The organism is Acidaminococcus sp., assembly GCF_057597765.1.
In genome coordinates, this window is sequence record NZ_DBMBXK010000009.1 from 1 (window position 1) to 57,671 (window position 57,671).

Below are 57,671 nucleotides of genomic sequence, written 5' to 3' on the forward strand. Positions count from 1 at the left end.
ATCCAGGTTGATCAGCTTACTAGCCTTTTCCATAGGAATCTTTGCCATTTCAAACAAACTCATTTGTAACGCCTCCTAAAAATAGTATCTAGTGAACCCTTTACGATTTGTATTATAGCACGATTCAGAAATAACTGTTTATTTTTTTGTATTTTGTATACAATTCATCGTCCATGAGGTGTCCTTGCTTTTTTCTGGAGTTTTCGTTATGATTGAAACAAACAGCCGTTTGATTTTTTCTGAAGGAGGCCTTTTCCCAGCATGGACAAACTATCTGCACTGAAAAAGTATTTTGGATACACTTCCTTCCGCCCCGGTCAGGAATCCCTGATCGATGCCCTGCTCCAGGGCCGGGACGTGCTGGGCATCATGCCCACCGGCGCCGGCAAATCCCTGTGCTACCAGATCCCCGCCCTGCTGCTCCCCGGGATCACCCTGGTGATTTCTCCCCTGATCTCCCTGATGCAGGACCAGGTCCAGGCTCTGGAAACCGCCGGGATCCAGGCCGCTTACATCAACAGTTCCCTGTCCGGACGGGAATTCTACGCCACCCTGGACCAGGCCCGGGCCGGTGCCTACAAGCTGATCTACGTGGCCCCGGAACGGCTGGAGACGGAACTGTTCCGGGATTTCGCCAAAGAGGCTGCCATTTCCATGGTGGCAGTGGACGAAGCTCACTGTATTTCCCAGTGGGGACAGGATTTCCGGCCCAGCTACACCCGGATCCTGGATTTCCTGGAATTCCTGCCGAAAAGACCGGTGGTGGGAGCCTTTACCGCCACGGCCACGGAGCAGGTCCGGGATGACATCCTCCAGAGCCTGGAACTGCAGGATCCCCAGATCCTGGTCACCGGCTTCGACCGGAGCAATCTGTATTTCGGGGTGGAACATCCCCGGAACAAGGACGCCTGGGTGCTCCGGTATCTGAAGGATCATCCGGAAGACAGCGGCATCATCTACTGTTCCACCCGGAAGAACGTGGATGAACTGTGCGACCGGCTCCGGCTGGAAGGGATCCCGGCTGCCCGGTACCATGCAGGGATGAGCCAGGAGGAGCGCCAGAAGGCCCAGGAGGATTTCCAGTACGACAGGGCCCCGGTGATCATCGCCACCAACGCCTTCGGCATGGGCATCGACAAGTCCAACGTGCGCTTCGTACTCCACTACAACATGCCCTCCAGTCTGGAAAACTACTACCAGGAAGCGGGCCGGGCCGGCCGGGACGGAGAGCCCTCGGAATGCATCCTGCTGTTCTCTCCCCAGGATGTGGTGATCCAGAAATTCCTCCTGGAACACAAGGAGCAGAATGAAGTGCTGGAAGAAGTGGAAGAAGCCAATCTCCGGAAGCTCTATGCCATGGAGCATTACTGCCGGACCACCAGCTGCCTCCGCCAGACCCTCCTCCACTACTTTGGGGAAGATGCTCCGGCCCGGTGCAATCACTGTTCCACCTGCAACGGAGACTATGAAGAGGTGGACATGACGGAAGAGACCAAGAGCATCGTAAAATGCATCCATGAGGCCCGGCGGCCCTACGGCATCACCCTGATTGCCAACGCCCTGGCCGGCAGCCGGTCCACCCGGGTGGAAGAAACCGGACTTTCCCGGCTGCGGATGTTCGGAGCCCTCCACCAGCATTCCCTGAAGGAAATCAAGGAAATGATCCAGAACCTGCTGGACCAGGGCTACCTGCTGATCACCCGGGACAAGTACCCGGTGCTGAAGATCTCCAAAAAGATCTGGGAACTCCAGGACGATTCCATCCGGGTGCTGCTGCGGAAAGAAGCCGGGACCCAGGATGGGGGTTCCGGCCCCCGGAAAAAGAAGAAGGTCCAGCCGGAGCTGGACCTGCCGGAAGGGTTCACCCAGGAAATGGGGGCCCAACTGTTCACCCGGCTCCGGGCCCTCCGGAAACAGCTGGCGGAACAGGCTATGGTGCCGCCTTTTGTGGTATTCGGAGACCGGACTCTCCGGGACATGTGCCGGCAGCTGCCCCGGACCCATGAACAATTTCTCCAGGTCATGGGCGTGGGCCAGAACAAGGACGAAAAATACGGAGACGCCTTCCTGGAAGCCATCAATGGGTTCTGTGAAGAGAAAGGGGTGTAACGGAATCTGCTTTTATCCTATGGCATAGCACCAGCATGGTATGGTCACCATGGAAAGCAGTGTGGAGAGAATGACCAGCTGAGTGGCAAAGGGCGCATCACTGTCATAACGGGCTGCAAATATGGCCGCTGTTGCCGGAGCCGGCATCCCTGTCATGACTACGGATACCCCCATGCCCACCGGGTCCATTCCGCCCAAAACATGGCACACACCCAAAGCCATCAGTGGAAGCAGTCCCAGACGGAACACACTGTACAGCACGCTTTTTCGGTTTACCAGGGTAGAAGCAGGCACATCTGCCAGAATCGTTCCCACCAGGAACATGGTCAGAGCCGAATTGCAGCTGCCGATGTACCCGATGGTCATAACCAGGAACCGGGGCAGCTGCAGATGACAGACCATACAGCTCATTCCCAGATAAATAGCCACAAGGCAGGGATGGGTCAGGACTTTCTTCAGGGTTTCCTTTTTGTCCACCTTCTGTTCCATGAAATAGGACGTTCCCACCGACCACATGATGAGCCGCATGGGAATCAGGAATACGGAGGCATACAGGAGACCCAGCGGACCATATACCCCTTCCGCCACCGGATTCCCCAGGAACCCGCCATTGGAAGCTATGGTGCAGTACTGGAGCACTTTTTTCTGTCCTTCCGGAAAGCGGTTGAAGAGGACCCGGTTCAGTACCAGATAAATCCCCTGGATTACGAAAGCTGCCAGCAAAATCCGTCCGCAGATGCCCAGTACATTTTCTCCCAAAGGCGCCAGGCAGGACTTCAGGATGTTGCAGGGAATCACCACATTGACACATAGATCTGTCAGACAACGTTTCCCTTCCTGATCCAGGATTCCCTTTTTCTTCAGCAGAAGGCCGGTGAGGATCAGCAGGAACAGGGTAATCTGCAGATTGGCCAATCTGAATATATCCATAGACTTTCCATCTCCCTCACCGGGTCTCCAAAGCCGGTCTGCCTTTCAGGTTCTTTTCCACACCTGCTCCTGCCGCCTGATTCCTGCGGACAACGGATTTTCCCTTTTGAAAAAGGAACCGGGCAGCCATCTTGCTCCGATACATTTCATCAAAGTCTTCCTCCAGCAGGCAATCCATTAAATGTCTTTTTTTCATGATTTTCTCCTTTCTTTCCATCGGTTTCTTGAATCCCATCCTTTATACCAGTTGTCTTTCTGTTGTTCTTCCTTTTCTTTATCTATACTATACTATTTAATAATACAGAATTACAACTGTTATAATTAGTATTTTATACAGGTATTTTCCTGTTTTATGGAAAGAAGAAGGCTTCCTGCCATTCAGCATCTCCCGGTACAGCCCCTACGTCATGATAAACAAAACACCCCGGACAGCCACTGTCCGGGGTGTTTTGCTGTGCCGTCTGGGCACAAGCTCCGTTTGTAGGGTTCTATTAGATAATGCCTCTCAGTTTCAGAGGTTCTACCAGAGCGTTCAGAGCTACGATGTAGGCGCCTACACGCATGGTGGTGTTGTATTTCTTGGCTGCGTCATATACGTTGCCGAATGCCTTCACCATCATCTGTTCCTGTCTGTCGACGACTTCTTCTTCCGTCCAGAAGTATCTGTACAGGTTCTGTACCCATTCGAAGTAGGATACGGTTACGCCGCCGCCGTTGGCCAGCACGTCAGGCACTACAGGGATGCCTCTCTTTTCCAGGATGACGTCTGCTTCTGCATCGGTCGGCCCGTTGGCTGCTTCCACGATCATTTTTGCTTTGATCTTGTCAGCATTCTTGGCAGTGATCTGCAGTTCCAGAGCAGCCGGGATCAGTACGGTTACATCCTGTTCCAGCACTTCTTCGTTGCTGATCGGGGTAGCGCCAGGATACCCTTTGATCACGCCGCCGTTGTTCTTGGCATATTCTTCCACTTTGTACGGATCGAAGCCGTTGGCATCATAGATCCCGCCGCTGATATCGCTCAGAGCTACGATCTTCAGGCCTTTGTCGGCTGCGCATTTAGCGGTCCAGGAACCTACGTTGCCGAAGCCCTGGATAGCCAGAGTAGCGTCTTCCGGTTTAACTCCTTCTCTCTTCAGCAGTTCCAGAGTAGCGGTGATTACGCCACGGCCCGTTGCAGAGGTACGGCCCTGAGAACCGCCCATGCAGATGGCTTTCCCGGTGATGAAACCAGGAGCGAACTGGCAGTTGATCTTGGAGAATTCATCGCACATCCAGGCCATGATCTGGGCGTTGGTGTTCACGTCAGGAGCCGGGATATCTTTCTTTTCGCCGATTACCGGAGCAATCTTGTCGATATACCCACGGGTGATCTTTTCCAGTTCAGTCTTGGATACTTTCCGGGGATCCACAATGATGCCGCCTTTGCCGCCGCCGTAAGGCAGACCAGCGATGGCGCATTTGGTGGTCATCCAGAAGCCCAGGGTCTTTACTTCATCCATGGATACGTTCTGATGGTACCGTACGCCGCCTTTGGCAGGCCCAAGCACGGTGCTGTTCTGAGAACGGTAGCCGGTGAATACTTCCACGTGGCCATCATCCATCTTTACAGGGATGCTGACTTCCAGGGTCCGTTCAGGCTGGGAGATGACTGCCTCAGCGTTGGGATCCAGGTTGATCAGCTTACTAGCCTTTTCCATAGGAATCTTTGCCATTTCAAACAAACTCATTTGTAACGCCTCCTAAAAATAGTATCTAGTGAACCCTTACAGTGCTTATTATAGCACCTTTCAGAAAATATGGAATCGTTTTTTGTATTTTGTATACAAATTTATTTTGAGGAAAAATTCCTGCAATTCATCGTATTCTTATTGCATATATAAGAAATGTGTGCTGCACATAACGTGCAGCACACATTTCACCGGAACTGCTCATAGATCTTCCCGAAATCGACGCCGCCGATGATTTTTCCCTGGTAGGCCCGGGGAAGTTCTTCCACCACCCCTGCCAGATGGGAGGAGGTGATGCCGCACTGGATGCTGAGCCAGGCTTCCATAAAGGCCGCCAGATGGTCGCAGCCCTTGAGCACCCGGCCGTCCACCGGGCTGTACTCATCCCGGTTGTATGCTTCCGGGATATCCCCCGCCAGCAGCCGGACCTTTCCCTTTTCCCGGATCCTGTTATCGAATTCATGGACGGTGAAATTCAGGATATCCTCATGCCAGGCGGCCGGCAGGAGGGGCAGCAGGATTTCTTCCATCTGCCGCTGTTCGATGTCCTTGATCAGTTCGTCCAGGCCTTCGATGGACCTTTTGATGGGAGAAATAATGTCCCGGGTGAGCACTTCCGGCAGGTCATGCCACAGGCCGCCCAGGAAATCGTTCACCAGCCGTCCCTTGCAGGCCCCCATGGACAGGGCGCAGAAGTACCCCATGATGGCCACCACCAGCACGTGGCCCATGACGGAAGTTTCCGGCACCCGGGGAGACTGGGACCAGCGCTTCTGGAACCGGAGCTTGCCGATAAGATCCACGAACTTCCGGGTCTTCCCGTTCATGGCGATTTTCTGGACCCCTGCCAGGTTGTAATGGTCTTCGATGTTGTCGGCGATCCGCTCCCTGATTTCCTCCACTCCGAAAATCCCCTGGTTCATCCGGTAGATGATCCGGAACTCCCATTCCGTGGCCAGGTAGTGGGCGGCCCGGATCAGCTGTTTCTCCAAAGGATGGCTGTCTCCGTCCAGATAGGCCTCCATCTTGGCCATAAAGAGACTGCCGGCCAGAGACGGCACCCGCCGTACCAGTTCCTTGTACACCCACTGGTTCAGCCGGGCGCCGCTTTTTTCCATCAGCTCGTGGAACACCGGGGGCTTGATGTCCGTGAGCACCACCCGGTGGAGGAATTCGAAGATGCCCCCTTCCACCAGCACCTGCCAGTCCAGGCTGGCTCCATGGTCCTGTTCCTCATACCGGGCCAGCACATAGAGGATCATCATCTTGTGAGCCTGTTTGTCCAGTTCCGTAAAGCCCTGGGGCCGGATATGATCGTTCCACCGCTGGATGTAGGCCGCTTCAAAGACAAACTGGATCAGATCCCGGGGCAGCGGGATGGTCTGGATATTTGCCATAGGACACCTCCTGTGTTCACTGACTTTCCTGTTGTTCCTTTTCCTTTTGTTCCACCAGTTCCAGGTTCCGGAGCAGGAGCTTTTTCCCCCGCCAGGCAAAGGCATAGGATCCGTACCGTTCCCGGAACTGCCGGTTGGTCAGGTTTTCCAGATCCTGCCGGTCCAGCCGGAGCAGACGGTCCCGGCGGAATTCTGTCAGAGGGGTTTCCGGCACCTGCTGGTTGTGGGGGCAGACCCGCTGGCATTCATCACAGCCGAAGATCAGGGGCGTTTCCCGGAGGACAGCCTGTTCTGATTCGGTCAGTTCTCCTTTTTTCTGGGTCAGGTAGGATTTGCAGGTCCGGTAGGTGTAGGTCCCTCCCTGGAAACACTGTCCGGGACAGACCCGGGCACAGGCCCCGCAGTGGCGGCAGCTCCGTTCCAGAGGCCGGTCCGGCTCCAGAGGCTGGGTGGTGAGCACTGCCCCGATGAAGCACCAGGAACCCCAGGTGTCGTTAATGAGGCAGCCGTTGTCCCCCAGAAATCCCAGTCCGGCCTGGACCGCCAGGTCCCGTTCCGCCAGAGGGGAGGTATCCACAATGGCCAGCTGCCGGCTGCCAGGGGCCTGGCCTTCCATCCAGCCGGCGATTTTCTCCAGATACTCCCGGACCACCGGATGGTAATCCGGGATCTGGCAGTAACAGGACAGATTGCTGCCGGATGACGGTTCCAACCGGTAGGGAAAAAGGATCACCACGGCTCCCCGGCAGCCCGGGAGCAGAGTGGTAAGATCATACCGTTCCAGTCCCTTCCCCGCCGCCAGGGGACACACCTCCGGAAAAGGATCGGGCACCGGCAGATGGCTGGGAGCCACGCCCACTTCCGTCAGGCCCAGTTCCCGGCAGAATGCCTTCAATGCCTTTTTATCCATGGTCCGCCCCCTTTTTCTGGTTTACAGGGTCATTATATCATACCCTTACAAAAACTCCCTTACCTGGTCACTGATCACCTGGCCCATGATCCGTTTCATGGGCACGTCTCCATGGAGACCGTCCAGGGCCATTTCCGTAGGCAGCTCCGGACCCATGGCTTCAAAAGGCGCCGCCACATCGATGTGGGGCTGGGTGCGGATGTACGCGTTCACCTTCCGGAAAGCTTCCTGCCAGTGGCTGTCCGTAGGCTCGTCAAAAGCCTTTTCGATGTTTCCCGGGTTGATGGGTGCCAGGGTCAGGAGCACCGGGGTGATGCCGTTTTCCCGACACATAGCCTGGATCTTCCGGAGATCGGCGATCACCTCTTCCGGTTCCGTCCCATTCCGGAGGCTGTTGCTGCCTCCCATGATCAGAAGGGTCTTCAGATGGAAAGGCAGCACATCCCGTTCAAACCGTTCCACCATCATTTCACTGGTGTCCCCGCTTTCCGACAGGTTCACTGTAGGCACAGAGATGTAATGGGCATAGCTGTATTCCAGGTCCGAGGGGCTGAAGGACAGCCGGCCCCCTCCATGGGAAATGCTGTCTCCGAAGATGCCCACCTGGACCCGATCCGTTGGTTCCAGTTCCACTTTTTCCGGCAGGCTCCATTCCCCCACCGGCCGGCCCTTGCCGTCCATCCCCCGGACCCGCCAGTAATAAGTGCCGATCCGGGGTTCCTTGTCGTACAGGTCCGTCAGTTCCGTAGTTTCTGCATAGACCCGGTGCCGGGAAGGCAGGATGCCCCCCATTTTTTCCGGCAGCTGGTCCAGCACTTCCACTTCGTACTGGCTGGCCCCCGGAAGACTTGTATAGGAATACACCGGATACAGGATCCGGGAACCGGGCTGGTCCCTCTTCATGGGACGGGGCACCGGTGCATCACGCAGGTTCCGTTCCAGGGTGTTCTGGAGCTCTGCCGGCTGGGAATAGCCTCCCAGGGGATTCCCGTCCAGGTTGTAGGCCCGGACCCGCCAGAAAAGAGGCAGCTCTCCATCCAGATCCGGCAGCTTCTCTTCATCCAGCAGGATCCGGTTGGTGTAGATTTCAGCATCCCGGTACAGGACTTCTTCTACCGAATGTTCCGGATCCAGTTCCTCAGGGATCTGGGAGAAGATCTCCAGCTCGTACCGGACGGCCTGGAGATCCTGGGGCCACTGGAGGAACCCCAGCCGGGGCCCTCCTGTCATATAGCGCTGGATGTACCGGGGCATCCGGTGCTGGACGGCATTGTCCAGCTGCCCCAGGAACAGTCCCGGCAGCAGCGCCCCCACCAGCAGCCAGCGCCACCGGCGTCTTTCCGTATGCTGCAGCATCTTTCTCCCTCCCTGTTGTTATTGTATTCCTAATCATAACAGTTCCCCATGAAAAAGGAAGATCAAAGGTGTGAAATTTGTGGTAAAAAAAGAGCCGGTGCCTAAGCACCAGCTCTTTTTGTCAGCTGACCGTTGACGGTACTGTTGCTTCCGCAACGGCGCCTCTGTCATTCACCCTTGATGGTCTTGATGATCAGTTTGTTCACCATGCCCGGGTTGGCTTTGCCCCGGGATTTCTTCATGACCTGACCTACCAGGAAGCCGATGGCCTTGTCCTTGCCGGCCTTGTAGTCGGCTACGGACTGGGGATTGGCGGCGATGGCTTCGTCCACCATGGCCTGGATGGCCCCTTCGTCGCTGACCTGTTCCAGACCCAGCTTCTTCACCAGGTCTGCAGGAGCTTCGTCCTTCTTCAGCATTTCCGCAAAGACCTTCTTGGCCAGCTTGCTGGACAGCACGCCCTTTTTAATCAGAGCCACCATCTGACCCAGGTGAGCCGGAGATACGGGGAAGTCCCCGATGCCGCAGCTGTTGCTGTTCAGGTAGGCGGATACATCCCCCAGGATCCAGTTGGCAACCCCTTTGGCGTCATCCGTTTCAGCGGCAGCCGCATCGAAGTATTCGGCCATTTTCTTGTCCGCCACAATCAGTTCGGCAGAATAGTCGTCCAGCCCTTTTTCGTTCATGAGACGGGCTTTCCGGGCATCCGGCAGTTCCGGCAGTTCGCTCTTGGCCTTTTCCACCCATTCTTTTTCGATGATGATGGGTGCCAGGTCCGGTTCCGGGAAATACCGGTAATCGTGGGCTTCTTCCTTGGACCGCATGGAGAAGGTCATGCCCTGGGCATCATCCCAGGTACGGGTTTCCTGGACCACATGGCCCCCGTCTTCCAGGATTTCCTTCTGCCGTTCCACTTCGTATTCAATGGCTCTTTCCAGGGCCTTGAAGGAGTTCAGGTTCTTGATTTCCGCACGGGTGCCGAATTCCTTGGAGCCTACGGGCATAATGGAAATGTTGGCATCGCAGCGCATGGAGCCTTCCTGCATCTTGCCGTCGCAGACCCCGGTGTACTGGAGATAGGCCCGGAGTTTTTCCATGTAGGCACGGGCTTCTGCTGCAGACCGCATATCCGGTTCGGATACGATTTCGATCAGAGGCACCCCGGCCCGGTTGTAGTCAACGGCGGAGAAATCAGAAGTGCTGATGGAGGCGCCGGAATGGACCAGTTTCCCGGCATCTTCTTCCATATGGATCCGGGTGATGCCGATCCGTTTGGTTTCCCCGTCCACATTCACGTCCAGATGGCCGTTCAGGGCGATGGGCTGATAGAACTGGGAAATCTGGTAGGCTTTGGCCAGATCCGGATAGTAGTAGTTTTTCCGGTCGAATTTGCTGTAGCGCTGGATCTCGCAGTTCACAGCCAGTGCAAAGCGCAGGGCAAATTCCACCATTTGTTTGTTGATTACAGGCAGGGCCCCGGGCATACCCAGGCAGACCGGGCATACATGGGTGTTGGGGGCGCCGCCGAATTCCGTGGAGCAGGAGCAGAAAGCCTTGGTCTTGGTTTTCAGTTCCGCATGGACTTCCAGACCGATTACGGTAGTATATTCTGTCATTATTTCCGACCTCCCAGAGGTGCCACGGCTTTATGGAAATCCGTAGCCTGTTCAAAGGTATACGCTGCCCGCAGCAGGGTTTCTTCGCCCAGTGCCTTGCCGATGAGCTGGGCCCCTACGGGCATGTTGTCCACAAAGCCGCAGGGAATGGAGATACCGGGCAGACCGGCCATGTTCACGGGGATGGTGGTTACGTCCAGCATGTAGACAGTCAGCGGATCCATCTTGGCATCCAGCGGATAAGCCACCACCGGGGAGGTGGGAGTCAGCAGCAGATCACATTTTTCAAAGGCATTGGCAAAGTCCTGACGGATCAGGGTCCGGACCTGCATAGCCTTGTTGTAGTAGGCATCGTAGTACCCGGAGCTGAGCACGTAGGTCCCCAGCATGATCCGGCGGCGGACTTCCTTGCCGAAACCCTCCGTACGGGTCTTGCGCATCATTTCCGGAGCGCTTTCCGCAGCCAGTTCCCGGAAGCCGTACCGGACACCGTCGAAACGGCCCAGGTTGGCGGAAGCTTCTGCCGGAGCGATGATGTAGTAGGTGATCACGGCATATTCCGTATGGGGCAGGGACACTTCGATTACATGGGCACCCAGTTCTTCGAACTTCTTGGCGGCCAGTTTGATCTGGGCGGCCACTTTGGGATCGGTGCCTTCCCCGAAATATTCCTTGGGCAGACCGATGGTCAGATCTTTCACATCCTGGCGCAGGGCCTTGGTGTAATCAGGCACCGGAGCGTCATAGGAGGTGGAATCATGGGCATCCAGGCCACTGATGGTGTTCAGCACCAGGGCGGCGTCGGTCACGTCACGGGCAATGGGCCCCACCTGATCCAGGGAGGAGGCGAACGCCACGCAGCCGTACCGGGAGACCCGGCCGTAGGTGGGTTTCAGCCCCACACAGCCGTTGAAGAAAGCCGGCTGCCGGATGGAACCGCCGGTATCGGAGCCCAGGGACCAGATGGCTTCCCCGGCTGCAATGCTGGCTGCGCTGCCGCCGGAAGAACCGCCCGGTACACGGGACAGATCCCAGGGGTTGTGGGTGATCTGGAAATGAGAGGTTTCCGTGGTGGACCCCATGGCGAATTCATCCATGTTGGTCTTGCCCAGGAAGATGGTCTCATCTTTCCGCAGGTTTTCAATGACATGGGCATCGTACACCGGCACGAAGTTTTCCAGGATCTTGGAAGCGCAGGTCATCCGTACGCCCTTCACGCTGATATTGTCCTTGATGGCGCCGGGGATCCCGGCCAGGGGTTTGATGGTTTCGCCGTCAGCGATCATCTTATCCACTTTAGCGGCCTGGGCCAGGGCATTTTCCTTGTCCAGGGTAATATAGGCCTTGACCTGATCTTCCACTTCGTCGATCCGGTCATAGACCGCTTTGGTCAGTTCCACGGAGCTGATTTCTTTTTTGACCAGCTTGTCATGGAGCTCATGTGCAGTTTCACTGTATAAAGCCACTGTTCTGCCTCCTCTTATTCGATCACCCGGGGAACTTTGAAGCCGCCTTCATATTCCTCCGGAGCATTCTTCATGGCGTCCTCATGGGACAGGCTCTCAACAGGAACATCTTCCCGCAGCACATTGCTGATGGGAAGCACATAGGGAGAAGGTTCGATTCCCTTGGTATCCACTTTCTTTAAGATTTCAGCATAATTCAAAATCTGGTTGAACTGCTCAACGAACTTGTCCATTTCATCGTCCGGAACATTTAACCGGCACAGATTTGCGATATGCTTTACATCATTGACTGTAACGCTCATTTTTTCACCGCCTATCGAAAATCTATTCCAGGCAGGGCGTCAGGACCTGCCGGAACCAGTTTTACCAATTGATTATATCACAGGTCCACCGTTTAGAAAACCATTTTGCCCGGCTTTCCCTGTCTCCATGCCCCTTCCGGCCTCTTGACAAAAATTCCGGGAACAGGTAATGTATTCCTATAATATTACTATGTGTTAAAGGCACTGCGGTGTCCTGCAAGGAGGAAAAAAATCATGAAATTCACTACGGCCTGTATCCACGGAGGCGGCCCCAACGATGCCACAGGGGCTGTTTCTCCGGCTCTGTATCTCACATCCACCTTTGCCCATCCTGGACTGGGACAGTCCACCGGCTGGGCCTATACCCGGGAATCCAACCCCACCCACGCCAGACTGGAAAAAGTCCTGTCCACCCTGGAAGGGGGCACCGATGCCCTGTGCTTTTCCTCCGGCATGGCAGCCATCGATGCGGTGATGCGGCTTTTTGCCCCGGGGGATCACCTTATCACCGGCTTCGACCTGTACGGCGGGTCCTTCCGGCTGTTCCGGACCACCTATGAACCCCTGGGGCTTACCTTCACCCCCGTCCACACCAGCGACCTGAAGGCGGTGGAAGAAGCCATCACCCCGGCCACCCGGGGCATCTACCTGGAAACCCCCACCAATCCCACCATGGAGATCACCGATCTGGAAGCCCTCAGCGACCTGGCCCACCGGCACCAGCTGCTGGTAATCGTGGACAACACCTTCCTGTCCCCTTGCTTCCAGCGGCCCCTGACCCTGGGTGCGGACATCGTGGTCCACAGCGGCACCAAGTACCTGGCCGGCCACAACGATCTGCTGGCCGGTTTCGCCATCAGCCGGGAAGAGGAAGTGGCAGCCCGTCTCCGGACCATCTACAAGACCACCGGAGCCGTGCTCAGCGTCTTTGACGCCTGGCTCATGCTCCGGAGCCTGAAGACCCTGCCGGTGCGGATGAAGCAGCACCAGGAAAACGCCCTGTACCTGGCCCAGTGGCTGGAACAGCAGCCCCTGGTGGAAGAGGTGCTGTATCCCGGGCTGCCGGACCATCCGGGCTATGCCATCCAGAAAAAACAGGCCAACGGGTTCGGAGGGATGATTTCCTTCTATGTGAAATCCCCGGAAGCCGCCAAGACCATCCTGGAAAAGATCCGGCTGATCCAGTTCGCCGAAAGCCTGGGAGGCACCGAAAGCCTGCTCACCTATCCCATTACCCAGACCCATGCGGACCTGACCCCGGAAGAAGCAGAGGAGAAAGGCATCACCCACACCCTGCTCCGGTTCTCCGTAGGACTGGAAGACAAAGAAGACCTGCGGGACGACCTGGCCCAGGCATTCCATCAGTGCAAATAAGAAACAAGGCTGCTGCATGTCCAGTGCAACAGCCTTGTTTTTTATTTCTCCAACAGCCGGACCGCTTCGTCCCCCACTTCTTCCGTGGTGGCCGTTCCGCCCATATCCGGGGTCAGGACCTTCTTTTCCACCATCATCTCTTCGATGATATCAATCAGTTTCTTTCCCCAGTCCTTATGCCCGAAGAAATCCAGCATCTGGCTGGCGGACCAGATAGAAGCCAGGGGGTTGGCCTTGCCCTGACCGGCAATGTCCGGTGCACTGCCATGGATCGGTTCGAACATGGAGGGATACTTCCGTTCCGGGTTCAGGTTGGCCCCGGCTGCCAGGCCCATGCCGCCGGAAATGGCCGCCCCCAGGTCCGTCAGGATATCCCCGAACAGGTTGGAGCACACGATGATTCCGTACCGCTTGGGATCCTTCACCATGAACATGCTGGCCGCATCCACCAGGTAGGAATGGGTTTCCACATCGGGATATTCCTTCCCCACTTCGGCAAAGATCTGATCCCAGAACACCATGGAATAGTTCAGGGCATTCCCCTTGGAGATGCTGGTGAGGGATTTGTGTTCCTTCCGGGCCAGATCATAGGCATAGCGGATGATCCGTTCCGTGCCGAACCGGGAGAACACACTGTCCTGGATCACCACTTCCCGGGGGGTATCCTTGTACAGCCAGGCACCGGCGCCGGCATATTCCCCTTCGCTGTTTTCCCGGACGAAGACCATGTCGATGTCTTCCCGGTTCACTCCGGCCAGGGGGCAGGGAGCCCCTTTCAGCAGCTTCACCGGCCGCAGGTTCACATATTCATCGAAGCTCTTGCGGATCTTGATCAAAAGGCCCCGGAGAGAGATGTGGTCCGGCACCCCGGGATACCCCACAGCCCCCAGGTAGATGGCATCGAAACGGGACAATTGTTCGATACCGTCCTTCGGCATCATTTCCCCGTGTTCCAGGTAATACTGGCAGCCCCAGGGAAAATAGGTGAAGTCAAAGCCAAAGGACCCGTCCAGTTCCGCCGTCCGGTTCAATACCTTGATGCCTTCCGCCAGCACTTCCGGCCCGATGCCGTCTCCTCCGATTACCGCAATTTTGTAGATCTTCTTTTCCATTGCCGTTCCTTCTTTCTTCCAGATTCCAAAATCCCATGGACGGTCTTGCTCTTTCATGGTATTACTATACTATGGAAACGGTATTTTGTGAACTTTCTGTCATTCAGTCAGACTAGCGGAAAGTTTGGCAAATCCAAAAGAATGAGGAGGGTCATCCCATGTCCATTACCCCGGAGCAGATCCGGTACTTCATCACCGCCTGCCATTACATGAATTTCACCAAAGCCGCCGAAGAACTGCACCTGACCCAGCCCGGGCTCAGCAAAGCCATCCGGGAACTGGAAAGCCAGTGCGGGGCCGCCCTGTGGGAGCGGCATCACAACTCCCTGGCCCTGACCCCTGCCGGCCGGGTCTTCCTGGAACAGGCCCGGAAGTTCCAGGACCAGTATGAACAACTGGAAGCCACCGCCCGGTCCCTGGGATCCGGGGAAGCCCTGCTGCGGATCGGCCTGGTGCCCATGTGCGGCAACACTATTTTTCCCGGTCTCCACCGTGCTCTCCAGGAAGCCTGGCCTCAGCTGCGGATCATCACCACCGAAGCCACCGGCCCCATCCTGTATTCCCTGCTGGACCAGCAGGAAATCGACCTGGCCCTGTGCGTCACCAACCATCTGCCGGAGGCTCCCTACCACTGCCGGGTTTTGAAGGACAGCCGTCTCATGCTGTTCGTCCACAAGGACCATCCCCTGGCCACCCGGTCTTCCGTGGACCTGAAAGATCTGGAGGACGAACCCCTGGTGCTGTTTACCGACCAGTTCGGCCAGACCCGGTACCTGCGCCGGCTGTTCGCCGCCTGCCAGGTCCACCCCCGGATCCTCCACCAGACCTCCCAGGTATTCACCATCCTGGAATACATCCGCCACCAGGCCGCCCTGGGTTTTCTTTCTGAAGAATTTGCCCAGGACGAAAAGAACCTGGTGGCCATCCCCGTGAACCAGATTGCCACCGGCCACGTGAATTTCGTCTGGAACCGGGATCCGGACCAGTTCCCCGCCCTGAAGCGGTTTTTGGAGTTTGTGGAAAATAGGTGGCCCCGGTAGGGACAGCAGGACCTGTCTGCAGTCTCTAGTCAGCAGTCCACAGTGAGCTTTTTGATTTACATTGTAAATCAACTATATTATAATTTTGGCTGATTTATTTAATAGGTAATCAAAAAAAGGACCCGTTTCCCGGCAGGGGAACGGGTCCTTTCCTACGGCCGCTGACCGTGGACAGCTGACAGTTCTTTATTTCATTACCAGCTGGCTCAGATCTGCCACCTGGTTTACCTGCTTCTTCACCTGGTTCAGCAGGGCCAGACGGTTGTTCTTTACTTTTTCGTCCTTGTCCATGACCATCACCGCGTCGAAGAAGGCGTTGACGGGTGCGGCCAGTTCATCGTTGGCAGCCAGCAGGTCGGCGTACTTCCGGTCGGCAGCCAGAGGAGCGGTGGCAGCAGCCACTTTTTCCACAGCTTCGAAGAGGGCCTTTTCTGCGGCATCCTGGAAGAGGGCGGCATCCACAGGGGCTTCCACCACATTGTTCTTGCTGATGTTTTCCACCCGGGTGAAGGCCTGGATGCTGTCGGCGGCTTTATCCGTTTCCAGATAAGCAGCCAGGGCATCGGCCCGGACGAAGATGTCTGCCAGGTCGTCCAGTCCCGGAGCGGCCAGGACGGCATCCACCACGTCATACCGGACCCCTTTGTCCAGCAGCATGTTCTTGGCCCGCTGGGCGAAGAAGTCGGCCACTTCATCCAGCAGCTTGGCTTCGTTTTCCACTTCCACCGGCAGGTTCTTCAGGGTTTCCGCCAGTACGGCCCGGAGCGGGAAGTGGACTCCGCCGTCGGCCACGATGTTCAGGATGCCCAGAGCCTGACGGCGCAGGGCGTAGGGATCCTGGGACCCGGTGGGCGCCATGCCCCGGCTGAAGGTGGCCACAATGTTGTCCAGTTTGTCCGCCACAGCCAGAATCCGGCCTTCGTTGCTCTGGGGCAGTTCATCGCCGGCAAACCGGGGCATGTACTGTTCCCCGATGGCCTGGGCCACTTTCTCCCCTTCCTTGTCCAGGAGAGCATATTCCTTGCCCATGGTGCCCTGGAGTTCGGTGAATTCTGTTACCATGCCGGTGACCAGATCCGCCTTGGACAGGAGGGCAGCCCGTTCCACGGCCTTGGCATCCGCTTCCAGGCCGGTGGCTTTCACCAATACGTCGCACAGCTTCTGGAGCCGTTCCGTCTTGTCATACATATTCCCCAGGCCGTGCTGGAAGGCCACTTCGTGGAGTCCTTCCCGGTGCTGGGCCAGGGATTTCTTCCGGTCGTTGTCGAAGAAGAACACTGCATCGTCCAGACGGGCCCGGAGCACCCGTTCATTCCCGTGGGTCACGATGTCCAGATGTTCCTTGCCCCCGTTGCGGACGGTGATGAATTTTGGCATCAGTTTCCCATCCTTGTCGAACATGGGGAAGTACCGCTGATGATCCCGCATGGGGGTGATGATGGCGCAGTCCGGCAGACGCAGGTACTTGTCATCGATATGGCCGCACAGTGCCGTGGGATATTCCACCAGGAAGGTGACTTCTTCCAGCAGGTCCGGAGAAATGGCGGCTTTGCCTCCTTCGGCCACAGCCAGGTCTTCGATCTGTTTCCGGATGGTTTCCCGGCGTTTGTCCACGTCCACCATGACGAAGTTGTCTTCCATGGTCTTTTCGTAGGAAGCAGCGTCCGGGATGGTGATCAGATGGTTGCTCAGGAACCGGTGGCCCCGGGCTTCTCTGCCGCTCTTTACATCGTTGGCTTCCACCGGGATCACCTGGTCATCCAGGAGAGCCACCATCCAGCGGAAAGGACGGACGAACCCGAAATCATAGTCAGCCCACCGCATGGTTTTGGGGAAGTTCAGAGAATGGAGGATGTCATCCAGGATGGCCGGCAGCAGGTCGATGGTCTTTTTGCCTTCCAGATGCTTCACGGCATACACATAGCCGTCCTTCTGGACCAGGTCCTTTACATCCACACCCTGGCCCCGGGCAAATCCCTGGGCGGCACGGGTGGGGTTCCCTTCCTTGTCAAAGGCAATCTTCAGGGACGGCCCCTTGCTTTCCACATTGGAGTCTTCCTGTTTTTCCGCTACCCCTTCCGCCAGGAAAGCCATCCGGCGGGGAGTCCCGTACACTTTCACCGTGCTGAAGGGGATCCGGGCTTCGGCCAGTTTCTTCCCGGCCAGTTCCTTGTATTCCTTCAGGATGCCGGGCATGTATTGGGCCGGCATTTCTTCCGTTCCGATTTCATATAATAAATTTGCCATATCCATTACCCTCTCTTCAGCATGGGGAATCCCAGTTTTTCCCGTTGTTCCACATAGGCCGCCGCACACAGCCGAGCCAGTGCCCGCACCCGGGAAATGTAGTTGGTCCGTTCGCTGACGCTGATGGCGCCCCGGGCATCCAGCAGATTGAAGGTGTGGGAGCATTTCAGCACATAGTCATAAGCCGGACGGATGTTGCCGGTGAGGATGACCCGTTTGGCTTCCTTTTCGTACTTGTCGAACAGGTCGAACAGCAGGTCGATGTCGGCGATGTCAAAGCTGTACCGGGACTGTTCCACTTCGTTGGTGTGGAACACATCCCCGTAGGTCACATCCCCCACCCACTGGAGGTCGTAGACGTTTTCCACCCCCTGGATGTACATGGCCAGCCGTTCCAGGCCATACGTGATTTCCACAGCCACCGGTTTGATGTCGATGGAACCCACCTGCTGGAAATAGGTGAACTGGGTGATTTCCATCCCGTCCAGCCAAACTTCCCAGCCCATACCCCAGGCCCCCAGGGTGGGAGATTCCCAGTTGTCTTCCACGAACCGGATATCATGTTCTTCCGGATGGATGCCCAGTTCCCGCAGGCTTTCCAAGTACAGTTCTTGGATGTTGCTGGGGGACGGCTGCATGATCACCTGGAACTGGTGATGCTGATACAGACGGTTGGGGTTGTCCCCGTACCGGCCGTCAGCAGGACGGCGGGAAGGTTCCACATAGCACACGTTCCAGGGTTCCGGCCCCAGTACCCGCAGGAAGGTGGACGGGTTCATGGTCCCGGCGCCCTTTTCCACGTCATAAGGCTGAGCCATGATGCAGCCCTGGTTGGCCCAGTACTTCTGCAGGTTCAAAATGATGGTCTGAAAATCCATTTTCTCTCCTCCTATACAAAAACTCCCGTCTCTGTAATATAGACAGGATACTCTACATTACAGGGACGGGAGGTTGTTCCGCGGTTCCACCCTGTTTGCCGCCCGAAAGCGGCCTCTCTTGTGAAGCGAACGCTCAGGGATGCCAACCCCCTCATTGCGTATTACAGAGGAACTATAACAAATCAGGCGGAACTTGTCAAGTTCCGCCTGGATTTTTCAGTTGGTGGGCCCACAAGGATTCGAACCTTGGACCAACCGGTTATGAGCCGGGGGCTCTACCGCTGAGCTATAGGCCCACGCTAAAATTATAAACCAGAAAAGGAAATTCTGTCAATTATTCCAGGAATTCCTTCAGGGGTTTGCTCCGCTTGGGGCTCCGCAGTTTCCGCAGGGCCTTGGCTTCGATCTGCCGGATCCGTTCCCGGGTGACTCCGAAATACTGGCCCACTTCTTCCAGGGTACGGGTACGGCCGTCCATCAGGCCGAACCGCAGTTCCAGCACTCTCCGTTCCCGGGCGCTGAGATGTTCCTGGAGCACCTTGCCCAGCTGTTCCTGGAGCAGGGTGTAGGAAGCGGCATCCGCCGGAGACGGGGCTTCCTGGTCTTCGATGAAGTCTCCCAGATGGGAATCTTCTTCTTCCCCGATAGGAGTTTCCAGGGAAACCGGTTCCTGGGCGATTTTCTGGATCTCCCGGACCCGTTCCACAGGCACATCCATTTCCTTGGCGATTTCTTCCGGAGTCGGTTCCCGTCCCAGTTCCTGGAGCAGCTGCCGGGATACCCGGACCAGCTTGTTGATGGTTTCCACCATATGCACCGGGATCCGGATGGTCCGGGCCTGGTCGGCAATGGCACGGGTAATGGCCTGCCGGATCCACCAGGTGGCGTAGGTACTGAATTTGAAGCCCTTGTTGTAGTCGAACTTTTCGACGGCCTTGATCAGCCCCAGGTTCCCTTCCTGGATCAGATCCAGGAACAGCATGCCACGGCCCACATACCGTTTGGCAATGCTGACCACCAGCCGGAGGTTGGCTTCGGACAGGCATTTCTTGGCGTTGTCCCCGCAGAATTCCATCCGGTGGAGGAGACGGCTGAAGCGTTTTTTGGCTTCTTCGATCTTGCTCTTGGTTTCCTCATCCACTTTCTGGTGGAGGGCTTTGTCGTCGATCACGGCAAACAGTTCCTGGAGAGTCCCCAGGGTGCTTTCCTCGGCTTCTTCCGCCGGATCGTCCGGGTGGACGGACTTCACCGTATGGGCCACCTTGTATTTGTTTTCCTGGAGCAGCCGGTTCAGCCGCTTCTTTTCGTCCATGGTGAAAGCCTTCACCAGGTTCTGGTAGTCTTCCGTATCCAGGATGTGATCCGTATTGGACAGAAGCTGGGCCTTCCGGTAGGTCAGGGAAACGCTCCGGTTGTCCACCCAGATGCCTTCTCTGGTGAGCAGTTCATTGGCCTCGTCCAGCAGCTTGCCGATGGACAGCCGTTTGTTCACCGGCGGGAATTCCCCGTCCGGCTTGTCCCCTTTCAGGATGACTTTGGCCTGGTTGCCTTTGTCGGCCCGTTTGGCCAGTTTGATTTCATCATCCCCGGCCAAAAGAGGCACCCGGCCGATTTCCTTCAGATACATGCGGACCGGGTCATCCACAATGACCCCTTCCGGAACGGACAGGTTGGCCAGTTCCGATTCGTCCACTTTCAGTTCGTCTTCATCGATGGTTTCCGGTTCCTCATCTTCGGCTCCGTCATCCACCACTTCAATGTTCTTTTCAGCCAGTTTGGAATAGATGGCATCCATCTCATCTACAGAGACGGTGTCTTCGTTCTGCAGCCGGTCCTGGATTTCCTTGTAGGTGAGAACGCCGTGATTCTTTTTGGCCAGCGCTTCGAATTCCGCCAGGTATTCCGCCGCGGTTTTGGGTTTGTCTTTCTTGCCTGCCTTGCTTCTGGTTTTCGTTCCTGAACCCGCCTTTCCCGTGGTTTTTGCCGCCTTCTTCTTTCTGGGAGCAGCCTTGGCTTTCCCCACTGCCGTGGGCTGGGCCTCACTCTGTCCTTTCTCTGCTGCCGTGGCAGTCAGCTGCGGCTCCAATTCTTTCTTTTCTTTTTCAGTCATTGGGGCGTTCCCTCCTTTCTTTCAAATGAGAAAAATCTGCATTTCCCGGCTTCATACCGGTTTTGTCAATTTTCCTATCTCCAATTTTATTCGCCGACATTCTTCTAATTCCTGCAAAAATTTTTCATTTCCCTCTTTTTCATATTTTTCCGCCAGTTGGCTGTGTTTTTCATATTCCCGGTCCAGGGCTGCAATCTGCAGCCGCCGGAGGCAGTCCTCCAGGATGGAGGGCAGGGTGCCCTTTTCCACATTGAGGCTCAGGATCCCCGTCAGTTCTGCCGCTCCCTCTTCTTCCAGATGGGGGAACAGGTCCCGGGGATCCCGGTAGGTCCCTTCCTGGACCATCCGGAGGAAGGTGGTGAAAATGGCCTGCCGGGCCGGGGTGGTGAAGGATTCCAGATGGGCGATGCCCTCCTGGCCCGGACGGGGCGGGATTCCTTCCAGGAAAGCCCGGAGCACCAGCCGTTCCGCCTGTTCCGTAGGGCTGGTCACCTTCACCTGCCGCTGGGTGAGCCATTCCGGATTGTAGCTCCGGCCCCCGAACTGACCCTGGGTCAGCTTCCGGTATTCGCTCTGGATCAGCCCTTCGTCAATGGCCAGCCGCCGGGACAGATCCCGTATCCGTTCCCCCACTTCCACGTCGCTCTGGCAGTCCCGGAACAGGGGCAGCACTTTGGCCACCGCTTCCACTTTGCCTCCCAGGGTCTCCAGATCACATTCTCCCAGCACCGTATCCATCTGGTAGTCCATGCCCGGTTTAGCATTCTTCAGCAGTTCCTCGAAGGCTTCCCTGCCTTCCTTTCGGATGAATTCGTCCGGATCCTTCCCGTCGGTCACATGCATCACCCGGCATTTGAGCCCGGCCTGGAGGGCCAGGGGAATGGCCCGCATGGCCGCCGCCCGTCCGGCCCGGTCGCTGTCGAAACAGAAGACCACTTCCGGGGTGAGCCGCTTCAACAGGGCCGCCTGATGGTCCGTAAAAGCCGTACCCATGGAGGCCACCGCCCAGTCGATGCCGGCGGCATGGAGGCTGATGGCGTCCATGTGTCCTTCCACGATCAGGGCCTGCTGCCGTTTCCGGATGGGGCCGGAAGCCCGATCCAGGCCGAACAGCAGATTTCCCTTGTGGAACCAGGGGGTTTCCGGGGTGTTCATGTACTTGGCCGGGGAGGCGTCCTTGTCCAGGATCCGGCCGGTAAAGCCTACCACCCGGCCCCGGGGATCCCGGATGGGAATCATTACCCGGGCCCGGAATTTATCGTAGACTCCGGTGCCCCGCTGCCTGGGACTGACCAGCCCCGCCTTCAGCAGCACGGCTTCCGTCACCCCCCGTTTTTCCAGGGCGGTGGAAAGAGTCTGGAAATCCGGCGGGGCCAGCCCCAGGCCGAAGGACTCGATAATGTCCTTCCCGATGCCCCGGCCGGCCAGGTACTGGATCCCCCGCTCCCCGTACCGGGTGTTCACCAGACAGGAGTGGAAGAACCGGGAAGCCAGGTCGTTGGCGGCCAGCACTTCTTTCGTTTCCTTTTCCCGGGCGATTTCCCGGGCGGATTTGGCCCGTTCCGGCACCGGGATCCCGTACTTCTCCGCCAGCTGCTTCAGGGCTTCCGGGAAGGTCAGATTGTCCCGCTTCATCACATAGGAGAACACATCTCCCCCGGCCCCGCAGCCGAAGCAGTGGAACAGCCCCCGGGCCGGATCCACCTTGAAGGAAGGAGTCTTTTCCCCATGGAAGGGACAGCAGCCCCAGTACTGGGTGCCACGGCGCTTCAGGTTCACCGTTTCGGAAACGATGGCCAGGATATCCGCGGCCTGCCGCACCTGCTCTTTGAAATTGGTCATTTTTTCTTTCAGTTCATCCATGGGATCCTTCCTTCTTCACTCCTGCAGTACTGTATGTATTCGACAAAAAAGAGGAAATTCCTGCTAATACAGAAATTTCCTCTTGACAAAATCCCTTTTCAGGATTCGTAGTCAAAACGTTTCCGGAGATATTCCAGGATCAGGCTGGCGGTTTCCTCAATGGCCCGGTTGGACACGTTGATGATCATGCAGTGGAGCTGCTGCATAATGGCCCGGGCGTATTCCAGTTCCTCCTGGATCCGGTGGATGTCCGCATAGTTGGCCCCGTCAGTGAGCCCCATGGCCTTGAGCCGGGCACAGCGGATCTCGTTGAGCTTGTAGGGGTCGATCAAAAGACCGATGATCCGGCTGGAAGGCACCTTGAACAGTTCCTCAGGAGGCGGGATCTCCGGCACCAGAGGCACGTTGGCCACCTTCAGCTGCTTGTTGGCCAGGTACATGGAAAGAGGGGTCTTGGAAGTCCGGGACACCCCGATGATCACCAGGTCCGCCTTGGCCAGTCCCCAGGGGTTCTTCCCGTCATCGTACTTGATGGCAAATTCCACCGCCGCCACCCGTTTGAAGTATTCATGGTCCAGGGCATGGATCAGGCCGGGCTGGTTCTTGGGCAGGAGCCCGGAGGTCTTCTCGATGGCCTTCAGCACAGGACCCAGGATGTCCACCACTTCCACATCCAGTTCAATGGCCTTCTGGGCCACTGCCTTCCGCATTTCCGGGGACACGATGGTGTAGCACACAATGGCATTCTGTTCCTTGGCTTCCGTGAGGATCTTGTCGATCTGCTCCACGCTCTTTACGTAGGGCACCCGGATGATATCGAATTTCTCCTGGACAAACTGGCTGGTGGTGGCTTTCACCACGGATTCCGAAGTTTCTCCGATGGAGTCAGAGATGGCATAGATGATCGGTGCTTTAGCTATGATAATTCCCTCCCTTTCCTTCCGCCAGCTCCACCAGGAGCCGGGTAAAGTTGGTCTTGGTCACCCGTCCCAGGACTTTCAGCCGCCGGGGATCCTCATCCAGAGGCCGGACCACCGGCAGGCAGTCGATTTCGTGGTCCATAAGCCGCCGGGCTGCCGAAGCCGCCGGTTCCTCCGGCTTGGCCGTGACGATTTTGCTCAGCGGTGTCATCACCATGGCCACCGGCAGCTGGTGCAGGTCGGACCCGGGGTTGAGGGCCGCCTTCAGCAGGTCCTTCCGGGACACCACCCCGTGGAGCAGTCCTTCCGGCCCTTCTACCACGAATACGGTGCCCACGTCTTCCAGGAACATGGTGATGGCGGCATCATAGGCACTTTTTTCGCTGCTCACCACAATGGGAACGGATTTGATGTCTTCCACGGTAACGGAAGACAGTTCCTCCTGGAGGAGCCCCAGGGTGTTCTTGCCAGTGTAGTAGTACCCCACCCGGGGCCGGGCATCCAGGATGCCGCTCATGGTCAGGATGGCCAGGTCGGACCGGAGGGCCGCCCGGCTGAGCCCCAGTTCCCGGGCAATGGTTTCCCCGGCCACCGGGCCCTCCTGCCGTACGATTTCCGCAATTTTCCGCTGTCTAGCACTGAGAGGAATGGGACTCATCTCCTTTCCCTTGGATTCAGTCTCATTATAGAAGAAAAAGCAACAGGGTGCAAGAAGAGGGTGTGAAAGAATTCACACCCCTCTTTTTATTACCAGGCCAGTTCTTCCTCGTGGAGGTTCCGGCCCCGTCCGGTGAGTTTGTCCAGGATCAGCCGCTGTTCCACCTGGGCCACCATCTTTTTGGTGAATTTCACCGCATCCGGGTTTACGGACATACTGTCGATGCCGCTCTGGACCAGGAAGGCGGCGAATTCCGGATAGACGCTGGCAGCCTGGCCGCACAGGGACACGGTCTTCCCATCCCGGTGGGCCACATCGATGAGATGGCGGATGGCCCGTTTCACCGCCAGATTCCGTTCATCGAACAGGTGGGAGATCACATCGTTGTCCCGGTCGCAGCCCAGGGTCAGCATGGTCAGGTCGTTGGACCCGATGGAATAGCCGTCCACGAACTGGTTGAACTGATCCGCCAGGATGATGTTGGCCGGGATCTCCGCCATGAGCCATACCTTGAAGTCCGGCCCTCTGTGGAGTCCTTCTTCCGCCATGATTTCCACCACTTTCCGGGCTTCGTCCACGGTGCGGCAGAAGGGGATCATCACGTTCAGGTTCTTCAGCCCGTATTCTTCCCGGACTTTCCGGACTGCGGCGATTTCCAGCCGGAAGGCGGCGGTGTATTTGGGATCATAGTACCGGGAGGCTCCTCTCCAGCCCAGAAGAGCGCTGGGTTCGTGGGGTTCGAAGGCTTCCCCGCCTTTCAGATCCCGGTATTCGCTGGATTTGAAATCACTGAACCGGAGAGTCACCGGCCGGGGTGCCATGGCGGCGCAGACTTTCCGGAACCCGTCAGCCAGGGCATCCACCACTTTTTCCGGATGGCCGGACTGGATCAGATACAGGGGATGTTCATGGATGTAGGTGGTCCAGATGAATTCTTCCCGCATGAGGCCGATGCCGTCACAGGGCAGGCTGCTGTATTTTTCCGCCAGGGCCGGGTCACCCAGGTTCATGTAAATCTTGGTGCCGGTGACCGGGAAGGTTTCCTGGGCCACGATCTGGGTCTGGGGTGCTGCGGCAGCTGCCGCTTTCTTCACCTGGAGGTTGCCGGCGAACACCACCCCGTTGGAGGCGTCCACGGTAATCTCATCTCCGGTGTGGAGCAGGCTGGTGGCTGCGGTGCCCCGGCTCTTGGTGCCCACGATGCAGGGGATGCCCAGTTCCCGGGAAACGATGGAAGCATGACAGGTCATGCCGCCGCTGTCGGTGACAATGGCCTGGGCCTTCTTCATGGCCGGCACCCAGTCCGGCGCGGTCATTTCCGTGACCAGGATCTCCCCGTCCTTGAATTCATCGATATCGGAGGGGTCCTTGATTACATGGACTTTGCCGTAGCCCATGCCCGGGCTGGCCGGCAGGCCTTTCACCAGTACCTTGGCGCTCTTGGTATCCTGTTCTTCCATTTTTTCCGCCGCCTTCTTTTCCTTGTTTCTCCGGGACCATACGGTTTCCGGACGGGCCTGGAGGATCCAGATCTTCCCGTCCCGTTCGTCGATGCCCCATTCCATATCCATGTAGCAGCCGTAATGGGCTTCGATTTTCTTGGCGTATCCGGCCAGTTCCAGGATCTGCTGGTTGGTCAGGGTCTGGCGTTTCCGGTCGGCTTCCGGCACCGGCACTTCTTCCGTATCCCCGCCCTTCTTCCGGACCAGCATCACATCCTGTTCGTTGACGGTAGCGGACAGGATCTTCATGTCATCCTTGGATACGATGTAGGTATCCGGGGTGACGATGCCCCCTACCACATATTCGCCCAGGCCCCAGGCTCCTTCGATCATGATGTTTTTGTCGTCCCCGTTGGCCACGTTCACCGTGAACATGACCCCGGCGGCCTTGGAGAACACCATCATCTGGATTACGGCAGAAAGGGCCAGAGACAGATGGTCATAACCCTGTTTTTCCCGGTAGTACACCGCCCGGTCCGTAAAGCAGGAAGCGTAACATTCCTTCACCTTGGCGATGACGCTGTCGGCTCCCTGGACGTTCAGATAGGTATCCTGCTGGCCGGCGAAACTGGCGTCGGGCAAGTCTTCTGCAGTGGCACTGGAGCGGACGGCCACATAGGGCTGGGCTTCCCCCACCTTGGCCGCCAGTTCCCCGTAGGCTTCCCGGATGGCATCCTGGAGATCCTGGGGCATTTCCTGTTCCATGATGGCGGCCCGGAGCTGACCGCACACGGTGCTCAGCTGTTCATTGTCCTCCACATCGGTGAGGCTGGCCAGCAGGCTGCGCATTTTTTCTTCCAGGCCGGTTGCTTTGATGAAGTACCGGTAGGCGTAGGCGGTTGTGGCAAATCCGTAGGGAACCGGCACATCAGTCTTGGAGGTCATTTCCCCCAGAGACGAAGATTTGCCCCCTACAATGTCCACATCTTTCCGTTCCAGCTGTTCGAACCACAACAGGTATGCTTTGGATTTATCCATAATATCGCTCCTTTACTCTACGCTATTGGCGGTTATATCCTCGATATAGTGTATACTATATCACTATGATGCGGCATAATCAAGAGAAAAAATAGGAGGCCTGCTGCCAATGCAGCAGACCCCGGTCAGCGGTCAGCCGTCAACAGTCAACGGCCCAAGGAAGCCAGCACCGCTGGCTTTGAAATGTTATTTTGTTTCTCCCGGCGCTTCCGTGTGGGCGAAAGCCTTGCCCACTGCGCGCTCCGCCACCAGATAGGTGTGGTTCACCGGATCCAGCACCAGGGGACGGAGTTTGGCCGGGTCGATTTTCCCGTCGGTGAGGATGCTTTCGTCAGCGCTTACGTTGAGGATCTCGCCTACCAGCCGCTCGTTTTCCTCATCATAGCTCTTTACCCGGCATTCCAGTACCATGGGCAGTTCCGCAATGATGGGGGCATTCACCCGGCTGGATTTCTCCACATGGAATCCGGCCCGGGCCACTTTGTCCGGTACCTTGTTCCCGGAAACCAGTCCCAGGTAATCGCAGGCCGCCAGCTGGTCTTCCGTGGCCATGCTCACGGTGAAGGCTCCTGTTTTCTTCAGGTTGGCCACGGTTTTGTGGGTCCGGGCCAGGCAGAAGGAAATCTCCGTATCATTGCTGATGCCGCCCCAGGCCGCATTCATCACATCCGGCACACCCTGTTCATCATAGGTCCCGATCATGTACACCGGCTGAGGATAGGTCAGGGGCTTTGCGCCAAAATCTTTCCGCATGGATATCACACTCCTTTGGTTCCATTATACCATAACTGTCACTTTTTCCGGCACAGCAGCCAGAGGAAGTAGGGGGCCCCGAACAGAGCTGTAATGATCCCCACCCGGATCTCTCCCCCCGGCAGGAGCAGCCGGCCCAGGCTGTCGCAGAACACCAGGAACAGACCCCCGCCCAGGGCGCTGAGCGGCAGCAGGGTCCGATGGTCCGGTCCGGCCAGCAGCCGGAGGCAGTGAGGCACCAGGAGCCCCACAAAACCGATGTTCCCTCCGGCGCATACCCCAAGTCCCATCAGAAGGGCCAGCCACCCCAGCAGCAGTTTCCGCCAGAAGGGGGCATCCATTCCCAGGGACAGGGCCTGTTCCTCGCCCAGGCTCAGCACATTCAGCTGCCGGCCCCAAAGGCACAGGACGGCCAGCACCCCTACCAGCACCGGCAGCAGCAGCTTCACCTGGAGCCAGGTGCCCACTCCCAGGTTCCCCAGGGTCCAGAAAAAGTACTGGCGCATAACGGCGTCCGGGGCAAAGCTGAGAAGGCCGGCGGTCAGGGCCCCGCAGAGCAGGCTCACCGCCACCCCGGACAGGAGCAGCTTCACCCGGTCATGGCTCCGGCTGCCCAGGAGCCCCACCAGAAAGGAGGCCAGGGCCGCCCCGGCAAAGGCCCCCAGGGGCAGGAACCAGTAGCTTTTCTGGGGCAGCCCGGTGAGCAGCATCACCACCGCCCCCAGGGAAGCCCCGCCGGTGACCCCCAGGATCCCCGGATCCGCCAGGGGATTCCCGAAGATGCCCTGGAGGACCGTGCCGGAAGCCCCCAGAGCCGCTCCCGTACCCAGGCCCAGCAGCAGCCGGGGCAGCCGGAGATTCCACAGCACATTTACTTCCAAAGGGCTCCATCCTCCCTGGAACAGCCCCAGGGGAGACACGGGCACCTGGCCGCTGAACAGGGACAGGAGGCACACCGGAACCAGCAGCAGTCCCAGCAGCCTGGCCCAGGCTTTTCCTTTCATGTCTTTCTCCTTTCTCACAAACAAAAAAGACGTTCCCCAAAGGGAGCGTCTGTCTTTTATATAATGCAGTTCCATCCTCACGAGTGCATGGCCCATAGGGGATTCCCACGTATTGACCTGGTAGCGCCAACGAGAATCGAACTCGTGATTTCGCCTTGAGAGGGCGACGTCTTAGCCGCTTGACCATGGCGCCAAGATAAAAAAATGGCTCCGGGACTAGGGCTCGAACCCAGACTAGAAGATCCAGAATCTCCTGTGCTACCATTACACCATCCCGGAAGAAAGCTTACTCAATTATTATAGCATACCCAAAAGAAATTGCAAGGATTTTTTCCAAAATGCCAAAAGAAAAACCACCGCTTTCGCAGTGGCCGGTTTCTGGATAAAAAAATGGCTCCGGGACTAGGGCTCGAACCCAGACTAGAAGATCCAGAATCTCCTGTGCTACCATTACACCATCCCGGAGTAACTCTCTTTGCTCTCTCAAAGAGTACTTTCTTAGTATACGACGGAGGGCAAAAAAATGCAAGGGATTTTTTTACTTTTTCCTAAAAAAAAGTAGGAAAATCAAAAGTTTTTAACATGGAAACTAAAAACTTTTGATTTTCCCGTATTTTTTATATTCAATCTGAAAAACTTTCAGTCCAGGATCTTTTCCGGCCGGAAATCCAGGTAGTCTCCGGAGACCAGCCGGTACCGGATGCCTTTATGGAGCCCCAGGATACTGTCCTGGAACTGGGCTTCTCCGTGACAGTGGGCATAGATCACCTGTTCCGCTCCGTATTTCTCCGCCATCCGGGTAAAGATGCTCTCCTCTTCCAGGATATTGGTGGGAGGATAGTGGAGGAACACCAGGAACTTCCGGTACCCCGCGTCCTGGGCTTTCCGGAAGGAATCCTCCAGACGGATGGCTTCCCGGCGGACCAGTTTTTGAGCGTGTTTTTCCGCCTCCTGGTCCCAGCTGAGCACTTCTCCGGTAAACCGGTTGATCAGAAAGGGTCCCTCAAAGGTGAATCCCTTGGTCCCCACCAGGGCATAGTCCCGGTAGGCTGCGAAATTGTTCTGGAGGAAGAAGAGTTTTCCGGCATACTCCTGGTTCAGGGCGTCGGTTTTCTGAGCTTCCCAGAACATGTCATGGTTCCCCCGGATCAGGATCTTCCGTCCCGGCAGATTGGCAATGAAGTCCAGGTCCTCCCGGCACTGGTACAGCTTCCGTCCCCAGGAATGATCCCCTACCAGCACCAGGGTATCCCCCGGCTGCACCAGTTCCTGGCAGTTCTTCCAGATTTTTTCCTCGTGGCGGACCCAGACGGGCCCCATGGCATCCATGGATTTCTCCGGCCGCTGAAAGGCCAGATGGAGATCTCCCAAGGCATAAAGTGCCATCTGATCCACCTCCTTTTCCCCTATTGTACTCTATTTGTCCGGAGGGTTCCAGATGGATAAAAAGAGGGTACCGCCTATGGCCGCAGTACCCTCTCTGATCATTTCAGCGCAACCAGTTCATATGCTCTGGTCCCCAGTCCGATCTTTTCTCCGTGTTCCAGGGTGGTGGCCCAGTCCACCCGGGGATTGCTGTCCAGGAAGTGGTCGTGGTGGCATTCCCAGTCCTTCTGGGCCAAGTGGTCCGCCAGCTGGCTGTTGGGCAGGGGCTGGGCCTTCTGACAGGCATCGGCACAGGCCTGATCCAGGGCAATGGGGTCAAAGGACGCAAACATGCCGATATTGGGCAGGATGGGTGCGTCGTTTTCCCCGTGGCAGTCACAGTTGGGAGAAATATCCATCACCATGTTGATATAGAAGCAGGGACGGCCATGGACCACGGCCAGGGCATATTCCGCCATTTTCCGGTCCAGCAGCTCATTGGCATCCCACTGGACGCTCTGGATGGCGTCGAACCCGCAGGCCCCGATGCAGCGGCCGCATCCGGCACATTTTTCCTCATCGATGTGAGCCTTGTGATTGATATAGGAAATGGCATCGCTGCCGCATTCTTTGGCACACCGGCCGCAGCCCCGGCACAGTTCTTCATCCACCTTGGGCTTGCCGGAGGAATGCTGTTCCATTTTCCCGGCCCGGCTGCCGCAGCCCATGCCCACGTTCTTTACCGCACCGCCGAAGCCGGTGGCTTCATGGCCCTTGAAATGGGCCAGGCTGATGAATACATCCGCATCCATAATGGCCCGGCCGATTTTGGCTTTTTGGATGTATTCCCCGCCGGGAACCGGCACTTCCACTTCATCCGTGCCCCGGAGGCCATCCCCGATGATCACCTGACAGCCGGTGGTAATGGTGTTGTACCCGTTGATGGCGGCACAGTCCAGATGGTCCAGGGCATTTTTCCGGCTGCCGGGATACAGGGTGTTGCAGTCGGTGAGGAAGGGTTTGCCGCCCCATTCCTTCACCAGGTCCGCCACCGCCTTTACATACTGGGGCCGGATGGTGGCCAGGTTCCCCAGTTCCCCGAAATGCATCTTGATGGCGGTGAATTTCCCCTGGAAGTCAATGTCTCCCATATGGGCTGCCCTGCACAGCCGCTGGAGCTTCTCCAGTGCACTGGTGCCCACCGGACACCGGAAATCCGTAAAATACACTTTTGCCTTTTCCATGTTTCCACTCCCCTTGCTGGATAACCGGGAGCACTCCCGCTATCCGCTGTTTTCCAAAAAGCCGGGCTGGTCCCTCTCGGATTCCGCACAACCTGCAGGTTCCAGTCCGGTCTTTTTCAGTGATGGTATTTTTCTTTCCGCATGATCTTGAAGGCCCGGTAGATCTGCTCCAAAAGCAGGATCCGGATCATCTGATGGGTGAAGGTCAGCGGTGAGAAGCTCCACCGGAAATCCGCCCGTTTCCGCAGGGCGTCGGTGTAGCCAAACGGACCTCCGATCACAAAGGTCAGATGGCTCACCCCCTCCACCATCCACTGTTCCATTTTTTCCGCCAGCTGGGGGGAAGAGATTTCCTTCCCCGTAAGATCCAGCAGGATGACGAAACTGTGTTCCGGGATCAGCTTCAGGATCCGGTCCGTTTCCCGGGCCAGCACCTGTTCCTTCACCGCCGGGGACGGATCATCGGGCATCTTCTCTTCGTTGATGCACCGGGTTTCCAGCTGGCAGTAAGCGCCCAGCCGCTTGGTGAATTCCTGTTCCGCCTCCCGGAGGTACTTTTCCTTCAGTTTGCCTGCGCAGGCCAGGGTGATCCTGATCATTGCTGGCTGCTCTGCTGGGGCATTTCCGTAAGAGTGACGGTCTTGTTCACTTCTTCATCTCCCCGGAGGATGGTCACCGGCACCTGCTGTCCCACCTGACATTTGCCCAGGGCATCCCGGAGATCGGCTACAGAAGCCACTTTAGTACCGTTGAACTTAACGATAATATCGTTTGGACGAATGCCTCCACGGTATGCAGGACCGTCTTGAAACATCTTTACGACGAACAGCCCTCCTCTCAGGTCCAGATCGATGCCCAGCCGTTTGGCCAGGGTCTGATCCAGCAGGCTGACCCCCAGATAAGGCCGGACCACCCGTCCTTTTTCCGCCAGTTCCTTCAGGATGGGCTTGGCCTCGTTGATGGGAATGGCAAAACCAATGCCTTCCACCCCGGAAGCGGCAATCTTGGCACTGTTGATGCCGATCACCTGACCGTCCGCGTTCACCAGGGCCCCGCCGGAATTCCCCGGGTTGATGGCCGCATCGGTCTGGATCAGCCGGAACCGCCGTTCACCCATGTCCAGGGACCGGTTCAGGGCGCTGATCACCCCGGCGGTGACACTGCCCCGGAATTCCATGCCCAGGGGGTTCCCGATGGCAATGGCCGGTTCCCCCACCATCAGAGAATCAGAATCCCCGAATTCCGCCACCGGCAGTTCCTCATCTGCATCGATTTTCACTACCGCCAGATCCGTATTGGGGTCGGTGCCCAGCACTTTTCCGTTATAGGTCTTTCCGTCAGGCAGGCTCACCACGATTTCCTGGGCACCGGCCACCACATGGTTGTTGGTGGCGATGAGCCCGTCCTTGCTGTAGATCACCCCGGAACCGCTGCCCTGTTCCACCAGCTGGGTCCGGTTGAAGTAATCCCGTACCAGGGCCTTGTTGGTGATACCCACTACAGCCGGGCCCACCTTCTTGGCGGCCTGGACAATGGGGGTGTTCCGGGCGGCGCTCATATTGGCTTCCGCCTTTTTGGTCTGCTGTTCCTGGGTCAGGGCCGGCTTGTTTTCCGTTTTGGCAGCCGTCTTGTTGCTGGCCAGGCCGCAGCCGGCGGTGAGGAAGCTGGCGCTTAAGGAAAGAGCCACCAGGGTGCTCAGGGTTTTCTTGGTAATGGTATGTTTCATGGTTTTACTCCTTTTCAGCGGACATTGCTGACCATTTCCTGCTGCTGTGCCACATACAGCTGGATTTCCCGGGTCCGGGGACAGTCCTCCAGAACTTCCCGTACGGTCCGGTAGGCAACATCCGGCGTATTGTTCTTTTCACTGAGATGGGCCAGGATCACTTCCGAAGGAGGGTCTTCCAGGGAAGTGAGGAACTGGCCTGCCGTCCGGTTGGACAGATGGCCTTCCCGGCCCAGGATCCGGTTCTGGAGGGCCACCGGGTAAGGCCCGTTCCGGAGCATGGACTCATCATGGTTGGCTTCCAGGACCATGACGGAAGCCCCTTCCGCCGCCTGTTCCACTGCTTTCGTGATGATTCCGCAGTCCGTCAGGTAGGTGCATTTCTCATCTCCGTTGAAGATGGCATATCCTACCGGATCCACTGCATCGTGAGGGATCCGGAACGGTTCGATCCGCAGGTTCCCCATGGTGCAGCTCCGGGGAATCACCCGTACCTGAGGCCGGGGCAGCTGGCGCCGGACAGGCAGCTGGGCCCAGGTCCGCTCGTTGGCAAACACCGGAACGGAGCTGTAGTGCCGGGCGAATACATCCAGTCCGGCCACATGGTCCCTGTGTTCATGGGTCAGGAACACCCCGCTGAGATCTTCCGGTTCCAGTCCACAGCGCTTCAGGCCCTGGACGATCCGCCGGCAGGAAATCCCCGCATCGATCAGGATGGCCGTCTGACCGGCACGGATCAGGGTAGAATTCCCCTTGCTGCCGCTGGCCAGCACGTCCACTTCAAAATTGGTTAAGGTCATGGGATAACACCGTTCCATACAAAAATGTCGGGGCAGCTGTTCCCACCCCGCTATTATACTTATTATTATAGCAAAAACCGGGAAAGAAATGTAAAAAAACACCGAACTCTCCGAGTCCGGCATTTTTTCTTCAGGTTCAGTTTTTCTGGCTCTGACAGTCTGCGCACAGCCCGTAGAAGTAGAACTGATGGCCCTGTACCGTAAAGCCTGTTTCCTTGGCCACCTTATCTTCGATGGCTTTGGCGTCCAGATGGGGCACATCACAGACTTTGCCGCATTTCATGCAGCGGATGTGGGGATGTTCCATCACATTGGCATCGTAGCGGAAGCTGTCTTCCCCGGTGTTCAGCACCTGGATGATATGCAGCTTGCTGAAGATCTCCACGGATTTGTACACCGTGGCAAAACTCATGGTGGGGTATTTTTCCTTCACCTTGTTGTAGATCATTTCCGCTGTAGGATGTTCCGTTGTATGGGCCAGCATGTCATAAACAGCCAGTCTCTGAGGGGTCACCTTGCATCCGTTGTCCCGGAGCAGTTTGGCCAGTTCAGCAGCAGTAAGCGTAATCAACACCTCCATTCCTTCATTTTGCGTCTTGCACTTTTGGATAATGATTACTACAATTAGTATAACTTTTTGTGTCTTTTTCGTCAACTGTTTTTTGTTGATTTACACCATGTAAAATAAGGGTTTAAAGGTTTCCAATAGTTATTATTACTTTTCTTTATACTTTTTATTTTATTCTTTGTCTCGGCAGAAAAGGTAAAATTCATTCCGAGTCAATAGAACTTTTTCCTTCAAGGGTTCCCAGCATACCCTATTTCCATGAATGGGCCATGAATATCAGTCCTGGATGGTTACCGGCATCCCCACATAGGCCACTTTTTCCAGTTCCCGGAGGTTGCCGTTGTCCAGCCGGACGCAGCCTTCGGAAGCGTCGGTGCCGATGGAAGCTGGATCATGGGTACCGTGGATCCCGATACCGTCCCAGTTCCCCTGGCTCAGGTCTTCCGTATCCAGGCTCAGGAACCAGGGTCCGTAAGCTCCCTGGATCTCTCCGTTCCCGTCTCCGAAATCATGGGTCCAGCCGGAAGCGTCGTCGATTTCATCAACCCGGAAGGTCCCTACAGGGGTCATGTTGTCTCCCCGGCGTTCCTTCTGGCCCAGGCCTCCTTTGCCGATGGCACAGCCCCAGGTCCGGACTACCGTATCCCCGTCCTTCAGGTACAGTTTGTGGTCGCTTTTGTCCACCAGCACCGTGTACTTTTTCCCGGGCACCAGAGGCTGCTCCGCCGCCGGCTGGGGTTCCGCCGCTTTGGGTTCCTCCTGTTTCTTCTGGAGGCTTTCCACCGGTGTCTCCTTCTTTTCCGGCAGGGCCGGCTGTTCTTTTTTCACCGTTTCCGTCTTTTTGACCGGCACCGTAGGTCCGGGAGCTCCCACGCCCTTGTACCCCAGGGCAAAGCAGCCGGTGAGCAGCACCCCCAGGAACACCAGGGCGGATACCCCCAGCATTACGGTCTTTCCCCTATGGTTCCGGGACCCTTCCGTCCTCTTTTTCCTTCCGTCCATAAAACATCCCTCTTTCTTTATGCAAGCCTTATGATACCATCCCCCCTTTCTCCCTGCAATCCCTCCCTTTTAAAATTTTTTAAAATTCTCTTGACAAGTGTATCGAAAAAGGTTACTATACAGTCAACGTGAAAAACACAATGGCAATGACCAAAACAAGTACACTTCAAAAAGTGGCACAGAGAGCGCGAATCACCGGCTGAAAGTTTGCGCCGAAGCTTCAGAAGATGGAATGCCTTTGGGAGCTGAAGACCTGAACGTAAGTAGGGCCTTCCGGGCAGCCGCCGTTACCGGTATGAGAGGCAGCCGAAGTCTGGCTGCAATCAGAGTGGAACCGCGAGAGATCGCCTCTGGGAAGAGGCGGTCTTTTTTTGTATCCAAAGGGGAGGAGAAAGCTATGTTTGCATCCATGCGCAACGACATCCGAGTCATCAAACAACGGGATCCGGCGGTGAAGAACACCCTGGAAGTCGTGCTCTGTTACTCGGGACTCCACGCCATCTGGGCCTACCGGCTTTCCCATTTCTTCTATAAAAGATCCTGGTTCGTCACCGCCCGTTTCATTTCCACCCTAGCCCGGCTGGCCACCGGCATCGAGATCCATCCCGGGGCCCAGATCGGGGAAGGGCTGTTCATCGACCATGGATCCGGCATCGTCATCGGGGAAACCACCATTATTGGAAACAATGTTTCCCTGTACCAGGGGGTGACCCTGGGAGGCACCGGCAAGGAAAAGGGCAAACGGCATCCCACCATCGGAGATTATGTGGTGGTGGCCTGCGGAGCCAAGGTGCTTGGTTCCTTCACCGTGGGAGAAGGGGCCAAGATCGGTGCCGGCAGCGTGGTGCTGAAGGAAGTCCCTCCCTATGCCACGGTGGTGGGCATCCCCGGCCATGTGGTGGCCCGGAAGGGGGTCCGGGTGGCTCCCGCCCATTCTGAGCGGGACGTGGACCTGAACCACAACCGGCTGCCGGATCCCATTGAGGACCAGATCGCCGCCCTGGAAAAACAGGTGGCCCTGCTGAAGCGGCAGGTCAGCGATCTGAAGGCCCAGCAGGAAGGTCCGGTCCTGAAGCAGGTTGTGAACTTCCGCTGATTGTGTTGTCAACTTCCGAAAAAAAGTGCTCCGGCACTTTTTTTCGGAAGAGATATCCTAGTATTTCCCTTGGAAAAAGGAGGTTTTCCCCTTGCAGCAAAACTGGTGGAACAAGCCCCTGGGACCCCGATGTTGACGTTCCCGGGAACGCAGTCCAAATGCATTGAATGTTGAAAATTCCATTTCTGTCAGTGATAAAGGAGAGATGATTATGTCTAAAATCTATACAAGCGTACTGGATCTGATCGGCCATACCCCTCTGCTGGAACCGGTGAAGTTCGGAGCGGACAAGAACCTCCAGGCCCGGCTGCTGGTGAAGCTGGAAAGCTTCAACCCGGCTGGCTCCGCCAAGGACCGGATTGCCAAGGCCATGATTGAAGATGCGGAAAAACGGGGGGTGCTGAAAAAGGGCGGTGTGATCATTGAGCCCACCAGCGGCAACACGGGCATCGGCCTGGCGGCTGTAGCTGCCATGAAAGGCTACCGGGCCATTATGGTAATGCCGGAAACCATGTCCATTGAACGGCGGAACATGATTGCCGCCTATGGTGCCGAAGTGGTGCTGACCGAAGCCAAGAAGGGCATTGCAGGCTCTGTGGAAAAAGCCAAGGAACTGGCCGCCTCCATTCCCGGCAGCTTCATCCCGGAACAGTTCGACAACCCGGCCAACCCTGCTGCCCACAAAGCCACTACGGGCCCGGAAATCTATGAAGACACCGACGGTGCCGTGGATATTTTCGTAGCCGGTGTGGGTACCGGCGGTACCCTGACCGGTGTTGGGGAATATTTGAAGGAAAAGAAACCGTCCGTAAAAGTGGTAGCTGTGGAACCGGCGGATTCTCCCCTGCTGAGCCAGGGCAAACCCGGTCCCCACAAGATCCAGGGCATCGGCACCAACTTCCTGCCCAAGACCCTGAACACCAAGATCTACGATGAAATCCTCACGGCTTCCACGGACCAGGCCTACGAAACCGCCCGGGACTTCATCCATCATGAAGGGTTCCTGATCGGGATTTCCGGCGGGGCTGCCCTGTACGCCGCAGTGGAAGTAGCCAAACGGCCGGAAAACAAAGGCAAGACCCTGGTGGTGCTGCTGCCGGACAACGGAGACCGGTATCTGACCACTCCCGGGTTCCTGAAGAAGGAAGACTGAGACTGAAAAAGGAGTGCTGCACGCAATGTGTGCAGCACTCCTTTTTTCACGGATTCTCTTTCAGATAATCCGTCCAGCTTTGGGTGATTTTTCCCTGTTGGAGTTCTTTTACATATGTATAGAACTGCTTCAGCCGGTAGATTTTCTGGTCGTCGATGGTCTGGCGCCACTCTTCCTTATGGGTCATGTGGAGCACATCCTGTCCCCCCAGGGCATGCTGCCGGGCGCAGATGGTTTCCAGACTGTCCTGCTGCCCGTTGAGCCAGATATCCCGCATGATCATGTAGGCGGTGGTCCGGCCTTTCCCGGCCTGGCAGTGGAAATGGAGCCAGGCATCCGCCGGCAGGTTTTTCTGCCACTGGAGGAAGGCGTCCACTTCCGCCGGTTCCGGCCAGGTATGGTCCGTACTGGCAAACCGGGCATAGCCCAGGCCGAACAGAGCCGCTGCCTGCTGTTCCGTCAGGGCCGCCTGGACTTTTTCCGTTCCCTTGTAATGGGGCTTTTTCTTTTTGTCCAGATGGTAGTAGGGTGTTTCCCGGTTTTCTTCCTTTTCCAGCCGCCGGGCTTCCTCCTTCCGGATGGCGGCATCGGATTTTCCCACATTGGCCCAGTTGTTTTCCCCGTACCAGCTTACCGCCGTGCCGTTCAGGTATCCATGGTCCTCCTGGCGCAGGTCCACCAGGATCACCTGTTTTGGCTGGATGCCCTGTTTCTGCAGTTCCTGGGTCAGCGCCGCCAGATTCAGGATGGAAGGCTGGCCGCTGCCGCTCATCCGGTTGGCAGGGTCCACCCGCCAGGACCGGGGCAGCCGGAGTTTGTTGGCCGCATCCAGACGCCACACATAGCCCTTGGAAGGTTTGACGATTTTATCAAGGGCCGGGGCCGCCGCCAGGGCCATCCCCAGAGAAATCTGGCTGAACACCAGCACCCCTGTCACGATTTTCCAAATTTTCATCTTACTCCTTTTCCCTCTTTCCTCTGCACTCTGCACTAATCTCTTATCCACCCGAACTTCCGGCAGGCATTGAGGATGCCTCCCTTGTCGTTGTCGTCGGTGATGTAGTCCGCCCGGACCTTGATCACCGGCCGGGCGTTCCCCATGGCCACCCCGAAAAAAGGCTTCCGGAACATGGTGATGTCATTGAGTCCGTCTCCGAACACCACCGCATCTTTGGGATCCGCTCCCATAAGGCCCATAAGCTTTTCGATGCCGGCCCCCTTGTCCACCGGTTCCACCAGCCAGGTGTTGTCGATGAAGGGCAGATGGGGCAGCTGCCGCCGGTCCGCCGGTTCCGTGCCCGGCTGTTCCCGGACATACATGATTTTGTACACCTGTTCCAGGCCGTCGATGTCCACCGGCTGGACTTTGGTGTTCATGTAGTTTCCCGGATCCTCCCGGGGATAATCCGGATAGGGAGTGTACCGGTCCAGGGTGTTGTCCAGCACCACGGACCAGGGCTGGTTCCGTTCCGTCAGTTCCCGGAGCAGGGCCTTGGCCGGTGCCAGGGGCAGCCCTTCCATCTCCAGGATCTTCCCGTCCACCGTAAGGCTGTTGCCCCCGTCGGCCACCATGGAACGGATGCCGTGTTTGGCCGCAAAAGCCGCCGCATCGCACTGGAGCCGTCCTGTGGCCAGGGCCACAAAATGCCCCTGCCGCTGGAGTTCATCCACACAGTACTGGGTGTCTTCCGGCACCTGCCCGGTGATTCCCAGCCCCAGGGTCCGATCGATGTCAAAGAAAAAATATTTTTTAGCCATGGATTCCTTCCTTTTCCTGCATATTGCCGCAATGATTTCTTATTATATCACACATTGTTTTTTCCCCCCAGGAAATGTACAATAGATTCTGCCGGCCAGACTGCTCAGTCGGGCGGTACTTTTTTCTATAAGAAAGGATTTTTGCCATGCTTCGCAGAATCATGAAATGGCTGACGGGCTTTCCGGAGGGAAAGCAGCCGGAGGCAGCCTCTTCTTCAAGGGAAAGACACCGTTTCTCCCCCCAGCGTCTCCTGTCCATCATCCTGATTGCCGTACTGGCTGCCGGTCTTTTTTTCTGGCGCAGCCTGTCCACCCAGCGGGCAGAGGAAAAAGCGGCCCAGGAGCGGAACCGGATCATGGACCAGCAGAAAACCGGTTCCAAGACGGCAGGGCCGAAAAAATCTCTCCCCCAGGCCGGACAGAAACAGACCCCGGCCATGAACAAACAAACCGCCGCTCCTCTGCCCCAGCCTGCCCAGCCTCAGGGCCCCGTGCCCACCGGTCCCAAGGTCAAGGCCCAGACTCCGCCCATGATCCAGCCGAAGGCGAGATAAGCGGCGATAAGCGGCGTCCACAGGGCCGCCGCTGTCAGCTGTCAACGGTCAATGGCCGATGGATGCCAGCTTCGCTGGCTCTGAGTAAAACAATAAGGTTGCAACTTCTTCCAGACTATAATACAATATAAATCACTGAATTGTCACATTTTGAAATGAGGTGTTTTTTTGTCTGAGAAAGGTGTATCTACAGAATCCTTCAGCTCCCGGCTGGGATTCATCCTGGTGAGCGCCGGCTGTGCCATCGGCATCGGGAATGTGTGGAAGTTCCCCTACCTGTGCGGCCAGTTCGGAGGCGCCGCCTTTATCCTGATCTATCTGGTGTTCCTGCTCATTATGGGGATCCCGGTGATGGTCTGCGAATTCGCCATCGGCCGGGGCAGCCGCTGCAGCGCCGCCAAAAGCTTCGAAGCGCTGGAACCTCCCGGCACCTGCTGGCACCGGTTCAAGGCCATCAGCATCGTGGGCTGCTACATGCTGATGATGTACTACACCACGGTTACCGGCTGGATGCTGTACTACTGCTGGCTCCACATTACCGGCACCTTTGTGGGAGCCTCGCCCCAGTTCATCACCGCCACCTTCGGAACCATGCTCAAAGATCCGTCCAACCTGCTGTTCTGGATGGTGCTCACCTGCGCCATGGGCTTCAGTGTCTGCTACCTGGGGATCCAGAACGGGGTGGAACGGATCACCAAATGGATGATGAGCGCCCTGCTGCTGCTGATGATCGTCCTGGCCGGCCACTCCCTGTTCCTGGAAGGAGCGGAAAAAGGGATCCGGTTCTACCTGGTACCCAATTTTGACACCCTGGCCCAGCTGGGCTGGGGGAATGTGATCTACGCCGCCATGAGCCAGGCCTTCTTTACCCTGTCCATCGGCATTGGCGCCATGCTGATATTCGGAGCCTACCTGCCCCACGGCCGGAGCCTGTTCGGCGAGGCCTCCACCATTACAGCGCTGGATACCTTTGTGGCTCTCATGGCCGGATTCATCATCATCCCCGCCTGCTTCGCCTTCGGGATCCAGCCGGACGCCGGTCCTTCCCTGATTTTCCTGACCATTCCCAATCTGTTCGTCCAAATGCCGGGCGGCCGGTTCTGGGGCATGTTGTTCTTTGTGTTCCTGTCCTTTGCAGCCCTGTCCACGGTGATTGCCGTATTTGAGAACATCATCGCCTTTGGCATGAACCTGTACGGCTGGAGCCGGAAAAAAAGCGTGGCCATCAACGGACTGGCCATTGTGCTCCTGAGCATCCCCTGCGTCCTGGGCTTCAATCTGTGGAGCGGATTCCAGCCCCTGGGCCCCGGGTCTTCCATCCTGGACCTGGAAGATTTCATCGTCTCCAACAACCTGCTGCCTCTGGGCAGCCTGGCCTTTGTGCTGTTCTGCACCAAAAAGAACGGCTGGGGCTGGAAAAACTTCCTGGGGGAAGCCAATGACGGAGAAGGCCGGAACCTGCCGTCGTCCCTCCGGAATTACCTTCTGTATGTGCTGCCCCTTTTGATCATCACCATCTATCTGAAAGGGTATTACGACATGTTCAGCAAACAGGGCCCGGAAGTCCTGGCCAAGTGGCTGGTCCTGGCAGCACTGTTTTTGGGATTCATATTCTACACAGCGTCAAGAAAGAAAGCATGAAAAATGGGCTGTTGCACAGGCAGCAGCCCTTATTTTTTTTTGCATTCCCCAGAGATTTATTGTAAAATTGTAACATATTAATCATTCGTAGCATAGAAGTGAGGTAGTCTTATGTCAGAACAGCAAAGCACCCGTGATTCCTTCCAATCCCGTCTGGGCTTCATCCTGGTCAGCGCCGGCTGCGCCATCGGCATCGGCAATGTGTGGAAATTCCCCTATCTGTGCGGCCAATACGGAGGGGCCGCCTTTATCCTTCTGTACCTGATTTTCCTGCTGATCCTGGGGATCCCGGTGCTCCTGTGTGAGTTCGCCCTGGGCCGCAGCAGCCGCCAGAGCGTAGCCCGCTGCTTTGACAGGCTGGCTCCCGCCGGCAGCCGCTGGCCCCGATTGAAATACATCGGCATTGCGGGGGTCATCCTGCTGATGCTGTACTACACCACGGTTACCGGGTGGATGCTGAACTACTGCTGGCTCCATCTGAAGGGAACCTTTGTGGGCCAGTCTCCGGCCTTTATCCAGACCACCTTCCAAGAGATGCTGGCCCAGCCTCTTTCCATGGGCTTCTGGACCTTCCTGTCCTGCCTCCTGGGGTTCCTGGTCTGCTATATGGGACTGGAAAAAGGCATCGAACGGATTACCAAAGTGATGATGAGCGCCCTTCTAATCCTGATGATCATCCTGGCGGTCCATTCCCTGTTCCTGCCGGGAGCGAAAAAGGGCATTGAATTCTACCTGGTACCCAATTTCGCTTCTCTGGAAAAACTGGGCTGGGGAAATGTGATCTATGCCGCCATGAGCCAGGCCTTTTTCACCCTCAGCGCCGGCAACGGAGCCATGATGATCTTTGCTTCCTATATGGACAAAAAGCGGAGCCTGCCGGGAGAAGCCCTGACCATCACCGCTCTGGACACCTTTGTGGCTCTCATGAGCGGCTTCATCATCATCCCCGCCTGCTTCGCCTATGGGATCCAGCCGGATGCCGGCCCTTCCCTGATCTTCCTCACCATCCCCAACCTGTTCACTCTGATGCCGGGAGGCCAGATCTGGGGCAGCCTGTTCTTTGTGTTCCTGTCCTTTGCAGCCCTGTCCACGGTGATTGCGGTCATGGAAAGCATCATTGCCTGCTTCCGGGAACTGCTGGGCTGGGACCGGCCCAAAGCCGCCTGGTTCGTATTTGCCCTCATTGCCCTGGGCAGCATTCCCTGCGTCCTGGGCTTCAACCTGTGGAGCAGCTTCCAGCCTCTGGGACCGGGCACCGGTGTCCTGGATCTGGAAGATTTCATTGTATCCAACAACCTGCTGCCCCTGGGCGGTCTGACCTTTGTGCTGTTCTGCACCCGGAAAAACGGCTGGGGCTGGACCCACTTCCTGGAGGAAGTGAACCAGGGTGCCGGCCGGAACCTGGCTGACCAATGGAAACTGTATTACACCTACGGCCTGCCCCTGGTGATCCTAGCCATCTACCTGAAAGGCTACGACGACCTGTTCGCCAAACAGGGCCCCGCCGCCCTGGCCCAGTGGATGGTCATCGCCCTGGTGTTTTTGGGATGGATCGGGTATTGTGTGAAGGGACGCGGAACAAAAAAAGAATAAGAAAAACGGGGGTGCTGCACGCAACGTGCAGCACCCCCTCTGTTTACCGTTCCAACTCCTGCACCGTCACTCCCGGATGCCGGTACTGGTCTTCTTTCAATACCACCCGGCCCCGGGCGGTGATGGCCTGATGGGGACAGCCATGGAGACAGGCCAGGCAGTGGAGACAGTAATTCCCCATCACCGCCGCTTTTTCCCCCAGATGGATGTTTTCCACAGGGCACAGCCGTACGCATTCCCCGCAGCGGACACACCGGTCCGGTGCCACCTGCACAGCCAGATACCAGTTCCCGATTTTCCGTCCCAACCAGGTGTCAAAAAGCCCGGCCATCAGGGAATCCTGTTCCTGGGAATGGTCTTCCTTCCGGTTTTTCACCGCTTCCGCCCCTTCCCGGACCAGGGCCTCCTCCTTGTCCAGTTTTTTCAGGTCATACCCTATATGGGACTTCATGCAGATGGTGCTGTTGGCGATAAGCGGTACTGCCCGGCTCCAGGCAAGATGGCAGCCCTTTTCTCCCAAGAGCTGCTGAAGGGTCCGGAAGGTCCGGCCCCAGGTACTGCCGCAGGTGGCCAGAGCATACACATAGACGCCTTCCGGGAAAGCGTGGCTGCGGACAAAATCCTGCACATTGGCAGGCACATCCCCGTAGTACACCGGGAACACCAAGCCGACGGCCGGCCCTTCCAGTGTCTTTTCCCTGGTCCGGGTGACGGAACAGATCCCGTCCCCCAGGGCGGCGGCCAGTTTCCGGGCCAGAGCCAGGGAATTGCCGGTGGTGGAAAAATAATAGATCATGGTTTGCTTCCTTTCCTGATACAGAAAATCCAGCGTCTCAAAGAGACCGCTGGATTTTTTTCGGTTTCCGGTTTTCGTCCAGGGATACGTACACAAACAGGGCATCCGCCGCCCGGACGGGCTCCTGGTCTTCCTGTTCCGGTTCCAGCCAGGCCACCACTTCCACCTCCATGGAGGTGTTCCCCACCCGGATCACCCGGCCTTCCAGCTGAAGAACCGTACCGTAGGGGATGGGCACGTAAAAGTTCATGCCTTTTACAGCAGCTGTAGTCACCCGGGTCCAGACGAACCGGTGGGCAGTGATCCCGCTCAGTTCGTCCATCCAGCCCATAAGGGTGCCACCGAAAAGGTGTCCGGCGGAATTGGCCATGGACAGCATCACGGACCGGGTCATGATCACCGGCTGGTTGTGTTCCAGCTTCATGCCTGCTCCTGGAGAGCGGCTTTCAGCACTTCTTCAAAGGCTTCCGCTACCGCCTGGTACCCTTCTTTGTTGGGATGGAGGCCATCCTGGAACATGCTCCGGCCGGTTTTCTTTTCCGCTTCGCTGAGGACCTGTTCATAGTCCAGCACCGGAAGATTCCGGCGTTCTGCTTCTTCCTGGAGCCATTGACGGTATTCCCGGAGAGCCGCATTGTGCTTTTCAAATTCACTGGGCAGCTGCCAGCCCTTTTCCGTACTTTCGATCCGGGTCAAAGGTGGGATCCCCAGGATCACAATGGGCAGCCCTGCATCCCGGGCCTTGTCCAGAGTACCGGCCATGTTTTCTTCAATGGAGCTCATGGGTTCGTCCAGCAGGATGTCGTTCATGCCGCAGCACAGGAACACCCCGTCGGCCTTTTCATCCACCACATCCATTTTGAACATACCCCACATGACCAGGGTCAGTTTGCCCCCGGCAGCGTTGTTCACCACTTCAAAGCCCATCTTTTTGGAAGCGATGTCATACCAGGTGTTGGCCAGGGTTTCGTTGGTGCAGCTTACCAGGCTGTCACCGATAAAAGCCATTTTCATGAAAATTTCTCCTTCAGTCTTTTTTGCTGAAATCCACACCCTGGTTCAGAGCCTCCAGGGCGTTGATCACCACCTGGCTCATGAGCTTGGAGCCCACCACCAGGGCGTTTTCGTTGGGACAGAGTTTGGCGTTGTGGAGGCCGTGGACCGATTCCCCTTCGGTGCCGCAGCCCAGCCACAGGAAGCAGCCAGGGATATCCTGCATGTAGAAGCCGAAGTCTTCCGCCGTCAGATCCGGCACCACATGGGACACCAGACCTTTTTCCCCCAGCACCTGCCGGGCCGTATCCTCCACCACTTTTTCCGGAACCGGCCAGTTGTCCAGTACCGGGTAGCCATAGTAATAGTTGAATTCGCAGTCCACGCCTGCAGAGGCCTTCAGGCCGTCCAGGATGCCCTGGATGAATTCCGGGATCCGTTTCCGGTTGGTTTCGTCCAGGGTCCGGATGGTCCCTTCCAGGGTCACTTCATCAGGCACCACATTATACCGGGATCCCCCGTGGATGGTACCGATGTTGATGGTGGCCGTGGCCAGAGGGCTCACCCGCCGGCTGACAATGTGGCTCACCTGCTGGAGAAAGTCCGCTGCCGCCATAATGGCATCGATGCCTTCCTGAGGATGGCCTGCATGGGAAGTCCGTCCTTTAATCACCACCTTGATCCGGTCGGAACCGGCCATCATGGCCCCAGGCTTTACCCCGATCTGGCCGCAGACAAAGTTGGGCCATACATGGAGACCGAATACCGCCTTTACGTCCTTCAGGAACCCGTCTTTGATCATGTACCGGGCGCCGCCGGTGGGAGCCAGCTCTTCCGAAGGCTGGAACAGCAGCCGGACGCTGCCCTGGATCTCGTCCTTCCGCCGGAGCAGCCGAAGAACCGTTTCCAGCAGGGTGGTCATGTGGATGTCATGGCCGCAGGCATGCATCACCCCGGGATTTTTCGAGGCATAGGGCAGTCCTGTATCTTCCCTGACGGAAAGGGCGTCCATATCCGCCCGGAGAGCCACCATGGGCCCGGGTTTGTTTCCGGTGATGGTGGCCGCCACCCCGTAGTGGCCCTGGCCCCGGACCGGATCCAGTCCCAAGTCCTTCAGGATATGGAAAATCTTCTCCGAGGTATTCTTTTCTTCCGTGCTCACTTCCGGGTGTTCGTGGAACCACCGGCGCCATTCAATACATTGCGCTTCCAAAGCATCTTCCGTCATATGCAGTACATCCATGGAAATCCCCTCCAAAATCCAATGAAAACATCAGAAAAACTTTGCAATCAACAGGGTTATTCTACCATTTTTGGGGAGATTTGGAAATGGGGACTGTTAGCCGGGTATGTGTCAACAAGTTCTCGGTAAAGCCTTCATCACAGTATAGTTATTCATTCATTTCCGAAAGTGAAGAGTGAAGAGTGCAGAGTATGGGCCCGTAGAGGCCGCACAACCGGCGGCTCGCCAGATGTACGAGCCTCTGACCCCAACGATGTAGGAGGTCGCCGCAGGCAAACCCGTCACGGCCGCCCAGAGGGCAAAACTTCTATACCCATACACCCGCGAGAGCTCTCCGCCGGGAGGGCAGACCCGTTCGTCCCTGGCGGGAGGCTCACAGCCTATCGCCTTGCCCTGACGGTCAAAGGCAGCGGCTACGGACCAGGAAGCCGGACCCTGTCGCCCGCGTGCTCCACCCCAGGAACGACAGCACCCGTTGTTGTCCCGCCGACTCCTCCTGGGCCTGTCCTCCCGGCTCCCGGAGAATCGACGTATACTCGTACAAAATAGCAGCAAAGCCAAAGGCCAAGTCCGCCCTGCAGGAGCGTTCCAGATGTGTCCCCCGCGACGGATGTGACGAATAGGAACATCCTAGTCCTGTGGAAAAGGGGGAAAGGACCCGCGCCAGCGGGTAGGGGGTTCCCCCATGCCCGGTGGTGGAGGCATGAGGTCCTGAAAGTACCGAATGCCTTGGCAGAGGTACGGAACCTCCGGCCGGAAATGCAACAACATATACTGCAATCATCATATTCCTGACCAGTTCAGCATCGTAGGCTTCCAGTACCTAAGCCAGAGCTTGACACTGGAACTCGATTCCACGCCTCCAGACCTTTTTTTTCAAAGCCAGCCAGTTGGAACACCCCTTTATTAACAAGACCAGGCCGCCCTTTTTATATTTTACCATTTGTAGGTTCCAGAGGTGTTCTGCAGCGTATGATAAATATTCTTTTCCCTTTCATTCATATCGGAAAAACTGATAATCTGAAGATAATCTGAAGATACTCTGGAAATCTTTTTTCCTGAGTTGTCATACTATTTTTTTGAAACTCGTCCGTTTTCCTGTCAAACAGGACTCTCAGCATGTTGTCTTTTTTATCAATGATGACAAATCCGCTTTTTCCATAACTGTAAATGTATCTTCTGTCCCATTGAAGCGATTGCCCGTCCTTTTCAATGGTAAATGCTCTCACATCATCATGGAGCCAATATTTGCCTTCATATTTGCTGATTTCGTAGCGGCTTCCGTCATAAAAATACAGAGAAGAAACCAATAGCCAGATTGAAATGACTCCTATGACTATCCCCGCAGCTTTTTTCATATAGATCAGTTTGTCTCCTTATGCCAGCCGTAATCTCACGACCACATTTATTCTATTTGATTCGCCTCTTTACTTTCTTATAAAAATCAGGACAGATTGTTACCCCGTCCTCAAATAGACAGTCAAATACAGAGGCTTGTCCCGTATTTTTCAATTCTGTACAAACGGCGGGAATAATCCGGCTGGCTTCCTGATAAGTTATCTCCTGATATCCGAATGCATGAAATGTCTTTCGTACTGCGTTTTTGACTTCTACTGTCTTGTCGCTGGTTGCCTGATTGGTAAAAATATACCATTCTGCGGTTTGACAGGTATGCTGTTCCAACAGATAGAATACGGGAAGCAACGGACTCACAAATACAATCAGTTCATCAACAGTCCCGGCCAACCTCTGGAAAAGGGCCTGATCATCATCCAAATACGGCTGATCTGGGGCCAGCAGGATTTTGTATTCCCGATCCGGATAAAGATCAAAATTACACCAATCCAAAATGGAAAAATGAGGTAGACCTTTTTTCAAGACATCATAAAAGTCCAGAGGAGAATTTTCCTGAAAACGGCAGACCGTTTCTTTATACTTCCTATATTCTGCAGATTGCTGATACGCATAAGTCCCCCATGGTAAATTCCGGGGATAATATTGGTAAATTACCGAGATGTAATTTTTCATACAGCATACCTCTTCCCTGAGGATAGGTCACCAAGCTCTCGTTGAAACCTCCATCATAGTGCGTTTTTATAAGTTCAGCCTGCTTACCAAGTCGTTTTTTCCTATGATGACAATCCAGCGGTTGGGATTTGTTGCAGGTTCCGCCGTCAACACATATTCTCCCTTAGTTCCTTTTACTCCCCCACTCCGCTGATTGGTCTTCTTCATTTCCCAGCCGTTTTCCAAAAGACTGTTTTGAATCATATCCTGAGCTGCTTCCTGGGTAGCAGGGATGACCAAAGTCACTGAGAATTTTTGAGAGAGGAGTCCTTTGGTGTGGAGCGGATAAGGAGGTGCCGAACCATACTGGTTGCAGACAGGCAGTTCCATTACCGCCTGTTTCATCATTTTAGCATCCTGACGGAATCTCTCGGCAAAAAACAGCCGTCCGATTCCGGCTGCAGCCAGCCAGAGCAAGAAGGCAGCAAGGACCATATTCCAGATTGCTCTGCCTAGCGTTTTTCCCATAGACTTCACCCCTCTGCCTTTACTCTTCCTTTTGCCCAGTATACCCTGAAAGTATTTTTCTGACAATATTGCAGCGGCATTGTTCCAAGAGGCTATTGCATGCGCCACAGGCCCGTCAACGGTCAGCTGTCAATGGAGACCATCTGCCGAAGCAGATGCTTCTGAACGTAAAAATCGCAGGCCGGGGAGGGCGGGCCTGTGGCTCGCCCCTACTCCGTTGGAGTCGATGGTTGTTTGTTCGATTGGCTGGACGGGATTGACGTTGAACCGACGAATGCGACGGGCCGACAGATGTACGAATCTCTGACCCCAACGATGTAGGGGTTCCCCCCATGCCCGATGGTGGAGGCATGAGGTCCTGAAAGGACCGAATACCTGGGCAGAGGGTACGGAACCTCCGGCCGGAAATGCAGCAACGTATACTGCAATCATCATATTCCTGACCAGTTCAGCCAGGCTCGGGCTGACGTCCATTGCTTTTTCAGGACAAAGGTGCCAGCCCACGCACTTGTTATCCGCCCTTTGCAAGGGCGGGGGTATCCATGCGCAGCATGGGTGGTGGGTTAGCAGCGCCAGCTGCGTTTCCATTTAAAAATTTGCCTGCAAATTTCACCTTCGGCTCCAGACTTCAGACTCCAGACTTGAGCCGCTATGCGGCTCTACAGCTAGAGGGTGCTGCACAAAATGTGCAGCACCCTCTCTTTTCACGCATATTCCTCTCCATCCCACAGGACGATGGTCCCGGTTTCCAGGGACTTGGGCACGTTGATGATCCGCTGGTTTTCGCTGCCTTTGAAACGCAGGTTCAGGTTCTTTTTGCTTTCCACAAATTCCCCGTCCACCAGCACATCCAGGTACCCCAGCATCTCCCGGGTAATGGCCGGGTCCCCCAGCTTTCCGGCCAGCATGTCGTGGTCGAAAAGATAGCCGCTGTAGCACCAGATGGTCTTTTTCGGATACCGCTCCCGGATGTGCCGCAGCACCCCCACCAGCACTTCCTGGTTGGCCGGTTCGAAGGGTTCCCCTCCCAGAAGGGAGAACCCCCTGATGTACTCCGGTTCCAGGTCTTCCAGGATTTCCTGCAGCTGGGCCTGGGTAAAGGGCTTGCCGAAGGCGAAATCCCAGGTTTCCTGGTTGAAACAGCCTTTGCAGTGGTGGGTGCAGCCGCTGACGTACAGGGAAACCCGTACCCCGGGGCCGTTGGCCACGTCACATTTTTTGATGGTTGCGTAATTCAACGAAAAGCCCCCTTACAGATGCAGCACTCTGGATTTGATTTCTTTGGTCTTCCCCACGTTCCAGAAGTTTTCTCCCAGATAGCCGCAGGTCCGCCGGGTCACGTTCATCTTGGACTGATCCTTGTTGTGGCACTGGGGGCATTCCCATTCCAGATTGTCGTTGATCTGGATTTCCCCGTCAAAGCCGCACACCTGGCAGTAGTCGGATTTGGTGTTGAACTCCGCGTACTGGATGTTGTCGTAGATGAACCGGACCACATCCTCGATGGCGGTGGGGTTCTTCTTCATGTTGGGAATTTCCACATAGGAAATGCAGCCGCCGGAGGAAATAGGCTGGAACTGGGCTTCGAACTTGAATTTGCTGAAGGCGTCGATAGGTTCCCGCACATCCACATGGTAGGAATTGGTGTAATATCCTTTGTCGGTAATATCCTTGATGGTTCCGAACCGTTCCTTGTCGATCCGGGCAAACCGGTAGCACAGGGATTCTGCCGGCGTGCCGTACAGGGCAAAGCCCAGGCCGGTCTGTGCCTTCCAGTCGTCGCAGGCTTTCCGCAGCCGCTTCATCACCCGCATGGCGAATTCTTCCCCTTCAGGAGTGGTGTGGCTGCAGCCTTTCATGGCCTTGGTGCATTCGTACAGGCCGATGTACCCCAGGCTCAGGGTGGAATAGCCCCCTTCCAGCAGCTTGTCGATGGTTTCCCCTTTCTTCAGACGGGCAATGGCGCCGTTCTGCCAGTGGATGGGGCTTACATCGCTGCGTATCCCCTTCAGGGCATTGTGCCGGACCATCAGAGCATCGTAGCACAGTTCCAGCCGTTCATCCAGCAGCTTCCAGAACTTTTCCTCGTCCCCTTTGGCCAGGATCCCGATCTGGGGCAGGTTCAGGGACACAACCCCCTGGTTGAACCGGCCTTCGAACTTGTAGTTGCCCTTTTCATCCTTCCAGGGAGACAGGAAGGACCGGCAGCCCATGGGGGAGAACACGTTCCCCTGGTAGATTTCCCGCATCTTCTTGGCGGAAATATAGTCCGGATACATCCGTTTGATGGAGCACTGGACCGCCAGTTTGGTCAGGTAGTCATATTTGCCGCCTTTCAGGCAGTTGAATTCATCCAGCACATAGACCAGTTTGGGGAAGGCCGGGGTCACATAGACGCCCACTTCGTTTTTGATGCCTTCCAGCCGCTGCCGGAGGATTTCCGCAATGATCTGGGCATTTTCTTCGATGTATTCGTCATTGGGGTCCAGGTGCAGGAACAGCGTCACAAAGGGAGACTGCCCATTGGTGGTCATCAGGGTGTTGATCTGGTACTGGATGGTCTGGACGCCGCTGGCCAGTTCGTCCTTCATCCGGCTGTCCAGGATGGCTTCCATTTCTTCTTCCGGCAGCTGGCCATGGGTAGTTTCAATCAGGCGCTTGCGGAATTTTTCCCGGCTCCGGCGCAGATATTTGCCCAGGTGGGACACGTCCACGGACTGGCCGCCATACTGGGCGGACGCCACGGAAGCGATGATCTGGGTCATAACGGTGCAGGCCACCTGGAAGCTCTTGGGGCTTTCGATCAGTTTGCCGTGCATCACCGTGCCGTTGTCCAGCATATCCCCCAGATTCACCAGGCAGCAGTTGAACATGGGCTGGATGAAGTAATCCGCATCATGGAAGTGGATTTCCCCCAGGTCATGGGCCTTGGAGATCTTCTCCGGCAGCACTACCCGGCGGGTCAGGTCACGGGATACTTCCCCGGCGATCAGGTCACGCTGGGTGGATACCATCACTGCATTCTTGTTAGAGTTCTCCTCCATTACGTCCTTGTTCTTGTTGCTGATCAGGCTCAGGATGGAATCATCGGTGGTGTTGGCCTTCCGGACCAGGGCCCGGTTATACCGGTAGATGATATAAGCCTTGGCCAGTTCATAATGGCCCCGGACCATGATCTGTTTTTCCACCATGTCCTGGATGTCTTCCACCAGCAGTCTCTTTTTATTTTTATGCTCTACGAAGGAAGCTATCTCTTCGATGTCTTCCTGTCCCAGCCGTTCTTTTTCTTCCACTGCCTTGTTGGCTTTGGATATGGCAGTGACGATCTTGTTCCGGTCAAAAGAAACCGTGGATCCGTCCCGTTTGATAACCTTCATGGCCGCTCCCCCTTAGAATATTTGTTGATAATTTACCGTATTTAAGAATAACTATCCTTATTATACATGAAAAACTGCAACTGTACAAATCCTTTTTCCAGTTCCGCACTTGTCGCTGATAGATATGATACACCAAAACTCCCGTTTCAGCAACTATATCTTGTGGCAAAAATCGTTTTATACCCCAAAAGAACACTATAGATAGTGTGTTTCCTTGGAAAGCACGGCTGTTACGTTTTTTCGCGCTCCAAGCTCTTTCCGTACCGGGACAGTCCAGGACCCACCCAAAGAAAAAGAGGACGGAATGGGCTTCTCCGTCCTCTTTTACAGATTTTCAAGTTTACAGTGAAACCAGGTGACACTCTCCGGTCACTTGTCTTCGGCAGCCAGCCGTTCCTGGAATTCCTGCCGGATGGCGGCCAGTTCTTCCGGATTCTCCACCAGTTCCAGAACCGTATCCGCCAGGATCTTGGCCCCAAAGGCCACGGCCTTGTGGGCGGCTTCACTTTTCCCGGCAGCAATGAATTCCGGGGAATGGGAACTGGTGCCGTCTGGCACAAAGGCCACCCGGATGCAGGACCCGGGGACCCGGTGCATTACATTGGCAAAATCCGTGGATCCGGTGCGCTGCCGGGGAGGCTGACAGTTGGGGGCCTGAAGTGCCCGGGCATGCTTCATCAGAATGTCGTTGAGCTGAAGGTTGGGGATCTTGTTATCCAGGATTTTTCCCACTTTGGCCTCCACTTCCGTTTCCGTCATCAGAGCCGCCCCCTGGAAGATCTTTTCCAGCCGGACCATCAGTTCCTTCACCGCTTTTACAGTATTGGCCCGTACCATCACCTGGGCTTTGGTGAGACTGGGCACCACATTGGCGGCGGTGCCGCCTCCGTCGGTAATGTTGTAATGGAGCCGCACATCGTCAGTCACATGCTCCCGGAGACATTCCATGCCGTGGAAGGCCAGGCACATGGCATCCAGACTGCTCCGGCCCGCTTCCGGTTTCAGGGCCGCATGGGCGGCTTTTCCATGGTAGGTCATGTCATATTCTGCATTGGCCAGGCATTTGATGTCCGTCTGGGTGGCCGGCCCCCCGTGCATCATCAGGGCCACATCCAGCTCTTCAAAGGTACAGCCGTTCCGGATCATAATGTATTTGCCGCTGATGTTTTCTTCTCCGGGAGTCCCGTACACCGTCAGGGTAAAAGGATTGTCCCCGGCTGCCTGCCGGATGGCCTCTGCCGCCCCCAGGATCGCCGGTCCCTGCATCTGATGGCCGCAGCCATGGCCCATGCCCGGCAGGGCGTCGTATTCGCACAGGAGCCCCAGATTGGGTCCCCCTTCTCCGTTTTTCCACACAGCCCGGAAGGCGGTCTCCAGGCCCCCGATGCCCCGGGTCACGGCAAAACCGTGGGCTTCCAGCCAGTCCGTCAGCAGTTTGCTGGCAAACACCTCATGAGGTCCGATTTCCGGATGGTCAAAAATGGCATCTGCCATGTCCGTCAGTTCTTTTGCATGTCCGTCCACCCAGTTATTGGCCCGGGCAATCATTTCATCCAGCATCTTTTTCTCCTTCCGCAGGTCCCTGACCGATTTTCTCTCCGGTCACCCACTCTGCACTCTTCACTCTTCACTCTTCACTCAAAGTATCACATAGGTCCCAGATGGATGAACTGGGCGATAGAGGCCAGGATACAGCCTACAATCAGCCAGATCAGGAACAGTTTCCACATGAACCGCATCCACCGGTCATAAGGGATATTGGTAACACTCAGGGTCCCCATGAGGGCGGTGGAGGTGGGCAGCACATAGTTGCAGAATCCGTCCCCGAAGTTGAAGGCCAGCACCGTGGTCTGCCGGGTCACCCCCAGCACATCCGCCAGAGGGGTCAGGATGGGCATCACTGCCACCGCCTGGCCGCTGCCGCTGGTGAGGAAAATGTTGATGACGGTGTTGGCCAGGACCATCCCCGGTGCGATTACCACCGCCGGCAGCCCTTCCAGCAGGGAGGACAGACTGTGGACGATGGTGTAGGTAATCTTCCCGTCATTCATAATGGTGCTGATGGCAGTGGCCATGCCGATGATGTAGGCGGCTCCCAGCATCTGTTTGCTGCCGTCGATGAGATCTTTGCACATTTCATTGGCACTGGCGCCGCTGACCAGGTCCGCCACCACCGCGTACACCAGGAACAGGGCGGACATTTCGCTCATACCCCATTTCAGGGCAATGGCTCCGTAAATGATCACCACAAAAGTAATGACAAGGAGCACCAGGGGCAGTACTTTGTTCCGGTCCAGGATGCCGGTCTTTTCCAGATCCATGGCATCTCCGGAAGCCTTTGCCTCCTGATCCAGATCGTACATGGGGCTCAGTTCCGGACGGGCCTTCACCTTTTTGGCATACCGGATCAGGAAAATATTGGTGACGATATAATAGACCACAAAGCAGAAGGCCCGGTATCCCAGCCCGGAATAAGGGGGCAGTTCCGCAATGTTCTGGGCCACCACCGTGGTGTACATGTTCAGGGTGCCGGTGGAAAACCCGATGGCCCCGCCCAGGAGCATAATGGCCGCCCCGGTGAGAGAATCCAGCCCCATGGCCATGGCCAGCATCACCATGACCGGCGCAAAAGGAATGAAGGTGTTGGCTCCCTGGGTGGTGCAGATCAGCCCGAAAATCAGGGTGAGCACCGGGATGAACACATCCAGCCGGTCAGAGAACTTCCGGGCTCCCAGGGCCAGGATGGCCTGAAGGGAACCGGTTTTGGTCACCACATGGAAGGCGGACCCGGCCATAAGGATCACCATCACCAGGTCGATCCTTTTGCTGAAAGCCTGGATAATGTACAGGGGAATCTTCAGAGGATTGACCCCGGAACTTTTCACATAGTGGAAGGTAGCCGGATCCACCACCTTTTTCCCGCTGGCATTCTTCACAAAATCATACATCCCTGCGGGAATGATCCAGGTCAGGATCACCGCAGCTACAATCAGGGCAAAAATAATGATAAAGGTGTGAGGCACCTTCATCTTCTTCACCGTTTTCCCATTGGCCATACCAGTCACTTCCCTTTCCCCGGGCAATGCCCGGTCTGTTGTTGTTCTGATACCTGTATTGTACGGGGCATTGTGCGAAAATTCAAATTGTGGTATTTTATTAAGTGATAAATTTTTTCAATCGTTTTTTCAAACCCCTCTGCTGAAAGGAGTCCGGCCATGGTCCTGAATCTCCGCCAGCTGCAGTATCTCTGTACCCTGGCTGAAACCGGCAGCTACCATACGGCTGCCCGTAAACTGTACATTACCCAGCCTACCCTGAGCATTGCTGTGAAAAAGCTGGAAGAACGGCTCCATCAGACGCTGTTCACCCGCCAAAGCAAGCAGGTGGTGCCCACCGAAGCCGGAGAACTGGTGCTGGCAGCCGCCCGGGAGATGCTGGCCCTGGACCGGGAGCTGGAAGGAAGGCTCCAGGCCCTCCAGGAAAACCGAAAAGACCGGCTGCGGATCGGTACCTATCTGATTTTTTCGGCCCTGCTGATGCCCACTTTAATGACTCAGTTCCACAAAAGCCATCCCCAGGTGGAACTCCGGCTCCAGCACAGGCACTATCAGGAACTGATCCAGGATCTGGCCCGGGACCAGTTCGATCTGATCCTTTGCTTCCAGGATGCTCCAAATCCCGATTTTGTCTGCCGCAGGCTCCGGCAGGAAGGATTCCTGGTGGTATTGCCGGCGGACCATCCTCTCTGCCAAAAGGCCCGTCCCCTGCCCGACAGCCGTTTCCCCTATCTGCCTGGAGAACTGCTGAAAGAAGAAACGTTCCTCCTCCAAAGCCACAGCCAGCAGATCCGGCTCCAGGAAGACAAACTGCTGGCAGATCTGGGAAAAATTCCCCGTACCAGGGAAATCGAAAACATTGAAACAGCCGTCCGCCTGGCTGCCGGAGGAATGGGCATCGCTTTCTGTATGGAATCCTACACCCAGGCCTTCCACACCTCCAAACCGGTCCGGTATTTCCGTACCGGGGACCCGGCCCGGTACCCCTGGCTTACCATCTGCTACAAAAAAGAAAAAGCCAAAAGCAAAAACCTCCAGGCCTTTGTGGACCTGATCCAAAAGACCGTGGAGGAGATATTGTAAAAGGGGGTGTTGCCTGCATAAGTAACACCCCTGTCAACGGTCAACTCCTTTACACCAGCCCCTTCTCCTTTGCCGCTGCCAGGAGTTTTTCCCGGAAGGCGGGATGGGCCACGCTGACCAGTTCTTTCACCCGTTCCTTTACCGAGGCCCCCCGCAGCCAGGCCACTCCATACTCAGTGACCACATAGTCTATGTCGTTCCGGGAGGTGGACACCACAGTTCCAGGACGGAAACAGGGGACGATTTTGGATTTCAGCACCTTTTCCCCCTTTGCATTCCGGACGGCATACACGGACCGGAGAGCCAGGATGGATTTCCCTCCGGGAGACAGCTGGGCCCCCTGGATGGTTTCCGTCTGGGCCCCGGTGGCGGAAAACTGGGCAAACCCCATGGATTCTGCGGCAATCTGCCCGGTAAGGTCGATTTCCAGCCCGGTGTTCAGGGACACCATGTTCCGATTCCGGGCGATGATCCTGGGTTCATTGGCAAAGGTCCCTCTGCGGAATATCACCCCCGGATTCCCGTCCAGAAAGTCATAGAGCTTCTGGGACCCGTTGGCAAAGGCGCAGAGGGAGACTCCCTCCTGGAACCCTTTCCGGCTGTTGTCCACGGCTCCGCACCGGATCAGGTCCATCAGGCTGTCACTGAACAGCCCGGAATGGATTCCCAAATGATGCCGGACCTTCAGTTCTTCTGCCACAGCGCTGGGAATGTGCCCCACCCCCAGCTGGAGGGTGGATCCGTCCGGGATCAGTTCCGCCACCTGGGCGGCAATCTTCCGGTCCAGGTCCCCCAGACCGGGCACCGGGGATACGGGAGGCTTCCGGTCCGTTTCCACAAAGGCTGTGACCTGGGAAATGGGCAGCAGGGTATCCCCCCAGGTCCGGGGAAAATGGGGGCTTACTTCCAGGAGCACCACCGCTCCCCGGTCTATGATGTCCCGTTCGAACAGGGCGGACAGGGACAGGGAAAAATACCCGTGGGCATCCATGGGAGAAGCCGTAGCCAGGAATACCGGCCGCCGGTTCCGGGCCTCCACCCGCTGGAGAGTCTTCCGGACAAGGCTGGTGGATCCGGCGGGAAGGAAGCTGCACAGACCTTCTGTATGAGCCTTCCGGGTGGGGGCACTGAAGAACCAGGACACATGGTCCAGGGTTCCGGCCATGGAGGGATCATGGTACCAGGGCAGATCCGCCATGGGCATACAGGAGTTGTAGGTAATGCCTTTCCGGCCCCGTTTTTTCAAGAGGGGCATGGCTTCCAGCAAAGTCACCGGCTCCGCCATGGCCTGGGCGGACAGCACATAGTCCCCGTCCCGGAGTTCCTCCAGCACTTCCCCTGCACTGTTTTTCCGTTTGCGATTGTATTCCTCTGAAAGGCTCATGGATGGTTTCTCCTTTGTTTTTTCTCCATTATACCAAAAAAAGAGGCTGTTGCCTAAGCAACAGCCTCTTTTAGAATTCTCTTACAGGCTTTCTGCGAAAGCTTCCAGAGCGGTCTGAGCCTGACCAAAGTCGCGTGTCATCTGGTCCACACCAATCTTCACATGAGGAATGTGATGTGCATCCAGAGCCTTCTTCAGATCAGGATATTCCATTTCTTCCGGATCGCAGAACTGCATCATGAATACCACAACGCCTTCGGCGCCGCTGTCTTTCACCAGCTGGCACACATGTTCAGCACGGGCGTTCTTGGCGAATTCCGGATCGTACAGCAGAACATCGTTCTTCTGTTTGGAGAAGTGTACGGCCAGAGCCTGGAGACCATTGTCCAGATCTTCCGGAGCGTCTACAGCGAAGCTGCGGCTTTCGTAAGCGCAGTCGTCAGCAGCCA

General features: G+C 56.4%; 50 protein-coding genes, 4 tRNA genes, 1 pseudogene and 1 other annotated feature (1 of these 56 running past the window's edge). Of the genes and pseudogenes, 9 read left to right on the forward strand and 46 right to left on the reverse strand.

The genetic code is table 11. From position 1 onward, the window contains the following. Positions 1-261 precede the first annotated feature (261 nt). Entirely contained in the window at positions 262-2,109 is a 1,848-nt protein-coding gene (gene recQ / locus ACZOF8_RS07165; RefSeq protein WP_154487824.1) for a DNA helicase RecQ, read from the forward strand. 12 nt (positions 2,110-2,121) lie between these two features. Here the strand turns inward: recQ and ACZOF8_RS07170 are convergent, their stop codons facing one another. The 9 genes from ACZOF8_RS07170 to gatC all read right to left on the reverse strand — a co-directional run bounded on the left by ACZOF8_RS07170 (position 2,122) and on the right by gatC (position 11,816). After that, entirely contained in the window at positions 2,122-3,039 is a 918-nt protein-coding gene (locus ACZOF8_RS07170; protein WP_154487825.1) for an AEC family transporter, read from the reverse strand. 16 nt (positions 3,040-3,055) lie between these two features. Continuing rightward, complete coding sequence (locus ACZOF8_RS07175; protein ID WP_154487826.1) at positions 3,056-3,235, reverse strand: hypothetical protein; 180 nt, start codon at positions 3,233-3,235, stop codon at positions 3,056-3,058. A 295-nt stretch (positions 3,236-3,530) separates the two neighbouring features. After that, positions 3,531-4,769, reverse strand: coding sequence for a Glu/Leu/Phe/Val family dehydrogenase (locus tag ACZOF8_RS07180; RefSeq protein ID WP_154487823.1), 1,239 nt, complete (start codon positions 4,767-4,769; stop codon positions 3,531-3,533). A gap of 188 nt (positions 4,770-4,957) precedes the next feature. Next, positions 4,958-6,166 (reverse strand): HD domain-containing protein, encoded by a 1,209-nt coding sequence (locus tag ACZOF8_RS07185; protein WP_022487629.1) that lies wholly within the window; start codon positions 6,164-6,166, stop codon positions 4,958-4,960. 16 nt (positions 6,167-6,182) lie between these two features. Then, entirely contained in the window at positions 6,183-7,076 is an 894-nt protein-coding gene (locus tag ACZOF8_RS07190; protein ID WP_288310400.1) for an epoxyqueuosine reductase, read from the reverse strand. A 45-nt stretch (positions 7,077-7,121) separates the two neighbouring features. Further along, entirely contained in the window at positions 7,122-8,432 is a 1,311-nt protein-coding gene (locus ACZOF8_RS07195; RefSeq protein WP_022487631.1) for an SGNH/GDSL hydrolase family protein, read from the reverse strand. Between the two features lie 167 nt (positions 8,433-8,599). Beyond that, positions 8,600-10,048 carry an Asp-tRNA(Asn)/Glu-tRNA(Gln) amidotransferase subunit GatB gene (gatB, locus tag ACZOF8_RS07200; protein WP_012939100.1) on the reverse strand — a complete coding sequence of 483 codons (1,449 nt, stop codon included), beginning with the start codon at positions 10,046-10,048 and terminating at the stop codon, positions 8,600-8,602. Continuing rightward, on the reverse strand, positions 10,048-11,514 hold the full coding sequence (gene gatA / locus ACZOF8_RS07205) for an Asp-tRNA(Asn)/Glu-tRNA(Gln) amidotransferase subunit GatA (RefSeq protein WP_012939101.1): 1,467 nt from the start codon (positions 11,512-11,514) through the stop codon (positions 10,048-10,050). The genes gatB and gatA overlap by 1 nt, the downstream gene beginning before the upstream one ends. 14 nt (positions 11,515-11,528) lie before the next feature. After that, positions 11,529-11,816: an Asp-tRNA(Asn)/Glu-tRNA(Gln) amidotransferase subunit GatC gene (gene gatC / locus ACZOF8_RS07210; protein ID WP_022487634.1), complete on the reverse strand. Its 288-nt coding sequence runs from the start codon at positions 11,814-11,816 to the stop codon at positions 11,529-11,531. Between the two features lie 234 nt (positions 11,817-12,050). Between gatC and ACZOF8_RS07215 the strand changes: the two genes are divergently transcribed. After that, positions 12,051-13,190: a trans-sulfuration enzyme family protein gene (locus ACZOF8_RS07215; RefSeq protein WP_106787455.1), complete on the forward strand. Its 1,140-nt coding sequence runs from the start codon at positions 12,051-12,053 to the stop codon at positions 13,188-13,190. Between the two features lie 41 nt (positions 13,191-13,231). On the opposite strand, the gene ACZOF8_RS07220 is transcribed toward ACZOF8_RS07215, so the two are convergent. Then, positions 13,232-14,302 carry a tartrate dehydrogenase gene (locus ACZOF8_RS07220; protein WP_487426723.1) on the reverse strand — a complete coding sequence of 357 codons (1,071 nt, stop codon included), beginning with the start codon at positions 14,300-14,302 and terminating at the stop codon, positions 13,232-13,234. 158 nt (positions 14,303-14,460) lie between these two features. On the opposite strand from ACZOF8_RS07220, the gene ACZOF8_RS07225 reads away from it, so the two are divergent. Beyond that, on the forward strand, positions 14,461-15,342 hold the full coding sequence (locus ACZOF8_RS07225) for a LysR family transcriptional regulator (RefSeq protein WP_487426724.1): 882 nt from the start codon (positions 14,461-14,463) through the stop codon (positions 15,340-15,342). A 186-nt stretch (positions 15,343-15,528) separates the two neighbouring features. Here ACZOF8_RS07225 and glyS read toward each other — a convergent pair whose 3' ends face one another. The 21 genes and pseudogenes from glyS to ACZOF8_RS07330 form a co-directional block, all read right to left on the reverse strand. Further along, the gene (glyS, locus tag ACZOF8_RS07230) at positions 15,529-17,589 is read right to left on the reverse strand and encodes a glycine--tRNA ligase subunit beta (RefSeq protein WP_022487638.1); all 2,061 of its coding nucleotides are present in this window, start codon (positions 17,587-17,589) and stop codon (positions 15,529-15,531) included. Between the two features lie 5 nt (positions 17,590-17,594). Continuing rightward, positions 17,595-18,467, reverse strand: coding sequence for a glycine--tRNA ligase subunit alpha (glyQ, locus tag ACZOF8_RS07235; RefSeq protein WP_022487639.1), 873 nt, complete (start codon positions 18,465-18,467; stop codon positions 17,595-17,597). Positions 18,468-18,688: 221 nt separating this feature from the next. Beyond that, positions 18,689-18,763 (reverse strand) — tRNA-Ile (locus ACZOF8_RS07240). A 38-nt stretch (positions 18,764-18,801) separates the two neighbouring features. Further along, positions 18,802-19,998: an RNA polymerase sigma factor RpoD gene (gene rpoD / locus ACZOF8_RS07245; RefSeq protein ID WP_374047541.1), complete on the reverse strand. Its 1,197-nt coding sequence runs from the start codon at positions 19,996-19,998 to the stop codon at positions 18,802-18,804. A 54-nt stretch (positions 19,999-20,052) separates the two neighbouring features. Further along, a pseudogene (locus tag ACZOF8_RS07250) lies at positions 20,053-20,577 on the reverse strand (RNA polymerase sigma factor region1.1 domain-containing protein); the annotation flags it as partial. A 51-nt stretch (positions 20,578-20,628) separates the two neighbouring features. Further along, positions 20,629-22,440, reverse strand: coding sequence for a DNA primase (dnaG, locus tag ACZOF8_RS07255; RefSeq protein WP_022487641.1), 1,812 nt, complete (start codon positions 22,438-22,440; stop codon positions 20,629-20,631). 98 nt (positions 22,441-22,538) lie between these two features. Beyond that, positions 22,539-23,360, reverse strand: coding sequence for a pyruvate, water dikinase regulatory protein (locus ACZOF8_RS07260; protein ID WP_347567405.1), 822 nt, complete (start codon positions 23,358-23,360; stop codon positions 22,539-22,541). Then, a complete protein-coding gene (ccpN, locus tag ACZOF8_RS07265; RefSeq protein WP_154487829.1) occupies positions 23,353-24,018 on the reverse strand; it encodes a transcriptional regulator CcpN in 666 nt (221 codons plus the stop codon). Before ccpN ends, ACZOF8_RS07260 begins: the two co-directional genes overlap by 8 nt. 89 nt (positions 24,019-24,107) lie before the next feature. Beyond that, positions 24,108-26,498: a phosphoenolpyruvate synthase gene (gene ppsA / locus ACZOF8_RS07270; RefSeq protein WP_022487644.1), complete on the reverse strand. Its 2,391-nt coding sequence runs from the start codon at positions 26,496-26,498 to the stop codon at positions 24,108-24,110. A gap of 186 nt (positions 26,499-26,684) precedes the next feature. Then, the gene (locus ACZOF8_RS07275; protein WP_022487645.1) at positions 26,685-27,251 is read right to left on the reverse strand and encodes a flavin reductase family protein; all 567 of its coding nucleotides are present in this window, start codon (positions 27,249-27,251) and stop codon (positions 26,685-26,687) included. Positions 27,252-27,289: 38 nt separating this feature from the next. Then, entirely contained in the window at positions 27,290-28,255 is a 966-nt protein-coding gene (locus ACZOF8_RS07280) for a FecCD family ABC transporter permease (RefSeq protein ID WP_154487831.1), read from the reverse strand. A gap of 118 nt (positions 28,256-28,373) precedes the next feature. After that, positions 28,374-28,448 (reverse strand) — tRNA-Glu (locus ACZOF8_RS07285). Between the two features lie 12 nt (positions 28,449-28,460). Next, positions 28,461-28,534, reverse strand: a tRNA-Gln gene (locus ACZOF8_RS07290). Between the two features lie 112 nt (positions 28,535-28,646). Then, positions 28,647-28,720, reverse strand: a tRNA-Gln gene (locus ACZOF8_RS07295). A gap of 174 nt (positions 28,721-28,894) precedes the next feature. Then, positions 28,895-29,641 carry a metallophosphoesterase gene (locus tag ACZOF8_RS07300; protein WP_022487648.1) on the reverse strand — a complete coding sequence of 249 codons (747 nt, stop codon included), beginning with the start codon at positions 29,639-29,641 and terminating at the stop codon, positions 28,895-28,897. 98 nt (positions 29,642-29,739) lie between these two features. Continuing rightward, positions 29,740-30,864 carry a DUF362 domain-containing protein gene (locus ACZOF8_RS07305; RefSeq protein WP_022487649.1) on the reverse strand — a complete coding sequence of 375 codons (1,125 nt, stop codon included), beginning with the start codon at positions 30,862-30,864 and terminating at the stop codon, positions 29,740-29,742. Between the two features lie 116 nt (positions 30,865-30,980). Then, positions 30,981-31,463: a 23S rRNA (pseudouridine(1915)-N(3))-methyltransferase RlmH gene (gene rlmH / locus ACZOF8_RS07310; RefSeq protein ID WP_022487650.1), complete on the reverse strand. Its 483-nt coding sequence runs from the start codon at positions 31,461-31,463 to the stop codon at positions 30,981-30,983. Further along, a complete protein-coding gene (locus tag ACZOF8_RS07315) occupies positions 31,460-32,590 on the reverse strand; it encodes a S1C family serine protease (RefSeq protein ID WP_195839606.1) in 1,131 nt (376 codons plus the stop codon). The genes rlmH and ACZOF8_RS07315 overlap by 4 nt, the downstream gene beginning before the upstream one ends. Positions 32,591-32,604: 14 nt before the next feature. Then, entirely contained in the window at positions 32,605-33,390 is a 786-nt protein-coding gene (locus ACZOF8_RS07320) for an MBL fold metallo-hydrolase (RefSeq protein ID WP_154487833.1), read from the reverse strand. A 136-nt stretch (positions 33,391-33,526) separates the two neighbouring features. Further along, positions 33,527-33,970 (reverse strand): transcriptional regulator PerR, encoded by a 444-nt coding sequence (gene perR / locus ACZOF8_RS07325; protein ID WP_154487834.1) that lies wholly within the window; start codon positions 33,968-33,970, stop codon positions 33,527-33,529. 264 nt (positions 33,971-34,234) lie between these two features. Next, positions 34,235-34,960, reverse strand: a complete 726-nt coding sequence (locus ACZOF8_RS07330; RefSeq protein WP_022487654.1) for a L,D-transpeptidase — start codon at positions 34,958-34,960, stop codon at positions 34,235-34,237. Positions 34,961-35,097: 137 nt separating this feature from the next. Next, positions 35,098-35,315: a binding site (T-box leader), on the forward strand. A gap of 42 nt (positions 35,316-35,357) precedes the next feature. Here ACZOF8_RS07330 and cysE point away from each other — a divergent pair. Both cysE and cysK read left to right on the forward strand, forming a co-directional pair. Beyond that, positions 35,358-36,056, forward strand: a complete 699-nt coding sequence (gene cysE, locus ACZOF8_RS07335; protein WP_154487835.1) for a serine O-acetyltransferase — start codon at positions 35,358-35,360, stop codon at positions 36,054-36,056. A gap of 211 nt (positions 36,057-36,267) precedes the next feature. Continuing rightward, the gene (cysK, locus tag ACZOF8_RS07340; RefSeq protein WP_022487656.1) at positions 36,268-37,209 is read left to right on the forward strand and encodes a cysteine synthase A; all 942 of its coding nucleotides are present in this window, start codon (positions 36,268-36,270) and stop codon (positions 37,207-37,209) included. A gap of 46 nt (positions 37,210-37,255) precedes the next feature. Here cysK and ACZOF8_RS07345 read toward each other — a convergent pair whose 3' ends face one another. Together ACZOF8_RS07345 and ACZOF8_RS07350 are read right to left on the reverse strand one after the other, a co-directional pair. Continuing rightward, a complete protein-coding gene (locus tag ACZOF8_RS07345) occupies positions 37,256-38,164 on the reverse strand; it encodes a protein-tyrosine phosphatase family protein (protein ID WP_154487837.1) in 909 nt (302 codons plus the stop codon). A 35-nt stretch (positions 38,165-38,199) separates the two neighbouring features. Next, positions 38,200-38,967 (reverse strand): HAD family hydrolase, encoded by a 768-nt coding sequence (locus tag ACZOF8_RS07350; RefSeq protein WP_154487838.1) that lies wholly within the window; start codon positions 38,965-38,967, stop codon positions 38,200-38,202. Between the two features lie 146 nt (positions 38,968-39,113). Here ACZOF8_RS07350 and ACZOF8_RS07355 point away from each other — a divergent pair, with 146 nt between their 5' ends. The 3 genes from ACZOF8_RS07355 to ACZOF8_RS07365 all read left to right on the forward strand — a co-directional run bounded on the left by ACZOF8_RS07355 (position 39,114) and on the right by ACZOF8_RS07365 (position 42,755). After that, positions 39,114-39,521: a hypothetical protein gene (locus ACZOF8_RS07355; protein ID WP_288310372.1), complete on the forward strand. Its 408-nt coding sequence runs from the start codon at positions 39,114-39,116 to the stop codon at positions 39,519-39,521. Positions 39,522-39,689: 168 nt separating this feature from the next. Then, a complete protein-coding gene (locus tag ACZOF8_RS07360) occupies positions 39,690-41,162 on the forward strand; it encodes a sodium-dependent transporter (RefSeq protein ID WP_288310370.1) in 1,473 nt (490 codons plus the stop codon). A gap of 111 nt (positions 41,163-41,273) precedes the next feature. After that, positions 41,274-42,755 carry a sodium-dependent transporter gene (locus ACZOF8_RS07365; protein ID WP_487426725.1) on the forward strand — a complete coding sequence of 494 codons (1,482 nt, stop codon included), beginning with the start codon at positions 41,274-41,276 and terminating at the stop codon, positions 42,753-42,755. A gap of 43 nt (positions 42,756-42,798) precedes the next feature. Here ACZOF8_RS07365 and ACZOF8_RS07370 read toward each other — a convergent pair whose 3' ends face one another. The 11 genes from ACZOF8_RS07370 to ACZOF8_RS07420 form a co-directional block, all read right to left on the reverse strand. After that, positions 42,799-43,551 (reverse strand): EFR1 family ferrodoxin, encoded by a 753-nt coding sequence (locus ACZOF8_RS07370; protein WP_195839607.1) that lies wholly within the window; start codon positions 43,549-43,551, stop codon positions 42,799-42,801. A gap of 37 nt (positions 43,552-43,588) precedes the next feature. Further along, the gene (locus ACZOF8_RS07375; protein ID WP_154487843.1) at positions 43,589-43,975 is read right to left on the reverse strand and encodes an acyl-CoA thioesterase; all 387 of its coding nucleotides are present in this window, start codon (positions 43,973-43,975) and stop codon (positions 43,589-43,591) included. Then, the gene (locus tag ACZOF8_RS07380) at positions 43,972-44,565 is read right to left on the reverse strand and encodes an SGNH/GDSL hydrolase family protein (RefSeq protein ID WP_022487664.1); all 594 of its coding nucleotides are present in this window, start codon (positions 44,563-44,565) and stop codon (positions 43,972-43,974) included. The genes ACZOF8_RS07375 and ACZOF8_RS07380 overlap by 4 nt, the downstream gene beginning before the upstream one ends. 13 nt (positions 44,566-44,578) lie before the next feature. Then, positions 44,579-45,787 carry a M20 metallopeptidase family protein gene (locus ACZOF8_RS07385; protein ID WP_288311741.1) on the reverse strand — a complete coding sequence of 403 codons (1,209 nt, stop codon included), beginning with the start codon at positions 45,785-45,787 and terminating at the stop codon, positions 44,579-44,581. 998 nt (positions 45,788-46,785) lie between these two features. Then, on the reverse strand, positions 46,786-47,145 hold the full coding sequence (locus tag ACZOF8_RS07390) for a hypothetical protein (RefSeq protein ID WP_487426726.1): 360 nt from the start codon (positions 47,143-47,145) through the stop codon (positions 46,786-46,788). 52 nt (positions 47,146-47,197) lie between these two features. Beyond that, positions 47,198-47,815, reverse strand: a complete 618-nt coding sequence (locus ACZOF8_RS07395; protein WP_279127945.1) for a hypothetical protein — start codon at positions 47,813-47,815, stop codon at positions 47,198-47,200. A gap of 66 nt (positions 47,816-47,881) precedes the next feature. After that, complete coding sequence (locus tag ACZOF8_RS07400; RefSeq protein WP_487426727.1) at positions 47,882-48,322, reverse strand: hypothetical protein; 441 nt, start codon at positions 48,320-48,322, stop codon at positions 47,882-47,884. A 704-nt stretch (positions 48,323-49,026) separates the two neighbouring features. After that, positions 49,027-49,560, reverse strand: coding sequence for an anaerobic ribonucleoside-triphosphate reductase activating protein (nrdG, locus tag ACZOF8_RS07405; protein ID WP_012939145.1), 534 nt, complete (start codon positions 49,558-49,560; stop codon positions 49,027-49,029). 12 nt (positions 49,561-49,572) lie between these two features. After that, positions 49,573-51,699, reverse strand: coding sequence for an anaerobic ribonucleoside-triphosphate reductase (gene nrdD, locus ACZOF8_RS07410; protein WP_154487844.1), 2,127 nt, complete (start codon positions 51,697-51,699; stop codon positions 49,573-49,575). 369 nt (positions 51,700-52,068) lie between these two features. Further along, on the reverse strand, positions 52,069-53,259 hold the full coding sequence (locus tag ACZOF8_RS07415; RefSeq protein ID WP_487426728.1) for a M20 family metallopeptidase: 1,191 nt from the start codon (positions 53,257-53,259) through the stop codon (positions 52,069-52,071). An 86-nt stretch (positions 53,260-53,345) separates the two neighbouring features. Further along, positions 53,346-54,755: a YfcC family protein gene (locus tag ACZOF8_RS07420; protein WP_154487846.1), complete on the reverse strand. Its 1,410-nt coding sequence runs from the start codon at positions 54,753-54,755 to the stop codon at positions 53,346-53,348. 159 nt (positions 54,756-54,914) lie between these two features. On the opposite strand from ACZOF8_RS07420, the gene ACZOF8_RS07425 reads away from it, so the two are divergent. Further along, positions 54,915-55,838, forward strand: a complete 924-nt coding sequence (locus ACZOF8_RS07425) for a LysR family transcriptional regulator (protein WP_154487847.1) — start codon at positions 54,915-54,917, stop codon at positions 55,836-55,838. A gap of 49 nt (positions 55,839-55,887) precedes the next feature. Here the strand turns inward: ACZOF8_RS07425 and ACZOF8_RS07430 are convergent, their stop codons facing one another. After that, on the reverse strand, positions 55,888-57,222 hold the full coding sequence (locus tag ACZOF8_RS07430) for an acetyl-CoA hydrolase/transferase family protein (RefSeq protein WP_487426729.1): 1,335 nt from the start codon (positions 57,220-57,222) through the stop codon (positions 55,888-55,890). 81 nt (positions 57,223-57,303) lie between these two features. Beyond that, on the reverse strand, positions 57,304-57,671 hold the 3' portion of the coding sequence (gene hgdB / locus ACZOF8_RS07435; RefSeq protein WP_022487672.1) for a (R)-2-hydroxyglutaryl-CoA dehydratase subunit beta. 772 nt of this gene lie beyond the right edge of the window; only the last 368 of its 1,140 coding nucleotides appear in the window; the start codon falls outside the window, past its right edge; its stop codon occupies positions 57,304-57,306.

Bases quoted from the DNA above. Each gene is read 5' to 3' on its own strand.
- recQ (WP_154487824.1), top strand. From the start codon at position 262: ATGGACAAACTATCTGCACTGAAAAAGTATTTTGGATACACTTCCTTC.
- ACZOF8_RS07170 (WP_154487825.1), bottom strand. From the start codon at position 3,039: ATGGATATATTCAGATTGGCCAATCTGCAGATTACCCTGTTCCTGCTG.
- ACZOF8_RS07175 (WP_154487826.1), bottom strand. From the start codon at position 3,235: ATGAAAAAAAGACATTTAATGGATTGCCTGCTGGAGGAAGACTTTGAT.
- ACZOF8_RS07180 (WP_154487823.1), bottom strand. From the start codon at position 4,769: ATGAGTTTGTTTGAAATGGCAAAGATTCCTATGGAAAAGGCTAGTAAG.
- ACZOF8_RS07185 (WP_022487629.1), bottom strand. From the start codon at position 6,166: ATGGCAAATATCCAGACCATCCCGCTGCCCCGGGATCTGATCCAGTTT.
- ACZOF8_RS07190 (WP_288310400.1), bottom strand. From the start codon at position 7,076: ATGGATAAAAAGGCATTGAAGGCATTCTGCCGGGAACTGGGCCTGACG.
- ACZOF8_RS07195 (WP_022487631.1), bottom strand. From the start codon at position 8,432: ATGCTGCAGCATACGGAAAGACGCCGGTGGCGCTGGCTGCTGGTGGGG.
- gatB (WP_012939100.1), bottom strand. From the start codon at position 10,048: ATGACAGAATATACTACCGTAATCGGTCTGGAAGTCCATGCGGAACTG.
- gatC (WP_022487634.1), bottom strand. From the start codon at position 11,816: ATGAGCGTTACAGTCAATGATGTAAAGCATATCGCAAATCTGTGCCGG.
- ACZOF8_RS07215 (WP_106787455.1), top strand. From the start codon at position 12,051: ATGAAATTCACTACGGCCTGTATCCACGGAGGCGGCCCCAACGATGCC.
- ACZOF8_RS07220 (WP_487426723.1), bottom strand. From the start codon at position 14,302: ATGGAAAAGAAGATCTACAAAATTGCGGTAATCGGAGGAGACGGCATC.
- ACZOF8_RS07225 (WP_487426724.1), top strand. From the start codon at position 14,461: ATGTCCATTACCCCGGAGCAGATCCGGTACTTCATCACCGCCTGCCAT.
- glyS (WP_022487638.1), bottom strand. From the start codon at position 17,589: ATGGCAAATTTATTATATGAAATCGGAACGGAAGAAATGCCGGCCCAA.
- glyQ (WP_022487639.1), bottom strand. From the start codon at position 18,467: ATGGATTTTCAGACCATCATTTTGAACCTGCAGAAGTACTGGGCCAAC.
- dnaG (WP_022487641.1), bottom strand. From the start codon at position 22,440: ATGGATGAACTGAAAGAAAAAATGACCAATTTCAAAGAGCAGGTGCGG.
- ccpN (WP_154487829.1), bottom strand. From the start codon at position 24,018: ATGAGTCCCATTCCTCTCAGTGCTAGACAGCGGAAAATTGCGGAAATC.
- ppsA (WP_022487644.1), bottom strand. From the start codon at position 26,498: ATGGATAAATCCAAAGCATACCTGTTGTGGTTCGAACAGCTGGAACGG.
- ACZOF8_RS07275 (WP_022487645.1), bottom strand. From the start codon at position 27,251: ATGCGGAAAGATTTTGGCGCAAAGCCCCTGACCTATCCTCAGCCGGTG.
- ACZOF8_RS07280 (WP_154487831.1), bottom strand. From the start codon at position 28,255: ATGAAAGGAAAAGCCTGGGCCAGGCTGCTGGGACTGCTGCTGGTTCCG.
- ACZOF8_RS07300 (WP_022487648.1), bottom strand. From the start codon at position 29,641: ATGGCACTTTATGCCTTGGGAGATCTCCATCTGGCCTTTCAGCGGCCG.
- ACZOF8_RS07305 (WP_022487649.1), bottom strand. From the start codon at position 30,864: ATGGAAAAGGCAAAAGTGTATTTTACGGATTTCCGGTGTCCGGTGGGC.
- rlmH (WP_022487650.1), bottom strand. From the start codon at position 31,463: ATGATCAGGATCACCCTGGCCTGCGCAGGCAAACTGAAGGAAAAGTAC.
- ACZOF8_RS07315 (WP_195839606.1), bottom strand. From the start codon at position 32,590: ATGAAACATACCATTACCAAGAAAACCCTGAGCACCCTGGTGGCTCTT.
- ACZOF8_RS07320 (WP_154487833.1), bottom strand. From the start codon at position 33,390: ATGACCTTAACCAATTTTGAAGTGGACGTGCTGGCCAGCGGCAGCAAG.
- perR (WP_154487834.1), bottom strand. From the start codon at position 33,970: ATGGAGGTGTTGATTACGCTTACTGCTGCTGAACTGGCCAAACTGCTC.
- ACZOF8_RS07330 (WP_022487654.1), bottom strand. From the start codon at position 34,960: ATGGACGGAAGGAAAAAGAGGACGGAAGGGTCCCGGAACCATAGGGGA.
- cysE (WP_154487835.1), top strand. From the start codon at position 35,358: ATGTTTGCATCCATGCGCAACGACATCCGAGTCATCAAACAACGGGAT.
- cysK (WP_022487656.1), top strand. From the start codon at position 36,268: ATGTCTAAAATCTATACAAGCGTACTGGATCTGATCGGCCATACCCCT.
- ACZOF8_RS07345 (WP_154487837.1), bottom strand. From the start codon at position 38,164: ATGAAAATTTGGAAAATCGTGACAGGGGTGCTGGTGTTCAGCCAGATT.
- ACZOF8_RS07350 (WP_154487838.1), bottom strand. From the start codon at position 38,967: ATGGCTAAAAAATATTTTTTCTTTGACATCGATCGGACCCTGGGGCTG.
- ACZOF8_RS07355 (WP_288310372.1), top strand. From the start codon at position 39,114: ATGCTTCGCAGAATCATGAAATGGCTGACGGGCTTTCCGGAGGGAAAG.
- ACZOF8_RS07365 (WP_487426725.1), top strand. From the start codon at position 41,274: ATGTCAGAACAGCAAAGCACCCGTGATTCCTTCCAATCCCGTCTGGGC.
- ACZOF8_RS07370 (WP_195839607.1), bottom strand. From the start codon at position 43,551: ATGATCTATTATTTTTCCACCACCGGCAATTCCCTGGCTCTGGCCCGG.
- ACZOF8_RS07375 (WP_154487843.1), bottom strand. From the start codon at position 43,975: ATGAAGCTGGAACACAACCAGCCGGTGATCATGACCCGGTCCGTGATG.
- ACZOF8_RS07380 (WP_022487664.1), bottom strand. From the start codon at position 44,565: ATGAAAATGGCTTTTATCGGTGACAGCCTGGTAAGCTGCACCAACGAA.
- ACZOF8_RS07385 (WP_288311741.1), bottom strand. From the start codon at position 45,787: ATGGATGTACTGCATATGACGGAAGATGCTTTGGAAGCGCAATGTATT.
- ACZOF8_RS07390 (WP_487426726.1), bottom strand. From the start codon at position 47,145: ATGAAAAAAGCTGCGGGGATAGTCATAGGAGTCATTTCAATCTGGCTA.
- ACZOF8_RS07395 (WP_279127945.1), bottom strand. From the start codon at position 47,815: ATGAAAAATTACATCTCGGTAATTTACCAATATTATCCCCGGAATTTA.
- ACZOF8_RS07400 (WP_487426727.1), bottom strand. From the start codon at position 48,322: ATGGGAAAAACGCTAGGCAGAGCAATCTGGAATATGGTCCTTGCTGCC.
- nrdD (WP_154487844.1), bottom strand. From the start codon at position 51,699: ATGAAGGTTATCAAACGGGACGGATCCACGGTTTCTTTTGACCGGAAC.
- ACZOF8_RS07415 (WP_487426728.1), bottom strand. From the start codon at position 53,259: ATGCTGGATGAAATGATTGCCCGGGCCAATAACTGGGTGGACGGACAT.
- ACZOF8_RS07420 (WP_154487846.1), bottom strand. From the start codon at position 54,755: ATGGCCAATGGGAAAACGGTGAAGAAGATGAAGGTGCCTCACACCTTT.
- ACZOF8_RS07425 (WP_154487847.1), top strand. From the start codon at position 54,915: ATGGTCCTGAATCTCCGCCAGCTGCAGTATCTCTGTACCCTGGCTGAA.
- ACZOF8_RS07430 (WP_487426729.1), bottom strand. From the start codon at position 57,222: ATGAGCCTTTCAGAGGAATACAATCGCAAACGGAAAAACAGTGCAGGG.